This is a genomic window from Streptomyces sp. NPDC053432, from assembly GCF_055585365.1.
The window spans coordinates 23230-80900 of sequence record NZ_JBVJKF010000005.1 but is presented as its reverse complement, the minus strand read 5'-3'; the positions used below and the strand labels follow the sequence as shown (position 1 = coordinate 80900).

47 protein-coding genes (1 of these 47 running past the window's edge) are annotated in these 57671 nt (G+C 72.7%); 32 read left to right on the top strand and 15 right to left on the bottom strand.

All coding sequences use genetic code 11. From position 1 onward, the window contains the following. The 3 genes from ACZ6Y1_RS10730 to ACZ6Y1_RS10720 all read left to right on the top strand — a co-directional run. Positions 1-615 carry the 3' portion of a gamma-aminobutyraldehyde dehydrogenase gene (locus ACZ6Y1_RS10730; protein ID WP_469625888.1) on the top strand. Its footprint begins 825 nt before the window's first position, so only the last 615 of its 1440 coding nucleotides appear in the window; the start codon falls outside the window, past its left edge; it ends in the stop codon at positions 613-615. A gap of 100 nt (positions 616-715) precedes the next feature. Then, positions 716-1894 carry a polyamine ABC transporter substrate-binding protein gene (locus ACZ6Y1_RS10725; RefSeq protein ID WP_469625885.1) on the top strand — a complete coding sequence of 393 codons (1179 nt, stop codon included), beginning with the start codon at positions 716-718 and terminating at the stop codon, positions 1892-1894. An 88-nt stretch (positions 1895-1982) separates the two neighbouring features. After that, on the top strand, positions 1983-2447 hold the full coding sequence (locus ACZ6Y1_RS10720; RefSeq protein WP_469625884.1) for a hypothetical protein: 465 nt from the start codon (positions 1983-1985) through the stop codon (positions 2445-2447). Positions 2448-2454: 7 nt separating this feature from the next. Here ACZ6Y1_RS10720 and ACZ6Y1_RS10715 read toward each other — a convergent pair whose 3' ends face one another. From ACZ6Y1_RS10715 to ACZ6Y1_RS10695, 5 genes are all read right to left on the bottom strand, one after another. Then, complete coding sequence (locus tag ACZ6Y1_RS10715) at positions 2455-3651, bottom strand: serine hydrolase domain-containing protein (RefSeq protein WP_469625882.1); 1197 nt, start codon at positions 3649-3651, stop codon at positions 2455-2457. Positions 3652-3798: 147 nt separating this feature from the next. After that, entirely contained in the window at positions 3799-4485 is a 687-nt protein-coding gene (locus ACZ6Y1_RS10710; protein WP_469625880.1) for a response regulator, read from the bottom strand. Further along, the gene (locus tag ACZ6Y1_RS10705; RefSeq protein ID WP_469625878.1) at positions 4482-5654 is read right to left on the bottom strand and encodes a sensor histidine kinase; all 1173 of its coding nucleotides are present in this window, start codon (positions 5652-5654) and stop codon (positions 4482-4484) included. Before ACZ6Y1_RS10705 ends, ACZ6Y1_RS10710 begins: the two co-directional genes overlap by 4 nt. Further along, positions 5651-6340, bottom strand: a complete 690-nt coding sequence (locus ACZ6Y1_RS10700; RefSeq protein WP_469625874.1) for a glycerophosphodiester phosphodiesterase — start codon at positions 6338-6340, stop codon at positions 5651-5653. The genes ACZ6Y1_RS10705 and ACZ6Y1_RS10700 overlap by 4 nt, the downstream gene beginning before the upstream one ends. A 21-nt stretch (positions 6341-6361) precedes the next feature. Beyond that, complete coding sequence (locus ACZ6Y1_RS10695; protein WP_469625872.1) at positions 6362-7387, bottom strand: adenosine deaminase; 1026 nt, start codon at positions 7385-7387, stop codon at positions 6362-6364. Positions 7388-7498: 111 nt separating this feature from the next. On the opposite strand from ACZ6Y1_RS10695, the gene ACZ6Y1_RS10690 reads away from it, so the two are divergent. Further along, the gene (locus ACZ6Y1_RS10690; protein ID WP_469625870.1) at positions 7499-8197 is read left to right on the top strand and encodes a DUF4190 domain-containing protein; all 699 of its coding nucleotides are present in this window, start codon (positions 7499-7501) and stop codon (positions 8195-8197) included. Between the two features lie 30 nt (positions 8198-8227). Here the strand turns inward: ACZ6Y1_RS10690 and ACZ6Y1_RS10685 are convergent, their stop codons facing one another. The 3 genes from ACZ6Y1_RS10685 to ACZ6Y1_RS10675 form a co-directional block, all read right to left on the bottom strand. After that, positions 8228-9823, bottom strand: a complete 1596-nt coding sequence (locus tag ACZ6Y1_RS10685; RefSeq protein ID WP_469625867.1) for a TROVE domain-containing protein — start codon at positions 9821-9823, stop codon at positions 8228-8230. Between the two features lie 427 nt (positions 9824-10250). Continuing rightward, positions 10251-10682 carry an NUDIX hydrolase gene (locus tag ACZ6Y1_RS10680; protein ID WP_469625866.1) on the bottom strand — a complete coding sequence of 144 codons (432 nt, stop codon included), beginning with the start codon at positions 10680-10682 and terminating at the stop codon, positions 10251-10253. After that, positions 10679-11269, bottom strand: coding sequence for an NADAR family protein (locus ACZ6Y1_RS10675; protein ID WP_469625862.1), 591 nt, complete (start codon positions 11267-11269; stop codon positions 10679-10681). Before ACZ6Y1_RS10675 ends, ACZ6Y1_RS10680 begins: the two co-directional genes overlap by 4 nt. Positions 11270-11463: 194 nt before the next feature. On the opposite strand from ACZ6Y1_RS10675, the gene ACZ6Y1_RS10670 reads away from it, so the two are divergent. From ACZ6Y1_RS10670 to ACZ6Y1_RS10635, 8 genes are all read left to right on the top strand, one after another. Next, positions 11464-12981, top strand: a complete 1518-nt coding sequence (locus ACZ6Y1_RS10670; RefSeq protein WP_469626582.1) for a gamma-aminobutyraldehyde dehydrogenase — start codon at positions 11464-11466, stop codon at positions 12979-12981. 69 nt (positions 12982-13050) lie between these two features. Further along, positions 13051-14301 (top strand): polyamine ABC transporter substrate-binding protein, encoded by a 1251-nt coding sequence (locus ACZ6Y1_RS10665; RefSeq protein ID WP_469625861.1) that lies wholly within the window; start codon positions 13051-13053, stop codon positions 14299-14301. Between the two features lie 77 nt (positions 14302-14378). After that, a complete protein-coding gene (locus ACZ6Y1_RS10660; protein WP_469625859.1) occupies positions 14379-15527 on the top strand; it encodes an ABC transporter ATP-binding protein in 1149 nt (382 codons plus the stop codon). After that, entirely contained in the window at positions 15524-16453 is a 930-nt protein-coding gene (locus ACZ6Y1_RS10655) for an ABC transporter permease (RefSeq protein ID WP_469625857.1), read from the top strand. Before ACZ6Y1_RS10660 ends, ACZ6Y1_RS10655 begins: the two co-directional genes overlap by 4 nt. Further along, positions 16453-17259 carry an ABC transporter permease gene (locus ACZ6Y1_RS10650; protein ID WP_469625855.1) on the top strand — a complete coding sequence of 269 codons (807 nt, stop codon included), beginning with the start codon at positions 16453-16455 and terminating at the stop codon, positions 17257-17259. Before ACZ6Y1_RS10655 ends, ACZ6Y1_RS10650 begins: the two co-directional genes overlap by 1 nt. Positions 17260-17282: 23 nt before the next feature. Beyond that, a complete protein-coding gene (locus tag ACZ6Y1_RS10645; protein ID WP_469625852.1) occupies positions 17283-18701 on the top strand; it encodes an NAD(P)/FAD-dependent oxidoreductase in 1419 nt (472 codons plus the stop codon). 223 nt (positions 18702-18924) lie between these two features. Beyond that, a complete protein-coding gene (locus ACZ6Y1_RS10640; RefSeq protein ID WP_469625851.1) occupies positions 18925-19389 on the top strand; it encodes a bifunctional DNA primase/polymerase in 465 nt (154 codons plus the stop codon). 82 nt (positions 19390-19471) lie between these two features. After that, positions 19472-21274: a chitinase gene (locus tag ACZ6Y1_RS10635; RefSeq protein ID WP_469626580.1), complete on the top strand. Its 1803-nt coding sequence runs from the start codon at positions 19472-19474 to the stop codon at positions 21272-21274. Here ACZ6Y1_RS10635 and ACZ6Y1_RS10630 read toward each other — a convergent pair. Then, positions 21231-21761, bottom strand: coding sequence for a phosphatase PAP2 family protein (locus ACZ6Y1_RS10630; RefSeq protein ID WP_469625848.1), 531 nt, complete (start codon positions 21759-21761; stop codon positions 21231-21233). The two genes, ACZ6Y1_RS10635 and ACZ6Y1_RS10630, sit on opposite strands and share 44 nt — an antisense overlap. 400 nt (positions 21762-22161) lie before the next feature. After that, positions 22162-23508: a 4-aminobutyrate--2-oxoglutarate transaminase gene (gene gabT / locus ACZ6Y1_RS10625; RefSeq protein WP_469625846.1), complete on the bottom strand. Its 1347-nt coding sequence runs from the start codon at positions 23506-23508 to the stop codon at positions 22162-22164. A gap of 236 nt (positions 23509-23744) precedes the next feature. On the opposite strand from gabT, the gene ACZ6Y1_RS10620 reads away from it, so the two are divergent. From ACZ6Y1_RS10620 to ACZ6Y1_RS10570, 11 genes are all read left to right on the top strand, one after another. Next, positions 23745-25859 (top strand): ATP-binding protein, encoded by a 2115-nt coding sequence (locus ACZ6Y1_RS10620; protein ID WP_469625844.1) that lies wholly within the window; start codon positions 23745-23747, stop codon positions 25857-25859. A gap of 161 nt (positions 25860-26020) precedes the next feature. Further along, entirely contained in the window at positions 26021-27601 is a 1581-nt protein-coding gene (locus tag ACZ6Y1_RS10615; protein ID WP_469625842.1) for a PucR family transcriptional regulator, read from the top strand. A gap of 266 nt (positions 27602-27867) precedes the next feature. Continuing rightward, the gene (locus tag ACZ6Y1_RS10610; RefSeq protein ID WP_469625840.1) at positions 27868-29313 is read left to right on the top strand and encodes an aldehyde dehydrogenase family protein; all 1446 of its coding nucleotides are present in this window, start codon (positions 27868-27870) and stop codon (positions 29311-29313) included. 178 nt (positions 29314-29491) lie between these two features. Then, entirely contained in the window at positions 29492-31444 is a 1953-nt protein-coding gene (locus ACZ6Y1_RS10605; protein ID WP_469625839.1) for an acyl-CoA dehydrogenase family protein, read from the top strand. 75 nt (positions 31445-31519) lie between these two features. After that, a complete protein-coding gene (locus ACZ6Y1_RS10600) occupies positions 31520-32860 on the top strand; it encodes a hypothetical protein (protein WP_469625836.1) in 1341 nt (446 codons plus the stop codon). 20 nt (positions 32861-32880) lie between these two features. Further along, complete coding sequence (gene dxr, locus ACZ6Y1_RS10595) at positions 32881-34134, top strand: 1-deoxy-D-xylulose-5-phosphate reductoisomerase (RefSeq protein WP_469625834.1); 1254 nt, start codon at positions 32881-32883, stop codon at positions 34132-34134. Then, positions 34131-35432, top strand: a complete 1302-nt coding sequence (locus tag ACZ6Y1_RS10590; RefSeq protein ID WP_469625833.1) for a M50 family metallopeptidase — start codon at positions 34131-34133, stop codon at positions 35430-35432. Before dxr ends, ACZ6Y1_RS10590 begins: the two co-directional genes overlap by 4 nt. 175 nt (positions 35433-35607) lie before the next feature. Then, positions 35608-36765 carry a flavodoxin-dependent (E)-4-hydroxy-3-methylbut-2-enyl-diphosphate synthase gene (gene ispG, locus ACZ6Y1_RS10585; RefSeq protein ID WP_469625830.1) on the top strand — a complete coding sequence of 386 codons (1158 nt, stop codon included), beginning with the start codon at positions 35608-35610 and terminating at the stop codon, positions 36763-36765. A gap of 157 nt (positions 36766-36922) precedes the next feature. Further along, positions 36923-37768 carry a GNAT family N-acetyltransferase gene (locus ACZ6Y1_RS10580; protein WP_469625828.1) on the top strand — a complete coding sequence of 282 codons (846 nt, stop codon included), beginning with the start codon at positions 36923-36925 and terminating at the stop codon, positions 37766-37768. A gap of 65 nt (positions 37769-37833) precedes the next feature. Continuing rightward, a complete protein-coding gene (locus ACZ6Y1_RS10575; protein WP_469625826.1) occupies positions 37834-38376 on the top strand; it encodes a GNAT family N-acetyltransferase in 543 nt (180 codons plus the stop codon). Between the two features lie 52 nt (positions 38377-38428). Further along, positions 38429-40135, top strand: a complete 1707-nt coding sequence (locus ACZ6Y1_RS10570; RefSeq protein WP_469625823.1) for a proline--tRNA ligase — start codon at positions 38429-38431, stop codon at positions 40133-40135. Positions 40136-40340: 205 nt separating this feature from the next. Here ACZ6Y1_RS10570 and ACZ6Y1_RS10565 read toward each other — a convergent pair whose 3' ends face one another. The 4 genes from ACZ6Y1_RS10565 to ACZ6Y1_RS10550 all read right to left on the bottom strand — a co-directional run bounded on the left by ACZ6Y1_RS10565 (position 40341) and on the right by ACZ6Y1_RS10550 (position 43298). Beyond that, the gene (locus ACZ6Y1_RS10565) at positions 40341-41306 is read right to left on the bottom strand and encodes a slipin family protein (RefSeq protein ID WP_469625821.1); all 966 of its coding nucleotides are present in this window, start codon (positions 41304-41306) and stop codon (positions 40341-40343) included. Positions 41307-41378: 72 nt separating this feature from the next. Next, positions 41379-42281, bottom strand: coding sequence for an aminoglycoside phosphotransferase family protein (locus ACZ6Y1_RS10560; RefSeq protein WP_469625819.1), 903 nt, complete (start codon positions 42279-42281; stop codon positions 41379-41381). Positions 42282-42297: 16 nt separating this feature from the next. Then, a complete protein-coding gene (locus ACZ6Y1_RS10555; protein WP_469625817.1) occupies positions 42298-42756 on the bottom strand; it encodes a ferritin-like domain-containing protein in 459 nt (152 codons plus the stop codon). Next, entirely contained in the window at positions 42753-43298 is a 546-nt protein-coding gene (locus ACZ6Y1_RS10550; RefSeq protein WP_469625814.1) for a twin-arginine translocation signal domain-containing protein, read from the bottom strand. The genes ACZ6Y1_RS10555 and ACZ6Y1_RS10550 overlap by 4 nt, the downstream gene beginning before the upstream one ends. A gap of 157 nt (positions 43299-43455) precedes the next feature. Here ACZ6Y1_RS10550 and rimP point away from each other — a divergent pair, with 157 nt between their 5' ends. The 9 genes from rimP (at position 43456) to ACZ6Y1_RS10505 (ending at position 55376) form a co-directional block, all read left to right on the top strand. Then, positions 43456-43953, top strand: a complete 498-nt coding sequence (gene rimP / locus ACZ6Y1_RS10545; RefSeq protein ID WP_030161476.1) for a ribosome maturation factor RimP — start codon at positions 43456-43458, stop codon at positions 43951-43953. A 2-nt stretch (positions 43954-43955) separates the two neighbouring features. After that, positions 43956-44981, top strand: a complete 1026-nt coding sequence (gene nusA / locus ACZ6Y1_RS10540; RefSeq protein WP_469625812.1) for a transcription termination factor NusA — start codon at positions 43956-43958, stop codon at positions 44979-44981. A gap of 110 nt (positions 44982-45091) precedes the next feature. Then, a complete protein-coding gene (locus tag ACZ6Y1_RS10535) occupies positions 45092-45379 on the top strand; it encodes a YlxR family protein (RefSeq protein ID WP_469625810.1) in 288 nt (95 codons plus the stop codon). 147 nt (positions 45380-45526) lie between these two features. After that, positions 45527-48625: a translation initiation factor IF-2 gene (gene infB / locus ACZ6Y1_RS10530; RefSeq protein ID WP_469625807.1), complete on the top strand. Its 3099-nt coding sequence runs from the start codon at positions 45527-45529 to the stop codon at positions 48623-48625. A gap of 141 nt (positions 48626-48766) precedes the next feature. Beyond that, positions 48767-49060, top strand: a complete 294-nt coding sequence (locus ACZ6Y1_RS10525; RefSeq protein WP_469625805.1) for a DUF503 domain-containing protein — start codon at positions 48767-48769, stop codon at positions 49058-49060. Between the two features lie 28 nt (positions 49061-49088). Next, positions 49089-49535, top strand: a complete 447-nt coding sequence (gene rbfA, locus ACZ6Y1_RS10520; protein ID WP_469625803.1) for a 30S ribosome-binding factor RbfA — start codon at positions 49089-49091, stop codon at positions 49533-49535. Then, positions 49532-50464, top strand: a complete 933-nt coding sequence (truB, locus tag ACZ6Y1_RS10515) for a tRNA pseudouridine(55) synthase TruB (protein WP_469625801.1) — start codon at positions 49532-49534, stop codon at positions 50462-50464. Before rbfA ends, truB begins: the two co-directional genes overlap by 4 nt. Positions 50465-50682: 218 nt before the next feature. Further along, positions 50683-54291 (top strand): serine protease, encoded by a 3609-nt coding sequence (locus ACZ6Y1_RS10510; protein ID WP_469625799.1) that lies wholly within the window; start codon positions 50683-50685, stop codon positions 54289-54291. Positions 54292-54419: 128 nt separating this feature from the next. Then, positions 54420-55376, top strand: coding sequence for a bifunctional riboflavin kinase/FAD synthetase (locus tag ACZ6Y1_RS10505; RefSeq protein WP_469625796.1), 957 nt, complete (start codon positions 54420-54422; stop codon positions 55374-55376). Positions 55377-55430: 54 nt separating this feature from the next. Here ACZ6Y1_RS10505 and ACZ6Y1_RS10500 read toward each other — a convergent pair. Then, positions 55431-57671 (bottom strand): MinD/ParA family ATP-binding protein (locus tag ACZ6Y1_RS10500; protein WP_469625793.1); only part of this gene is annotated, 2241 nt, incomplete at its 5' end.

Sequence of the window (57671 nt, the reverse complement as noted above, 5' to 3'; positions counted from 1 at the left end):
GCCGGTTACTTCAACGCCGGTCAGGACTGCACCGCGGCCACCCGTGTGCTCGTGCACGAGTCGATCCACGACGAGTTCGTGACCGCGCTCGCCAAGGCCGCCGCCGACACCAAGACCGGCCGGCCGGACGACGAGGACGTGCTGTACGGCCCGCTGAACAACCCGAACCAGCTCAAGCAGGTCGCGGGCTTCATCGAGCGCCTCCCCGCCCACGCCAAGGTCGAGGCGGGCGGCCACCAGGTCGGCGAAAAGGGCTACTTCTACGCCCCGACCGTGGTCTCCGGCCTCAAGCAGGACGACGAGATCATCCAGAACGAGGTCTTCGGCCCCGTCATCACCGTCCAGTCCTTCACCGACGAGGCCCAGGCCGTGGAGTACGCGAACGGCGTCGAGTTCGCCCTCGCCTCCTCCGTGTGGACCAAGGACCACGGCCGCGCGATGCGGATGTCCAAGAACCTCGACTTCGGCTGCGTGTGGATCAACACCCACATCCCGCTCGTCGCCGAGATGCCGCACGGCGGCTTCAAGAAGTCCGGCTACGGCAAGGACCTCTCCGCCTACGGCTTCGAGGACTACACGCGCATCAAGCACGTCATGACCTCGCTCGACGGCTGATCAGCGGCCTCGCCGCACTGATCACAGCACAGCGGTGACGGGGCGGGCAGTAGACACGTTGTCTATTGCCCGCCCTTCGGCGTTCACCGAGGCTTTGGCCATGCCTCGACTGGACTTCTCCCGCCGCGACGCGCTGCGCGGCCTCGGTGCCGCGGGCCTGCTCGCCGCCCTCACCGGCTGCGGCGTCCCGGCCGCCTACGTCCCGGAGGAGCGGCGCGCGGGCGCGGACCGCTCCGAGCGGGAGCGGAGCGTGGTCTTCTCCAACTGGCCGCTCTACATCGACACCGATGAGGAGGACGAGGAGAGCCGTCCGACGCTGGACGCCTTCTCGGAGCGGACCGGGATCGAGGTCCGGTACTCCGAGGAGATCAACGACAACGACGAGTTCTTCGGCAAGATCAGCCCCGCCCTGATGAACCACCAGGAGACCGGCCACGACCTGGTCGTGGTCAGCGACTGGATGGCCGCCCGCTTCGTCCACCTGGGCTGGGCCCAGAAGATGGACCGCTCGGCGCAGGCCAACGTCGCCCGCCACCTGGACCCGCAGCTGCGTTCCCCCGCCTTCGACGAGGGGCGGCTGCACACCGTCCCCTGGCAGTCGGGGATCACCGGCATCGCCTACAACCGCAGGGCCCTGGGCCGCGAGATCAAGTCGGTCAAGGACCTGTGGCACCCCGACCTCGCGGGCAGGGTAACCCTCTTCTCCGGCCTCGACGAGTCCTTCTCCCTGCTGATGCAGGGCAACGGAGTGGACGTCACCCGCTGGACCGAGTCCGACTACCACCGGGTGTGCGACCAGGTCGAGGAACTGGTGCGCAAGAAGCACATCCGCCGCTTCACCGGCAACGACTACACCTCCGATCTGAGCAAGGGCGACGTGCTGGCCTGCCAGGCCTACTCCGGCGACGCCATCCAACTCCGGGCCGACAACCCCGACATCGAGTTCGTGGTCCCCGAGGAGGGCGCCGAACTCTGGGCGGAGAGCCTGCTCATCCCCGGCCTGGCCCGGCACAAGGCCAATGCCGAGGCCCTGATCGACCACTACTACGACCCGCATACGGCCGCGGCGCTCGCCGCCTCCGTCAACTACGTCTGCCCCGTCCCGGCGGCCCGCGAGGTCCTGGCCGGCTCCGACGACAAGGAGACCGCCGAACTGGCCGAGAACCCGCTGATCTTCCCCGACGAGGAGATGCGCAAGCGGCTGGCCGTCGCCCGCGACATCTCCATGGCCGAGCGCCGCGCCTTCGCCAGGCGCTGGAACGCGATCGTCGGGCTCTGAGCACCGCCCGCCGCCCTCCCGCCCACCGGATTGAACGCGTTCAGAGATTTGGCTGAACGTGTTCAATTCCAGGTGTACGCTTCCTTCCATGAGCGAGAGAAGCGCCCTTGAGCGGCGCATACGCGCCTGGCTGGTCCTGTTCCTCGTCTGCCTCGTGCTGAGCGGACTCACCGCTTTCCCCCTGGTGAGCGAACTCCACTGGGCCAACGCCCTGGTGGACAACGAGTGGCTCAGGCGGGTGGGCGACGGACTGGACCGCGCCGATGCCGAGTACCCCTTCCTCCTCTACGGCACCGACTGGCTCGCCTTCGCCCACCTCGTGATCGCGGTGTTCTTCTACGGCGTCCACCGCGATCCGGTCCGCAACATCTGGATCGTCGAGGCCGGCATGATCGCCTGCGCCGGCATCATCCCGCTGGCCCTGATCTGCGGACCGATCCGGGGGATCCCGGTCTGGTGGAGCGTCATCGACATGTCCTTCGGGATCTTCGGCGTCATCCCGCTGCTGGTACTGCGCCGCATGATCAAGCGTCTCGAAGCGATGCCCGCCTGACCGGGGCCTACTTCGCGAAGGCGGCCATCACGATGCCGAACGCCACTGGGTTCATGTCCTCGCCCTTCGCGTCGGTGGAGTTGACCGAGTACACCAGCGTGCGGGAGAGGTCGCGGGTCGCGCCTATCGCGGTGTTGTAGCCGTACCGGCCGCCCGTCTTGCCCCACGCCACCGTGCCGTCCGGCAGGACGATCCTGGACAGACCCGCCGTCAGCGTGGCGTCCTTCCCGTTGGCGAAGTTCTTCACCGCGGGCACCGTGAACATCTCCTCCAGCTGGGCCTTCGGCACGATCTGCCCGCTGAACAGGGCCACGGTGAACCGCTCCAGATCGGCCGTGCTCGAGATGATGTCCCCCGCCGCCCACCGGTCGGAGGAGTTCCACTCCGTCACATCCCGAAGCTCCCGGGAACCGTCGGCCTTCTCGACCGCCTGGTAGCCCCTGTTGTGCGTACCGTGGATCTTCGTCTGCGTCCGCGCCGGGAACGAGGTCTGGCGCAACCCCAGCGGCTTCAGGATCCGCCGGGTGACCGCATCCTCGTACGAAGTGCCCGTCACCTTCTCTATGAGCACGCCCAGCACCGTGTAGTTGATGTTCAGGTAGTGCTGGGCCGAGCCGGGGGCGAACTCGGGCTTCTTCGCGAAGGCGTTGGCCAGCTGGTCGTGCGGGTCGGTCACGTCGAAGCGGTGCTCCCACTGCGCCTCGAAGGAGTCGCCCGGCCCGTCCGCCGACGGGATGCCGCTGGTGTAGTTGAGCAACTGCCGCACCGTGACCGTCCCGTAGGCGTCGGGGACCGTCCCGGGCAGGTACCACCGGACCGGCCGGTCCAGGTCGACCCGGCCCTCGGCCGCCAGCTGGAGCACCACGGCCGAAGTGAACGTCTTGGTCACCGACCCGGCCCGGAACCGGCCCTGCGCGACGGCCTCCCGGCCGGTGACGATGTCCGCGACGCCGGAACTGCCCCGCCAGCCGCCGCTCGTACCGCCCACCCGCACCAGCGCGGCCGTCGCGTCCTTGTTCTGCGCACCGAGGCCGGCGATCGCCCGCTCCAGCGCCGCGGCATTCGGCGGGGTCGACACCAGGGGCGCCGCAGCGGCCCCCGCCGACGCGGGCGCCGGGGCCGGAGCGGCGTGGGCGACGACCGGTCCGGACGCGATGCCCAGGACCAGAGCGGCGGCGATCAGCGTGCGCGTACGAGCCTTCATGATGGGATCCCCCTCTGACTTCACCGGGCCACTGCGGTCCCGATGACTCAATGCTGCAGGTCAGAGGGGTGGTTGAGGATCACCACCGAGAGGGGTCTTTCGCGGTACGACAACTCACCGGCCAGAGGGAGGCGACACGCCGTCCCCTCACTCCCCAGAGGGAGTACCCGCCGCGATCAGCCCCGTCTCGTACGCACAGATCACCGCCTGGATCCGGTCGCGCAGCCCCAGCTTCGCCAGCACGTTGCCCACGTGCGACTTCACCGTGTGCTCGCTCACCACCAGAGCCGCCGCGATCTCCGCGTTCGACAGCCCCCGCCCCAGGTGCAGCAGCGTCTCCCGCTCCCGCGCCGTCAGCACCTCCAGCCGGTCCGCGGCCTGCGCGGGGACGGCCGGCCGGGCCGCCGCCCCCGTCACCGCCGTGTACTCCTCGATCAGCCGCCGCGCCACCGAGGGCGCCAGCAGCGACTCGCCCGCCGCCACCACCCGTACGGCATGCACCAGGTCGTCCCGCCGTACGTCCTTCAGCAGGAACCCGCTGGCCCCCGCGTGCAGCGCCTCGTACACGTACTCGTCCGAGTCGAAGGTCGTCAGCATCACCGTGCGGCACGCGCTCTCGGCGGAGATCGTCCGGCACGCCTCGATCCCGTCCAGCACCGGCATCCGGATGTCCAGCAGTGCCACGTCGGGCGAGAGGCGGCGCACCGCCTCCACCGCCGCCGCGCCGTCCCCGGCCTCCGCCACGACCTCGATGTCCTCCTGGACGTCCAGGATCATCGCGAACCCGCTGCGCACCAGCTCCTGGTCGTCGGCGACCACCACACGGATCGTCAAGTCCCCACCTCCTGCGGCGAGGTTACAAGGACGACGCTCAGCGCGAACCCGACGCCGTCCGGCCCCGGACCGGACTGCACGGATCCGCCGTGCGCGGCCGCACGCTCGCGGATGCCGATCAGGCCGTGCCCGCCCGGCGAGGTGCCGCCGCCGGGCCCCCGGCCGTCGTCGGCGACCGTCACGGTGAGGTCCTCGGCGCCGTACCGCAGACGCACCTCCACCGCCGAGGCCCCGGCGTGCTTCACCACATTGGTCAGCGCCTCCTGCACCACCCGGTGCACCGTCGCCCCGAGCGCCGCCGGCAGCTCGCGCACCGCACCCGTCCGCTCGTACGACACCCGCAGCCCGCTGGCCCGTACCCGGTCCACCAGCTCCGCCAGCTCGGCGATCCCCGGCTGCGGGCTCCGCGGCGCGGCCTCGGAGGTGCGCAGCACGCCCAGCATCGCGCGCAGCTGCGCCATGGCGTCGCGTCCGGTCTCGGCGATCGCGTCGAAGGCCGCCTCGGCCCGCTCCGGGGCCCTTCGGACGGCCACCGGCCCCGCCTCCGCCTGCACGATCATGATGCTGACCGCGTGCGAGAGGATGTCGTGCATCTCCCGGGCGATCCGGGCCCGCTCGTTCGCGGCCGCCTGCTCCGCCTCGATCCGGTTGGCCCGCTCCAGCTCGGCGGCGCGGGCTTCGACGGCCTCGGTGTACGCCTGCCGGGTGTGCTGGAGCCGCCCCAGCGCGTACGCCGCGGCCGAGACGAAGAGCGTGAACAGCAGCTCCCGCGCCGTCCCCGTGTCCCAGCCCACCGACAGGGCGACCGCGGCCGCGGTGGCCAGGCCCACGGCGGCCCGCACCCGGGGCGTGCACTGCAGGGCGACCGTGTAGAAGGCGATGAGGCCCGCGTACGGCAGCGGCTGCCCCGGCCCGTCGAGCGTGACCTTGTAGATCCCCCCGATGAGGGTGATCGCCGCCAGCACGGTCACCGGCGCCCGGCGCCGCCAGATCAGCGGGAGCACGGCGAGCGTGGTCATCGCGTACGAGCCCCAGGTCACGGGCGGCAGGTCGGGCGCGCGGGGCACGACGAACGGCATCGTGACGGCCAGCTGCACGAGCACGGTCAGGCCCAGGTCCTGCCACCGCGGATCGGCGCCGCGGATCCCGTCCCGGAAGGCGCGTATCACCGTCCGAGCCCGGCCCGCACGGAGGCCAGCGCGTCCAGGCGGTTGGTGGTGACGGAGTCCACCCCGGCGCGGATCAGGGTGCGCATCGACCGCTTGGTGTCGGCCGTCCACGCCGACACCAGCAGCCCGTCCCGGTGCAGCGCCTCCGTCAGCTCCCGGCTCACCAGCCCGAAGCGGTAGTTGAGCCAGCGCGGGGACACGGCGTCGATCAGCACCCGGCGCGGCGGGGACAGCGTGGTCCAGGTCAGCGCGATCTCCGCGGCCGGATCGGCGGCGCGTACGGCCAGCATGGTGTTCGGGCCCGCGCAGTAGTACGTCCGCTCGCGCGCCCCGCACTCGTGGACCTGGCCCACGACGGTGCGCACCGCCTCCGCCGTGGCGCCCGGCAGGTCGATCATCAGCCGGCCCGCCCCGGCCTCCATCAGCGCTTCGCGCAGGGTCGGGACCCCGCCCCCGGTGAGCTCCCGCAACTGCGGGGCCGTGACGGCGCCCAGGCGCACGTCGTGGCCCCACAGCCGCTGGAGCGTTTCGTCATGGAGCAGGACCGGCACCCCGTCGCGGGTCAGCCGCACGTCGATCTCGATCGCGTCCGCTCCGCGCGCGAAGGCGGAGCGGATCGAGGCCAGGGTGTTCTCACGGACACGGTAGGGATCGCCGCGGTGACCGACGGCAGTAAGGGTGCGCATGCGCCCATTGTCGACGGGACGTCAGCGCGCCAGCCAGGCGGTGGTGTACGTGTCGATCTCGGCGCTCAGCGCCGCCTTGCCGGCCTCGTCCAGGAACGAGGCCTCGACGGCGTTCTTCGCCAGCTGGGCGAGCCCGCGCTCGTCCAGGCCGAGGAGCCGGGCGGCCACCGCGTACTCGTTGTTGAGGTCCGAGCCGAACATCGGCGGGTCGTCGCTGTTGATGGTGACGAGCACGCCCGCCGCGACCATCTCCTTGACGGGGTGCTGGTCGAGGTCCGCCACCGCGCGCGTGGCGATGTTGGAGGTCGGGCAGACCTCCAGCGCGATGCGGTGCTCGGCGAGGTACGCGAGCAGCTCCGGGTCCTGGGTGGCGCTGGTGCCGTGGCCGATGCGCTCGGCGCCCAGCTCGCGGATGGAGTCCCAGATGGTCTCGGGGCCGGTGGTCTCGCCGGCGTGCGGCACGCTGTGCAGGCCGGCGGCGCGGGCGGCGTCGAAGTACGGCTTGAACTGCGGGCGCGGGACACCGATCTCGGGGCCGCCGAGGCCGAAGGAGACCAGTCCCTCGGGGCGGAAGTCGACGGCGAGGCGGGCGGTCTCGGCGGCGGCCTCCAGGCCGGCCTCGCCGGGGATGTCGAAGCACCAGCGCAGGACGACGCCGAGTTCGGCCTCGGCCGCCTTGCGGGCGTCCTCGATGGCCTCCATGAAGGCCTGTGCGTCGATGCCGCGGCGGGTGGAGGAGTACGGGGTGATGGTCAGCTCGGCGTAACGGATGTTCTGCCGGGCCATGTCGCGGGCGACCTCGAAGGTCAGCAGGCGGACGTCCTCGGGCGTGCGGATCAGGTCCACGACCGACAGGTAGACGTCGATGAAGTGCGCGAAGTCGGTGAAGGTGAAGTAGTCGGCGAGCGCCTCGGGGTCGGTGGGGACCTTCGAGTCGGGGTGCCGGGAGGCGAGCTCGGCGACGATGCGCGGGGACGCGGAGCCGACGTGGTGGACGTGGAGTTCCGCCTTGGGCAGCCCCGCGATGAAGGGGTGCAGGTCGGTCATGGGGGTGCCTCCGGGGAAGACGCTGGTGCGGGCAGGTCGGGCTTCATCGTAGGCAGACCGGTGACCGTCGGTGGCAGCGCTTAGCATGGCCGTACGAGAGGGGGGCTCCGTATGACCGAGAACAGTCCCGAGCCGCGAGACCCGTGGGCTCCGCCGGAGCGGCCGGGGGTGGAACCGGGCAAGCCGGCCGGCACGCGCCCCGCACCCGGGGCGCCGGGAGCGTCCGGCGCGGCGGGTCCGCCTTCCGTGCACGACCAGGCCACGGTCATCGGGATGCCGGGTGCCGAGGTCCCCGGGGCGTTTCCCGCGGCCGGGCCCACGGCGGCCGCTTCCGCCGCGTACGGCTATCCGGCGCAGCCCGACCCGAACGCCCACGGCTACGCCTACCCCGGTCCGGCCCCCGCCCAGCCGACGTACGGGTACCCGGGCCAGCCCGGATACCCCGGTCCGGCGGGCTACCCGGGCTACGCCGCGTACCAGCCCTACGGGCCGCCGAAGAGCAACGGCTTCGGCGTCACCGCCCTCGTCCTCGGCATCCTCGCCACGGTGGGCTGCGCCGCCAGCTTCCTCGCCGTCGCCGTCGGCGTCGCGGCCGTGGTCTTCGGCGCCCTCGGCAGGGGCAAGGCCAACCGGGGCGAGGCCGACAACGGCGGGATGGCGCTGGCCGGCATCATCCTCGGTGCCGTCGGCATCGTGCTCGGCGGGCTGATACTCGTGCTGGGGATAGCCGCGCTCAGGGACCTGGGCCCGCTCCCCGACACCCGCTACGACAGCCCGTACTCGAACTCCCAGGACCGCGAGCGGATCTGACCGCAGCTCCGCCCCGGCCGGCCTCGCCGCTCAGGCCCAGGGCCAGTCGGCGTCCTGGCCGGCCTCGATCAGGGACACCATGCGGAACGCCGCGTCGGTGAGCCCGCCGAAGACGTGCCGGTTCGCGGAACCGGAGGGCGCGTGGCCCACCCGGTACCCGGCCAGGTTCCAGGTGTACACCGGGACCGTGTCCGGTACCTCCTGCGTCGGGTCGCCGCCGTAGGCGTACGCCGCGGCCTGCTCGTCGGTGACGATCAGGACCCGGTCATGGCCCCGGTAGTGCTCCTTCACGGCCCGGACGGTGTTGGTGCCGCCGAGGTCCCCGAAGCGCTCCAGCACCTTCAGCACGGACTCGCCCCGGGTGAAGGAAACGGCCTGGCTCGTGGTGCCGAACTGCACCAGGTTCGCCCTCTCTGCCCGCAGCGCCAGCGCCGCGCCGAAGACGGCCGCGGCGTCCGCCCGGTTGAGCTGGGAGCGGTCCGAGAGCGGGCTCCACATCGACCCGGACCGGTCGACGAGCACCAGCGTCCGTCCGGGCAGCGCCGGTACGTTGGCCAGCGAGTGCCCGAGCGCCCGCTCCAGCGGGTACGCCCAGCGCAGCGAGGGCGCGTGCTGGTAGGCGGCCAGGTAGCGGAAGGGGAACTGCCGGGACCGGGCGACGACCTCCGGGTCGGAGATCTTCGCCGCGACCTGTGCGGCCACCTCGTCCGAGACCCCGGCCTGGTCGAAGTTGCGCAGGTTGCGCAGCAGCGCCATCGCGCCCATGGAGGGGATGACCGCCTCCCAGGCGGCCGCGTCCATCGGCCCCTGCAGCCACCCCGCGAGGGACTCCCAGGTCATGCCCGCCTGCGCCAGGCGCTCGGCGCCGTCCGGGGCGAGGACCACACCGCGCCGCTCCGGGACGGGCAGTTCCATCAGCGCGCGGTGGGCGGCGAGGGTGCGGTTGCCGTCCGGGATCCGCGCGTCCTCGGGGCTGTGCCGGCGGTCGAGGGCGTGCCGGAACAGCTCTCCCTGCCAGGGCTTGGCCGGGTCGGGGGAGGCGTGCACGAGGTTGAGGACGTCACCGAAGCGGTACGCCTTGGAGGGCGTGTCGTACTTCAGGAGGGAGCCGGCCGAGTAGAGGCGGCGCACGGCGTCGGCGACGCCGCGCTTGACGGGCTTGGGCACGTTGCGCCCGTGCGTGGCCGTCCAGTAGGCGAGCAGCTCGCCGGGCTCGTCCGGGCGCTGCAGCACGGAGTCCACCACCTGGCGGTTCGAGGGCCCGTCGGTGGCGCCCGCGTCGAGGCGCGCCTTGACGTACTCGGCGGCGCCGACGAGCGAAGCCGTCCGCATCTGCGCGTCCCCGCGGAGCCAGCGCAGCAGGCCGGCGGTCCACGCGGGGTCCTCCACGGCGAACCGGCGCACGAGCGCGGCGAAGCGGTCGTCGCGGTCCGGACCGCTCTCGTAGAAGGTCCGCTGCGTCACGAAGTTGGCGACGGCGAGCAGGAACAGCTCGGAGCGCGGGTCGCGTTCGTACCCGGGGCCGCCCTGTGCGGTGCGGGCGCGGCCGGCCGAGCGTACGGGCGAAGCGGGGGCGGCGGGCGCGGCGGGCGCCGCCCTGAACGCGCGCAGGTTGAAACGAGCCATGGTGAATCCCCCCGAATTCAAAGGAAGCAAGGAAAGCGGGGGAGGCGTGACATGGGGGATGCCCGAGATCGAGGTCGGCGACGGACTGTTGTCGACTGCTCTACCGAACTGAGCTACCGGCCGTGGCCGGGCGGGATTCGAACCCGCGACCCGTTGATCCGGAAGTAGCCGTCGCCTGCGCACCGGGCATCCCCCACGCGGTGCCTCCCGAGATCAGGGTGGCGGCGGCTTGGGATCTCTGCGAAAGAAGGAGCCGCAGCCCGCGCACCGGGAGGTGCGTAGGTGTCCAGAGATCGAAGGCGGCGAAACCACAAGGTGCTCCACCAGCTGAGCTACACCGGCCGAAGCCGGTGACGGGACTCGAACCCGCGGCCGCCCGATCATGAGTCGAAGTAGGTCTCGCCTTCGCACCTGGACGAGCATCACGTTAGGCGGCGGGGCCGGGATCCACCACGCAATTACTGAGCAGCGTCGGCACCATGACCGACTCCCCGTCCGTGCCGCGCGACAGCGGGACCCAGATCAGCCCCACCATCCGCGGGCAGTCGCACTCCAGGTCCGCGTCGACCCCGAGCACCGGCTCGCCGGGCGCCACCTCCACGCGGAAGCAGGAGGTCCACCCCGACGGGTAGGGGGCCTCGTACGCGAACCGCACGGCGAGTGCGCGCAGCCCCACCTCCTCGGCCACCTCCCGCCGGACCGCCGCCTCCGGCTCCTCGCCGGGCTCCAGGCCGCCGCCCGGGAGGGTCCAGTACTCCGGCCCGTCGTGCCGCCCGGACGGGCCCTGGCCGCGCTCGCGCACCATCAGCACGCAGCCGTCCCGGATGATCACGGCGGCGACCCGGCGCCGGGCCGTCACACCGTGCCCCGGGCCCCGCCCGGCTCCTCGCCCGGTACCTCTCCCCGCCGGAGCCGCTCGCGGGCCTCCATCAGGGCGAACCCCAGCAGGTTCAGCCCCCGCCAGCGGGCGGGGTCCAGCGCGCGCTCGTCGTCGGCCGCGAGCCCGATGCCCCAGATCCGGTCCAGCGGGCTGGCCTCGACGAGCACCCGGTCGCCCGTGCCCAGCAGGTACGCGGTCAGCTCCGGCGCGGAGGAGAACTTGTGCAGGCTGCCCTCCACCACGATCCCGTACCGCTCGCGCTCCCATATCGCGTCGTCGAAGCCGCGCACGAGCCGCCCGGCCTTCTTCGCCTCGGCCGGGGTCGGCGCCTCCAGGGCCGCGCGCTCCGCTTCCGCGTCCCCGAACAGCCGGGCCTTCGCGGCCATCATCCAGTGCTCCGCCGTGTCGTAGCGGACGTCACCCACAGTGAATTCGGATGGCCACCACTGGCTCAGGCAGCTCGGTCCGAGGCTTCCGTCGGGCCTCGGCCGGTGTCCCCAGAACGGCAGGAACTTGACCCGCTCACCACGGCTGACCTGCTCCGTCAGCTTCTCGATCATCTCCATGCACGCGAGTCTGACAGTCGCCACTGACACTTCGTACGGGATTTCGGGCGTGCCTCGACACTTGGTCGACCGATTTCGTCGCGTAATCAAAAGGCAACAGCGGAATCACTTGGCCGAGTGGTTCTCCTCTGTCAGGATCGGCACTCAATTCGAGCTCTAGCTCGAACTGTAGCTACGGAGAGCGTGAGAGCGTGATGGGCAACCGCTTCCAGGTCAAGGACCGCTTCGCAGACGGCGCGCAGTACATCGACGGACAGCTGAGGGCCGGTACCTCCGGCGAGTCACACACGGTGATCGATCCCGCGACGGGCGACGAGGTCCTCACCTACGAGCTGGCGAGCACCGCGGACGTCGACGAGGCCGTCGCCGCCGCCAAGCGGGCCTTCCCGGCCTGGTCCGGCGCCACCCCCGGCGAGCGCTCGGACGCGCTGCACCGGCTGGCGGCCGTACTGGCCGAGCAGGCCGGGGACTTCGCCTACGCCGAGTCCCTCCAGTGCGGCAAGCCGATCAGGCTGTCCACGGAGTTCGACGTGCCGGGGACCATCGACAACACCGCCTTCTTCGCGGGCGCCGCCCGTCACCTCCAGGGGCAGGCGGCGGGCGAGTACTCGGGCGACCACACCTCCTACGTGCGCCGCGAGGCCATCGGGGTCGTCGGCTCCATCGCGCCCTGGAACTATCCGCTGCAGATGGCCGCCTGGAAGATCCTCCCGGCGATCGCCGCGGGCAACACCATCGTCCTCAAGCCGGCCGAGCTCACCCCGCTGACCTCCCTGATGTTCGCCCAGGCGGCCAAGGAGGCGGGCCTGCCCGACGGCGTGATCAACATCGTCACGGGCGCCGGCCGCACGGCCGGCGAGCACCTGGTCGGCCACCCGGACGTCGTCATGACCTCCTTCACCGGCTCCACCGCGGTCGGCAAGCGGGTCGCCGAGGTGGCCACCGCCACCGTCAAGCGGATCCACCTGGAGCTCGGCGGCAAGGCGCCCTTCGTGGTCTTCGACGACGCGGACGTGGAGGCCGCCGCCAACGGCGCCGTCGCCGCCTCCCTCATCAATACCGGCCAGGACTGCACGGCAGCCACCCGTGCCTACGTGCAGCGGCCGCTGCACGACGCCTTCGTCGCCCGCGTCGCCGAGCTGATGGAGACCGTCCGCCTCGGAGACCCCTTCGCCGCCACCACCGACCTCGGGCCGCTGGTCTCCCACGCCCAGCGCGACCGCGTCGCCGCTTTCGTCGAGCGCGCACGCGGTTACGCCACCGTCGTCACGGGAGGTGAGGTACCCGGCGGGGAGCTGGCCGAGGGCGCGTACTACCGGCCCACCCTGATCACCGGGGCCGCGCAGGACAGCGAGGTCGTCCAGTCCGAGATCTTCGGCCCGGTCCTCGTCGTACTGCCCTTCGACACCGACGACGAGGGCATCGCCCTGGCCAACGACACCCCGTACGGGCTCGCCGCCTCCGCCTGGAGCCGCGACCTCTACCGGGCGAACCGGGCCACCCGGGAGATCCAGGCCGGCTGCGTCTGGGTCAACGACCACATTCCGATCATCAGCGAGATGCCCCACGGCGGCTACAAGGCCAGTGGATTCGGAAAGGACATGTCCGTCTACTCCTTCGAGGAGTACACGCAGGTCAAGCACGTGATGTTCGACAACACCGCGGTGGCCGCGAAGGACTGGCACCGCACGATCTTCGGGGACCGTCCGTAACCATTTGCGGCTACCGCCGCGTGGGCCCACCGCCTGACCAGCGGTACACCTCCCGAAAGGGCACTGAGCATGGAGCAGTTCGAGCCCGACCGCCTCTCGGAGGCGCAACTCGCCGCGATGCGTCGCAGCCTCACCAGCGGGCGCGGCGCCCTCACCCGCCGCTCGCTGCTGCGCGCCTCCGGCGTCGGTGCGCTCACCCTCGGCGGTCTGTCCACCCTCGCCGGCTGCGGTATCCCGCCCGCCAAGCGCGAGGGGGACGCCGCAGCGGCGTCCGACGACCACTCGGCCCAGGAGAAGGAGATCAACTTCTCCAACTGGACCGAGTACATGGACACCAGCGACGACGAGAGGTCCCGTCCGACCCTCGAAGAGTTCACCAAACGGACCGGGATCAAGGTCAAGTACACCGAGGACATCAACGACAACGTCGAGTTCTTCGGCAAGATCAAACCGCAGCTCGCGGCCGGCCAGGACACCGGCCGCGACCTGATCGTCGTCACCGACTGGCTCGCCGCGCGCATCATCCGCCTGGGCTGGGCCCAGAAGCTCGACCCGTCCAACCTGCCCCACGCCTACGCCAACCTGATCCCGCAGTTCCGCAACCCCGACTGGGACCCGGGCCGCGCGCACAGCTACCCGTGGACCGGCATCGACACCGTCATCGCCTACAACACGAAGGCCACCGGCGGGAAGAAGGTCGACTCCGTCACCCAGCTGCTGGACGACCCCACGCTCAAGGGCCGCGTCGGCTTCCTCACGGAGATGCGCGACTCCGTCGGCATGACCCTGCTCGACCTGGGCAAGGACCCGGCGAACTTCACCGACGCGGACTTCGACGCCGCCGTCGGACGCCTCCAGAAGGGCGTCGACACCAAGCAGATACGCCGCTTCACGGGCAACGACTACACCGCGGACCTCGACAAGGGGGACCTCGCGGCCTGCCTCGCCTGGGCGGGCGACGTCATCCAGCTCCAGGCCGGCAACCCGGACATCCAGTACGCGATCCCGGCCCCCGGATACATCACCTCCAGCGACAACCTCCTGGTCCCCGCGAAGGCCAGGCACAAAGGCAACGCGGAGAAGCTCATCGACTACTACTACGAGCCCGAGGTCGCGGCCCAGCTGGCCGCCTTCATCAGCTACGTCTGCCCGGTCGAGGGCGTCAAGGACGAGCTGGCCAAGATCGATCCCGCGCTGGCGGACAACACCCTGATCGTCCCGGACAAGGCGATGGCCGCCAAGGCGCACGCCTTCCGCTCCCTCACCAGTGAGGAAGAGACCGCGTACGAAGAGAAGTTCGCCAAGCTCATCGGCGCCTAGGCGCCCGGCATCCCGAGCCCCTTCGACGGCCGGGCCCGCCTCCGCCCCCCTCGACCACACCACCCCGGGACCCCTCCATGACTGACAAGACCGAAGGCGGCGACGTCCGCCTCTCCGGGATCAGCAAGCACTACGGCTCCTTCACGGCCGTGCAGCCGCTGGACCTCACCATCCCCCAGGGCTCCTTCTTCGCCCTGCTCGGCGCCTCGGGCTGCGGCAAGACGACCACCCTGCGCATGATCGCCGGCCTGGAGGACCCCTCCACCGGCACCGTCCACCTCGGCGACCGCGAGGTCACGGACCTGCCGCCCTACAAGCGCCCGGTGAACACGGTCTTCCAGAGCTACGCGCTCTTCCCGCACATGGACATCTTCGAGAACATCGCGTTCGGCCTGCGCCGCCGCGGCATCAAGTCGGTCAAGAAGCAGGTCGACGAGATGATCGACCTGGTCCAGCTCGGCGAGCACGCCCGCAAGAAGCCGCACCAGCTCTCCGGCGGCCAGCAGCAGCGCGTCGCCGTCGCGCGCGCCCTGATCAACCACCCGCAGGTGCTCCTCCTGGACGAGCCGCTCGGCGCCCTCGACCTCAAGCTGCGCCGCCAGATGCAGCTGGAGCTCAAGCGGATCCAGACCGAGGTCGGCATCACCTTCGTGCACGTCACGCACGACCAGGAGGAGGCCATGACCATGGCCGACACCGTGGCGGTGATGAACGGCGGCCGTGTCGAGCAGATGGGTGCCCCCGCCGAGCTCTACGAGAACCCGGGCACCACCTTCGTCGCCAACTTCCTCGGCACCTCCAACCTCATCGAGGCCTCCGTGGAGTCCACCGGATCCGAGATAGCCGTCTCGGCCTCCGGTACGAAGCTGCGCATGCCCGCCGCCCGCTGCGCGACCACCCCGCGCGCTGGCGGAAAGCTGCTGGTCGGAGTCCGCCCGGAGAAGATCTCCCTGGTCCACGCCGACGAGGAACACTCCATAGCCGCCGGCCGCAACAAGATCGCCGGCCGGATCGCCGCCGGCTCCTTCATCGGCGTCTCCACGCAGTACGTGATCGACAGCCAGGTCTGTCCCGACCTGGAGGTCTACGTCCAGAACATCGAGCGGGACGCACGCCTGGTGCCCGGCGCCGAGGTCGTCCTGCACTGGAACCCGGAGCACACCTTCGGCCTGGACGCCGACCAGGACATCGACGCCGGCATCGAGACCGTCGAGGAGAGCGCGTGACCGCCACTGCCGCGCCGCCCAAGGCGCCCGCCCCGGCCGAGCCCCCGGTGCACAAGCCGTCGGTGCGCAAGCGGCTGGTCCCGTACTGGCTCCTGCTCCCGGGCATCCTGTGGCTGCTGGTCTTCTTCGTCCTGCCGATGGTCTACCAGGCCTCGACCTCGGTGCAGACGGGCTCCCTGGAAGAGGGCTTCAAGGTCACCTGGCACTTCCAGACCTACTGGGACGCCTTCACCGAGTACTACCCGCAGTTCCTGCGCTCCCTGGCCTACGCCGGCACGGCGACCGTGCTGTGCCTGCTGCTCGGGTACCCGCTGGCCTACCTGATCGCCTTCAGGGCGGGCCGCTGGCGCAACCTGCTGCTGGTCCTGGTCATCGCCCCGTTCTTCACCAGCTTCCTGATCCGCACGCTGGCCTGGAAGACGATCCTGGCCGACGGCGGCCCGGTGGTCGGCGTCCTCAACAAGATCGGCTTCCTCGACGTCACGAGCTGGCTCGGCATGACCGAGGGCGACCGGGTGCTGGCCACGCCGCTCGCGGTCGTCTGCGGTCTGACGTACAACTTCCTCCCCTTCATGATCCTGCCGCTGTACTCCTCACTGGAGCGCATCGACACCCGCCTCCACGAGGCGGCCGGGGACCTGTACGCGAAGCCGGCCACGGTGTTCCGCAAGGTGACCTTCCCGCTCTCCATGCCGGGCGTGGTCTCCGGGACGCTGCTCACCTTCATCCCGGCGAGCGGCGACTACGTGAACGCCGAACTGCTCGGCTCCACGGACACCCGCATGATCGGCAACGTCATCCAGTCGCAGTACCTGCGGATCCTCGACTACCCCACGGCGGCCGCGCTGTCCTTCATCCTCATGGCCATCGTGCTGGTCATGGTCACCATCTACATCCGCCGGGCGGGGACGGAGGACCTGGTCTGATGCGCAATCCACTCGTCTGGCTGCGGCGCAACCTCGTCGTCATCGCAGGTCTGGGCACGCTCGCCTACCTGATCCTGCCGAACGTCGTCGTCACCGTCTTCTCCTTCAACAACCCCACCGGGCGGTTCAACTACTCCTGGCAGGAGTTCTCGCTCGACGCCTGGAAGGACCCGTGCGGGGTCGCCGACATGTGCGGCTCGCTCTCGCTCTCGCTCCAGATCGCCCTGTGGTCCACGATCGCGGCGACCGCACTGGGCACCGCGATCGCCTTCGCGATGGTGCGCTACCGCTTCAAGGCGCGCGGCGCGGTCAACTCGCTGATCTTCCTGCCCATGGCCATGCCGGAGATCGTGATGGCGGCCTCGCTGCTCGCGCTCTTCCTGAACATGGGCATCGAGCTGGGCTTCTGGACGATCCTGATCGCCCACATCATGTTCTGCCTCAGCTTCGTCGTCGCCGCCGTCAAGGCGCGCGTGCTGTCCATGGACCCGCGCCTGGAGGAGGCCGCCCGCGACCTCTACGCGGGCCCGGTGCAGACCTTCGTACGGGTCACCCTGCCGATCGCGGCACCCGGCATCGCGGCGGGCGCGCTGCTCTCCTTCGCGCTCTCGTTCGACGACTTCATCATCACCAATTTCAACTCGGGCAACACCGTCACCTTCCCCATGTTCGTGTGGGGATCGGCCCAGCGCGGTACGCCTGTACAGATCAACGTCATCGGTACGGCGATGTTCGTCATCGCGGTGCTGGTGGTCCTCGCCGGCCAGATGGTCGGCAACCGCCGCAAGAAGGCACAGCCCAAGTAACACCCTGTAGGGAGTTGGAAGACATGGCCCCAGTCGCCATGCGTAGTGTTGCGAAATCCCTTTCCGAAGCGAAGCCGGTCTCGTACTGGCTGGACGATCCCGGCAGGCCCGCCCCGCAGCCGGCGCTCACCTCCGACGAGCGGTGCGACCTGCTCGTCGTCGGCGGCGGCTACAGCGGCCTGTGGACCGCGCTGCTCGCCAAGGAGCGGGACCCGGAGCGGGACGTCGTCCTGATCGAGAGCAAGGAGGCGGGCTGGGCCGCCTCCGGGCGCAACGGCGGTTTCTGCGCGGCCTCGCTCACCCACGGACTCGCCAACGGGCTGGCCCGCTGGCCCGGCGAGCTCGCCAGGCTGGAGGAGATGGGCGCCCGCAACCTCGACGCCATCGAGGAGGCGGTCGCCCGCTACGGCATCGACTGCGACTTCGAGCGCACCGGCGAGATCGACGTGGCCACCGAGCCGCACCAGGTCGAGGAGCTGAAGGAGCTCCACCGGGAGGCCGAGGCGGCCGGTCTGGCCGGCAGCTCGGAGTTCCTCGACCAGGACGCGGTGCGCGAGCAGGTGAACTCCCCGACGTTCCTCGCGGGCGTCTGGGACCGCGACGGCGTCGCGATGCTCAACCCGGCGAAGCTCGCCTGGGGCCTCAAGCAGGCCTGCCTGGACCTCGGCGTACGGATCTACGAGAACACCCGCGGCCTGAAGATGGCCTCGGCCGGCAAGGGGATGACCGTCCAGACCCCCTACGGCACGATCCTCGCGCGCCGGGTCGCCCTGGGCACCAACATCTTCCCGTCGCTGGTCAAGCGGATCCGCCCGTTCACCGTCCCGGTCTACGACTACGCGCTGATGACCGAGCCGCTGACCGAGGAGCAGCTGGCATCCGTCGGCTGGAAGAACCGGCAGGGCCTCGGCGACAGCGCCAACCAGTTCCACTACTTCCGGATCACCCGGGACAACCGGATCCTGTGGGGCGGCTACGACGCGATCTACCCCTACCGGGGGAAGCTCGACTCCGAGTACGACCACCGCCCCGAGACCTACCTCAAGCTCGCGGAGCACTTCTTCACGGCGTTCCCGCAGCTGGAGGGGGTGAAGTTCAGCCACGCCTGGGGCGGCGCGATCGACACCTGCTCGCGCTTCTCCGCCTTCTTCGGCACCGCGCACTCCGGAAAGGTGGCCTACGCCGCCGGCTACACCGGGCTCGGGGTGGGCGCCACCCGCTTCGGCGCGGACGTGATGCTGGACCTGCTGGACGGCGTGAGCACGGAGCGTACCCGGCTGCAGATGGTCCGCTCGAAGCCCATGCCGTTCCCGCCCGAGCCCTTCGCCTGGACCGGGATCACCCTCACCAAGTGGTCGCTGGCCCGCGCGGACGCCCGGGGCGGGCGGCGCAACCTCTGGCTGCGGACGCTGGACCGCTTCGGGCTCGGCTTCGACAGCTGAGACCGCGCGTACGCCCGGGCGCACCGCCCCCGGCACGCGAACCCGGCACGCGAACCCGGCGTACGAACCCGGCGTACGAACCCGGGCGTACGACCCCGGCACACGGCCCCTTCGCCCTGTGACCCGGTTCACCGCCATGGGGTGCCCGAACCCGCGTCATAGTCGCGCCCGGCCCCGCTCTCCCCAGGTGAGGACCTCACCAACAGGGAACGGAGGCCGGGCGATGACGATCCCGGAGACCAAGACGGCGGTGGAATGGCTGGCGTCGGCGGCGCCCGATCCGGAGGCCTGCCGGTTCGCGTGGGAGCGCAACCCGCTCGGGGTGGCGCTGCTGCCCGCCGGCCGGCGCTGGGACGTGCTGATCCTGCCCGGGGAGCTCGGGCGGGCCACCCTCGACGTACTGAGGACGCTCCCCGGCCGGCCCGGCCCGGTGCTCGCCGATTTCGGCGGCTCGCGGCTGGGCTTCTTCGTGCCCCCGGGCACGTCCTCCCACTGGCTCGGTACGGGCGTACGGGGCGCCGGGCGCGGGACCTGGATCGTGGTCCCGTACCCGGGCCGGGCCACGGGCGGGGTGCGCTGGCTGGTGCTCCCGGACGGTGGGGGGAGCCTCACCGACCCGGCGGTGCTGGAGCTCGCGATGCACGAGGCCGCCGCACGCGTGCTGGCGAAGGAGGATCGGACGTCTTGACAAGGGCATTGGTCTGGACCATGTTGGGCGCCGCTGACCCCCTCCATCCCCCCACGTCCCGGAGGCAGTTGTGCGCAGAGCCATGTCCTTCCTCGGTGCCGCCGCGCTCGCCGTGGCCGGATTCCTCGCCGCGGGTCCGCCCGCGGCGGCGGCCGACGCCGACCTGATCCGCAACGGCGGCTTCGAGGCCGGCCTCGACGGCTGGAGCTGCTCGGCCGGCAGCGGATCCGTCGTCACCACACCCGTCCACGCCGGGAGCTCGTCCCTCCGGGCCACCCCGGCCGGCCAGGACAACGCCCGCTGCTCCCAGACCGTCACCGTCAAGCCCGACTCGGCGTACACGCTGGCCGCCTGGGTGCAGGGCGCGTACGTCTACCTCGGTGCCACCGGCACCGGCACCACCGACGTCTCCACCTGGGCGCAGACGCCGGGCGCCTGGAAGCAGCTCACGACGAGTTTCCGCACCGGACCGTCGACCACCTCCGTGACGGTCTACACGCACGGCTGGTACGGCCAGCCCGCCCACGTCACCGACGACGTCACCCTCGTCGGACCCGACCCGGGCGGCACCGGCCAGCCCCGCCCCCCGGCCGCCCCCACCGGCCTGACCGCCTCCGCCACCTCCTCCAGCGCGATCTCCCTGTCCTGGACGGCGGTGTCCGGGGCCACCTCGTACACCGTCCACCGCGACGGCGCCGTGCCCCTCTCCGTCACCACCGCCTCGGCGTCGGTCACCGGCCTCGCGGCCTCCACCACGTACACCTTCCAGGTCACCGCGGTGAACGCGGCGGGCGAGTCCCCCAGGAGCGCCCCCGTCTCCGCGACCACCACGAGCGGCGGCGGTGGCGGCGGTGGCGGCCTTCCCGCGCACGCCCTCGTCGGCTACCTGCACGCGAGCTTCGCCAACGGCTCCGGCTACGTCCGGATGGCCGACGTGCCCGACTCCTGGGACGTCATCGACCTCGCCTTCGGTGAACCCACCTCGGTGACCTCCGGCGACATCCGCTTCCGCCTCTGCCCGGTCACCGAATGCCCGAACGTGGAGTCCGAGGCCGAGTTCAAGGCGGCGATCAAGGCCAAGCAGGCGGCGGGCAAGAAGGTGCTGATATCCATCGGCGGCCAGAACGGCCAGGTCCAGCTCGGGACCACCGCCGCCCGCGACACCTTCGTCTCCTCCGTCGGGAAGATCATCGACGAGTACGGCCTCGACGGCCTCGACATCGACTTCGAGGGCCACTCGCTCTCCCTGGCCGCCGGGGACACCGACTTCAGGGCCCCCACCACGCCCGGCATCGTCAACCTGATCTCGGCAGTGAAGACCCTGAAGGCCAGGTACGGCCCCGGCTTCGTCCTGACCATGGCCCCCGAGACCTTCTTCGTCCAACTGGGCTACCAGTACTACGGCTCCGGCCCCTGGGGCGGCCAGGACCCGCGGGCCGGCGCGTACCTGCCGGTCATCCACGCCCTGCGCGACGACCTCACCCTGCTGCACGTCCAGGACTACAACTCGGGCCCGATCACGGGCCTGGACAACCAGTACCACTCCATGGGCGGCGCGGACTTCCACATCGCCATGACCGACATGCTGCTCACCGGCTTCCCGGTGGCCGGCAACTCCGCCCGCGTGTTCCCGCCGCTGCGCCCGGACCAGGTCGCCATCGGCCTGCCCGCCACGCCGAACGCGGGCAACGGCCACACCCCGCCCGCCGAGGTGAACAAGGCCCTGGACTGCCTGACGAAGAAGACGAACTGCGGCGGCTACCAGACCCACGGCACCTGGCCCGCCCTGCGCGGCCTGATGACCTGGTCGGTCAACTGGGACCGCTTCGGGGGCGGGGAGTTCAGCCGGAACTTCGACGGATACTTCCCGGGCGCTGCCGGCTGACCCACCGCACGCCGAGCAGCAGGGGCGCGCACATCAGCAGACTGGCCGCCACGTCCAGCGGCCAGTGCCAGCCCCGTACGACGAGACCGACGGCCGTCGCCCCCGTGAGCACGAGGGCGACGGCCGTCGGCCATGCCCGGCGGGTGTGGGGGCGCAGCAGCAGGGCCGCCCCGAAGTAGGCGACGGCGGCGGTGGCGGTGTGTCCGGAGGGGTAGTAGCCGGCGGCCCAGGGCTCCAGCGGGCCCGGCCGGGCGGTCCACTCCTTCAGCGGGATGACCAGGGCCGGGACCAGGGCCATCGCCAGACCCGCGGCGCCCGCGGCGAGGCGCCGGCCGTGCCGGGCCGCGTGGACCATGGCCAGGGCGAGGACGGGCACGGCGACCGGGATGTTGCCGAGGTCCGCGAGGCGCTCGGTGAGGGAGTCCGGCAGGGTGCGCACCAGGGCGCGGCTGAGCGCGTGATCGGGGATCAGCAGCGGGCCCGACACGAGGACTTGCCAGGTGATCAGGGCGAAGAGGCCGAGGAGGCCGGCGCAGAGCGCGGGGAGGATGGCCGGCCGTCCCGGAACAGGGGGGGTGGTTCCGGGACGGCCGCCCGGATCGGGTTGCCGTACGCCCCGGGGGGTTTGGGGCGGACGGCTGTCCGATCGGCGAGGAGTGTGCGCGAACGCATGCCCAGTGCGGCGCTGGGGAAGCCCGGTACTGGTTTCGCCCCCGGTTTCCCGGGAGCGGGGTGTCTCACTCATCTGCAGAAACCGTACGGCAGCGGAAGGGGGACCGACAGCACGAACGCGCTCTTGCCATCGGCCCCCCACAGCTTCTTCACAGCGCCCGACCGTTACCGCGGGTACCGGCCGGGCGCTGCGATCGGACGTTCTATACGTTCGATCAGATCTCCGTGCCGATACCGGCGAACGCGGCCTCGATGAGGTCCAGGCCCTCGTTCAGCAGGTCCTCGCCGATCACGATCGGCGGCAGGAAGCGGAGCACGTTGCCGTAGGTGCCGCAGGTGAGGACGAGCAGGCCCTCGGCGTGGCAGGCCTTGGCGAGGGACGCGGCCGCCTCCGGGAACGGGGTCTTGGAGACCGGGTCCTTCACGAGCTCGATCGCGATCATCGCGCCGCGGCCGCGGATGTCGCCGATGATGTCGTACTTCTCCTGCATCTTGGAGAGGCGGGACTTCATGATGGACTCGATGTTCTTCGCCGCGGCGTTGAGGTCGAGCTCCTTCATGGTCTCGATGGAGCCGAGCGCACCGGCGCACGCCACCGGGTTGCCGCCGTAGGTGCCGCCCAGGCCGCCCGCGTGGGCGGAGTCCATGATCTCGGCGCGGCCGGTCACGGCGGCGAGCGGCAGACCGCCCGCGATGCCCTTGGCGGTGGTGATCAGGTCGGGGACGATGCCCTCGTCCTCGCACGCGAACCACTGGCCGGTGCGGCAGAAGCCGGACTGGATCTCGTCGGCGACGAAGACGATGCCGTTCTCGTTGGCGAACTTCACGATCGCCGGGAGGAAGCCCTTGGCCGGCTCGATGAAGCCGCCCTCGCCGAGGACCGGCTCGATGATGATCGCGGCGACGTTCTCGGCGCCGATCTGCTTGGTGATCTGGTCGATCGCCTGGGCGGCGGCCTCGGGGCCGCAGTTCTCGGCACCGGTGGGCCAGCGGTAGCCGTAGGCGACCGGGACGCGGTAGACCTCGGGGGCGAACGGGCCGAAGCCCTGCTTGTACGGCATGTTCTTCGAGGTCAGCGCCATCGTGAGGTTCGTACGGCCGTGGTAGCCGTGGTCGAAGACGACGACGGCCTGGCGCTTGGTGTACGCACGGGCGATCTTGACGGCGTTCTCGACGGCCTCGGCGCCGGAGTTGAACAGCGCCGACTTCTTGGCGTGCGTGCCCGGGGTCAGCTCGGCCAGCGCCTCGCAGACCTCGACGTAGCCCTCGTACGGGGTGACCATGAAACAGGTGTGGGTGAAGTCGGCGAGCTGCGCGGAGGCGCGGCGCACGACGGCCTCGGCGGAGGCGCCGACGGAGGTCACGGCGATGCCGGAGCCGAAGTCGATCAGGCGGTTGCCGTCGACGTCCTCGATGATGCCGCCGCCCGCGCGGGCCGTGAAGACGGGGAGCACGGAGCCCACGCCGCCGGCCACGGCCTCAAGGCGGCGGGCCTGCAGCTCCTGCGACTTGGGGCCGGGGATCGCGGTGACGAGCTTGCGCTCCTGCGGGACAGCGGTCATAGGGAGCTCCCTGGGGGTGATTTCGGACGCACTTGTGTCTTTGTCCGCAGGCTAGGCCCGGGGGCGGGTGTCCTGCATGCTCCGTTCGGGAGTGGTGCCCGCGTGTCCTTGTCCGCGACGGCCATAGGAGGGATGTGCGGCATGTCTTGTGGATCATGACCGGGTACGGGCCGAAGGTGCGGGCCGGGCACTAGATTGAGCGGCGCAGCACCGGAACTGGCAGGGGGCAGGGGTTCATGGACACCGAGGGCACGTACGGCACTGACAAGGGGCGGCCGTCCGCCCCTGCCGGGCACATCCCCCGTCCGTCCGCGCCCCCAGGCGTGCCGCCGAGGCCCGCGCAACCACCGACCGCCGGCCCCACCCTCGGCGCGTGGCTGCGGGGCGCCCGTGCGTCGGACGGGCCGGGGGTCTGGTCGTACGGGCACGTGCCGCGGGTCGCCGCCGAGCCCGAGGTCATCCCGGTCCGGCAGCTCGTCAGCGGCGCCCTGATCTCCCTCCTCGCAGGTCTGCTTCTGTGGTCCCTGCTGTGGAACGGCTACTTGGGCGGGTTCTGGCTCTGGCCGCTGTACATGTTCACGCCGGACTCGTGGGCCGGGACGATGCCCGCCGTCGTCGCGGCGTACATCTGGTACGGCATTGTCGGTCTCATCCTCGTCATCGGCTTCGGCCGCCTCGGCCGCTGGCCCGAGCTGGCCCGCCGATTGGTCCGCAGTCGAGCAGTCCGGGCCGTCCAGACGGCCGTCCCGGCCGTCGCGGGGCCCCAGGAGGGTGGCCCTGACGACCCCGCACACTGGCCGCAGCTGCGCGCCGCGGGGCTGGCCGAGGTGGCCGACCGGCTGGAGGGTGAGGTGCGGGGCGGGGGGATGAACGACGTGGACTTTGCGCGGATCCGCAGGGCCTGGGAGTCCGTGCAGGCCGATCCCGGCCGGCGGGTTGCCTTCGTCGATGCCGTGCGGGAGAAGGGCGGCGCCGCCTGCGGGCACCCCTCCGGGGCGCGGGACCTGCCCGTCAGGGCGGCCCGGCACGATCTGCTCGTCCGGCAGGTACGCCTCGGCACCGTCGAGGACGATCCCCGCAACCCCTACGCCCGCCGCGGCACCGGCCTCGCCCTCGATCCCGGAGTGCTCGGCACCTCCCTTCTCGCCGTCGGGCCCTCCGGGGCCGGGAAGACGGGGCGCCTCGTGCGGCCCGTCGTCGAGTCGCTCGCGCTGCAGGCCCTCGCCGGGCAGGCCGCCGTCGTCGCCGTCGGAGCGGCCGGGGCGCAGCTCGGGCCCGACGCGGCCTACGACGTCGTCGTCCGCGTCGGCGACCCCGCATCCGTCTACGACCTCGACCTCTACGGCGGCACCACCGACCCCGACGAGGCCGCCACCCTCCTCGCCGAGGGTTTCGTCGGGGACGTCCCCGGCATCGACGTACGCCGCGCCGCGACCGCCCTCGCGCAGCTGCTCGGGCCCTTCCGGACGGCGTACGGGCGCTTCCCCGCCGTGCCCGAGCTGCGGGGCCTGCTCGACCGGGTCCAGCCGGCCCTCGACGGACTGCGGAGCGCCCTGGAGGACGCCGGGGAGCACGCCATGCTCCGCGACCTCGACGCGCGCGAGCGGCAGTACGGGGCCCACGGCGACCCCGGGCCCGCCCTCGCCGACCGCGTGGCCCTGCTGGACCGGCCCGCCTTCGCCGGCTTCTTCGACACCACCGGGCAGGGGCGGCCCTTCTCGCTGCGCGCCCTGGAGCACCCGATCCGGGTCCGGGTGGACCTGCCCGAGCGCGCGCACGCCGACGCCTCCCGGATGCTGGCCCGGCTGCTCCTCGCCCAGTTCAACGCGGCCGCCGCGGCCCGCGCCGACCGCTCCCTCTTCGCGCTCCTCGCCCTCGACGACGCCTCCCACACCCTGACCCCCGAGACCGTCCGCGGCGTACAGCGGCTGCGCTCCGCCCACGCCGGGGTGCTGCTCACGCTGCGCACGCTGGACGACGTACCGGAGGCCCTGCGCACCCCGCTGCTCGGGGCGGTCGGCTGCCGGATGGCCTTCTCCGGGGTCACCACCTGGGACGGCAAGCGCTTCGCCGAGGCCTGGGGCACCGAGTGGGTCGAGACCCGCGACGTCACCCACCGCACCGTCTTCGCCGACCAGCCGCTGACCCGCGCCATCCACACCTTCCGCAAACTCGTCACCGGCAAGGCCGTCACCACGGACGCAGTGACCGTGCGCCAGGTCGAGCGCGAACGCTGGTCCGCCTCCGACCTCGCCCACGCGGTGCCCCCGGGCTCCGCCGTGCTGTCGCTGACCTCGGTGCGAGGGGAGCGGGCGGCGCCGCTGCTGGTACGGCTGGCCGGATCGGCCTGAACCACCCCCGGACCCGTACGAGGTGGCAGAATCGAGGGGAGCCGTTCATACGGCACGGCGAAAAGCCCCTGCGGTCGTTCTGGTGCTCTGTACGCCTCCGGCCGCCGTCCCCCGGCCCGCCCCTCCGTCGCCCCCTCCCCGCCGAAGGCCCCTGGTAACCGATGCCGCTCACCCTCGCCTCACTCGTCCAGCACTCGGCGCTCAAACTCGGTGTCCGGGCGGGGCAGAGCCGCCTCGACACCCCCGTGCGCTGGGCCCACGTCAGCGAGCTCGCCGACCCCGTCCCCTACATGGAGGGCGGGGAGCTGCTGCTGATCACCGCGATGAAGCTGGACGCGGAGGATCCCGAGGAGATGCTCCGCTACGTACGCCGCCTCGCCGCGGCCGGCGTCGTCGGCATCGGCTTCGCCATCGGGGTCAACTACGAGGCGATCCCAGAAGCCCTGGTCGAGGCCGCGCGGGCCGAGGAGATGCCGCTGCTGGAGGTACCGCGCAAGACCCCCTTCCTCGCGATCAGCAAGGCCGTCTCGGCGGCCCTCGCCGCGGACCAGTACCGGGCCGTGACCGCCGGCTTCGAGGCGCAGCGGGAGCTGACGCGGGCCGCGCTGTCCGCGGAGGGCCCCGCCGAGCTGCTCGGCAAGCTGGCGGCGCACGTGCAGGGCTGGGCCGCGCTCTACGACACCTCGGGCGCCGTCGTCGCCGCGGCCCCCGACTGGGCCGCCCGCCGGGCCGCCCGGCTCACCCCCGACGTGGAGCGGCTGCGGGACCGGCCCGCGCCCGCCAGCGCGGTGGTCGGCGGCGCGGAGGACCGGGTCGAGCTCCAGTCGCTCGGCACCGGGCGCCGGGCCCGCGGCGCACTGGCCGTCGGCACCGCGGCCCCGCTGGGCACGGCCGAGCGGTACGCCGTGCACTCCGCCGTCGCCCTGCTCACCCTCACCACCGAGCGCTCCCGCTCCCTGCACGACGCCGAGTCCCGGCTCGGCGCGGCGGTGCTGCGGATGCTGCTGGCGGGGGAGGCGGAGCACGCCCGCTCCGTGGCCGGGGACCTGTACGGGGCCCTCCTGGAGGCGCCCTTCCGGCTGATCGTGGCCGAACCGGCGCTCCCCGGCACGGCGCAGCCGGAGGGCCTGGCCCTGCTGGCCGACGCGGTGGAGTCGGCGGCCGCCCGTACCGGCGAGGCGCTGCTGGTGGTGCCCGAGCCGGGCCGGCTCGTGGTGCTGGCCTCCGACGCGGGGTCGGCCGTACAGGCGTGCGTGGAGCACGCCGAGGCCCTGGAGGCCAGGCGCGGCCGGGACACCAGCGGGCCGGAGCCCGACGAACTGGTGGTCGGCCTGTCCGCACCGGCCGGGCCGGGCACGGTGGCGGCCGCCCTGAAGCAGGCCGACCAGGCCCTCGCGGTGGCCCGCAGGCGCGGCCGGCCGATGGTGGAGCACGAGGACATGGCGGCGGGCTCGGTCCTGCCGCTGCTCGCCGACGACGCGGTACGGGCCTTCGCCGAGGGCACGCTGCGGGCGCTGCGCGAGCACGACGCGACCGGGCGGGGCGACCTGGTGGCCTCCCTGCAGGCCTGGCTCTCCCGGCACGGCCAGTGGGACGCGGCCGCCGCCGACCTCGGCGTCCACCGGCACACCCTGCGCTACCGGATGAAGCGCGTCGAGGAGATCCTCGGCCGCTCCCTGGAGGACCCGGACGTCCGCATGGAACTGTGGCTCGCCCTCAAGGCCAGTTCGACTCCGTCGTAGGTACCGGTGAGAGCGCCGGGCGCGGCGCCGTTGCCGGGGGCGCTGCCCCCGGACCCCCGCTCCTCGAACGCCGGAGGGGCTGGTTCTGCCTCCGGCGGCGCTCGCGCGTCGGCGGGCCCGGCACGGCGGGGTGGCTGCCGGACACTGACAAAGCGGCGCGCCCCCGACACGGGGTACTACACGCCGGACAAACGCCGAATCCCCGCCGGAGTCCTACGGTGGAGGGGACAAGGACCCACCGCACACTCCGAAGGGCCGGGATTCGCATGACTTCCACCCACGCCTTCTGGCTCGCCGGCCGCCAGGCCACCGGCGAGGACAGCTTCGATGTCCACTCCCCGTGGGACGGACGCCTCGTCGGCACCGTCAGCGTGCCCACCGACGCGCAGGTCGAAGAGGCCGTGGCCGCGGCGTACGCCGTGACGGCGGAGTTCTCCGCGACCCCCGCCCACGTACGGGCCGCCGCCCTGGACCACGTGTCCAAGCGGCTCGTCGAGCGCACGGAGGAGATCGCCCAGCTGATCTCCGCCGAGAACGGCAAGCCGATCAAGTGGGCCCGCGGTGAGGTCGGCCGTGCGGTGTCCGTGTTCCGTTTCGCCGCCGAAGAGGCCCGCCGCTTCAACGGCGGAGAGGCCCAGCGCCTCGACACCGACGCCGGTGGCGTCGGCCGTCTCGCCCTGACGCGCCGCTTCGTCAAGGGTCCGGTCCTCGGCATCGCGCCGTTCAACTTCCCGCTGAACCTGTGCGCCCACAAGGTGGCCCCCGCCATCGCCGTCGGCGCGCCGATCATCCTCAAGCCCGCCCCGGCCACGCCGCTCTCCGGCCTGATCCTGGGCGAGCTGCTCGCCGAGACCGACCTCCCGGCCGGTTCCTGGTCGGTCCTGCCGGTCGCGAACGACAAGATGCCGGCCCTGGTGAAGGACGAGCGTCTGCCCGTCATCTCCTTCACCGGTTCCGACACCGTCGGTTACGCCATCCAGCAGTCGGTGCCCCACAAGCACTGCACCCTGGAGCTCGGCGGCAACGCCGCGGCCGTCGTCCTGGACGACTGGACCTCCGAGGCGGACCTCGACTGGGCCGCGACCCGTATCGCGACCTTCTCGAACTACCAGGCCGGCCAGTCCTGCATCTCCGTGCAGCGCGTGATCGCCGACGCCTCCGTCTACGACCGCCTCGTGGAGAAGGTCGTCGCGAAGGTCCAGGCGCAGGTCACCGGTGACCCCTCCGACGACGCCACCGACGTCGGCCCCCTCGTCTCCGAGGACGCCGCCAAGCGTGTCGAGTCCTGGGTCGAGGAGGCCGTGTCCGCGGGCGCCAAGCTCCTCACCGGCGGCAAGCGCGAGGGTGCCTCGTACGAGCCCACCGTCCTGGCCCACGTCCCGGACGGCGTCAAGCTCGCCACCGAAGAGGTGTTCGGCCCGGTCCTGACGCTGACGAAGGTCGAGAACACCGACGAGGCCTTCGCCGCCGTCAACGACTCGAAGTTCGGCCTGCAGACCGGCGTCTTCACCCGCAACGTCCAGACCGCGTTCCGCGCCCACCGCGAGCTCGAGGTCGGCGGTGTCATCGTCGGCGACGCGCCGTCCTACCGCGCCGACCAGATGCCGTACGGCGGCGTCAAGCAGTCCGGTGTGGGCCGCGAGGGCGTCCGCTACGCGATGGACGACTACACGTACGAGCGAGTCCTGGTCCTGACCGGCCTCGACATCTGATCTCGTACGGCCATTGAGCCGACGGCCGGAGCCCACTGTGCGGGGGCTCCGGCCGTCTCCTTTTCGCCCACCCGGCCCAAGCCGGATTTTCCCCGCCGCCCGAAACGGGTACGTCTGACAGGTAGTACCGGCCGGTAGGCCGGTTCCACCCGACTCCCGCGGCGAGGTGAGCCCGCTCATGTCCGCAACACAGCCCGCACGTCCCGTAACCCCCAAGGTGACCGAGCGCGAGGCACGGCAGGTCGCGGAAGCGGCCCGGGAACAGGACTGGCGCAAGCCCAGCTTCGCCAAGGAGCTCTTCCTGGGGCGGTTCCGCCTCGACCTGATCCATCCCCACCCGCTCCCCGCCGACGAGGACGTCCGGCGCGGCGAGGCCTTCCTGGCCCGGCTGAGGGAATTCTGCGAGAACGAGATCGACGGGCAGCGCATCGAGCGCGAGGCGCGGATCCCCGACGAGACCGTGCGCGGGCTGAAGGAGCTCGGCGCGCTCGGCATGAAGATCGACCCCAAGTACGGCGGCCTCGGCCTGACCCAGGTCTACTACAACAAGGCGCTCGCCCTCGTCGGCTCCGTCAGCCCCGCCATCGGCGCCCTGCTCTCCGCGCACCAGTCGATCGGCGTGCCCCAGCCGCTGAAGATGTTCGGCACGCAGGCCCAGAAGGACGCCTACCTGCCGCGCTGCGCCACCACCGCCATCAGCGCCTTCCTGCTCACCGAACCGGACGTCGGCTCCGACCCGGCCCGGCTGGCCACCACGGCCGTCCCCGACGGGGACGACGCGTACGTCCTCGACGGCGTGAAGCTGTGGACCACCAACGGGGTCGTCGCCGACCTGCTCGTCGTGATGGCCCGGGTCCCGAAGAGCGAGAACCACCGGGGCGGGATCACCGCCTTCGTCGTCGAGGCCGACTCGCCCGGCATCACCGTCGAGCACCGCAACGCCTTCATGGGCCTGCGCGGCCTGGAGAACGGCGTCACCCGCTTCCACCGGGTGCGGGTCCCCGCCGACCAGCGCATCGGGGCCGAGGGCGCCGGCCTCAAGATCGCCCTGACCACCCTGAACACCGGCCGGCTCTCCCTGCCGGCCATGTGCGTCGGCGCCGGCAAGTGGTGCCTGAAGATCGCCCGCGAGTGGGCCGGCGTGCGCGAGCAGTGGGGCCGCCCCGTCGCGAACCACGAGGCCGTCGGCGCCAAGATCTCCTTCATCGCCGCCACCACCTTCGCCCTGGAAGCGGTCGTCGACCTCGCCTCCCAGATGGCCGACGAGGACCGCAACGACATCCGCATCGAGGCCGCCCTCGCCAAGCTCTACGGCTCCGAGATGGCCTGCCTGATGGCCGACGAGCTCGTCCAGATCCGCGGCGGCCGGGGCTTCGAGACCGCCGAATCGCTGGCCGCGCGCGGAGAGCGGGCCGTCCCGGCCGAACAGATGCTCCGCGACCTGCGCATCAACCGGATCTTCGAGGGCTCGACCGAGATCATGCACCTGCTGATCGCCCGCGAGGCCGTCGACGCCCACCTGTCCGTCGCCGGCGACCTCATCGACCCGGAGAAGGCGCTCGGCGACAAGGCGAAGGCGGGAGCCCGCGCCGCCGGCTTCTACGCCCGCTGGCTGCCCAAGCTCGCCACCGGCGCCGGCCAGGTCCCCGGCACCTACCGCGCCTTCCACCCGGCCGGCCACCCCGACCTCGCCAACCACCTGCGCTATGTCGAGCGCGGCGCCCGCAAACTCGCCCGTTCCACCTTCTACGCGATGTCCCGCTGGCAGGGCCGAATGGAGACCAAACAGGGCTTCCTCGGCCGCGTCGTCGACATCGGCGCCGAACTCTTCGCGATGAGCGCGGCCTGCGTCCGCGCCGAGCACCTGCGCTCCACCGGGGACCACGGCCGCGAGGCCTACCAGCTCGCCGACGCCTTCTGCGAGCAGTCCCGGCTCCGCGTCGAGGAACTCTTCGGACGCCTCTGGTCCAACACCGACGACCTCGACCGCAAGGTCGTCGCGGGCGTCCTCACCGGCACCTACGCCTGGCTCGAAGAAGGGATCATCGACCCCTCCGGCGACGGCCCCTGGATCGCGGACGCCACCCCCGGCCCCTCCACCCACCCGAACGTCCACCGTCCCATCCGCTGACGCCCGGCCCGTCGGCTGAGATCATCTCCGCACGCGGAAAGGCGTACCGGAGCGGCGACGGGGAATCGGATGCATGTGGACGTCGACAGACAGAGCAGGCGGCTGGCCTGGTGCGTGGCACTGCTCCTGCGCCACGCACCGGACGGCGTCGCGGCGGGCCTGCTCGGCCGCCTCGACCCGTCCACCCGCCGCTACCTGAGCCGCGACGAACACCTCCCGGCCCCCGTCGTCACGCTCCTGCTGCGCGACGGCACCGACGAGGACCGCCGCACCATCGCCCGCAACCCGCACGTGCGGGGCCGCCCGCTGCCCGGCCTGCCCGGCCCCGCACGGTACGCGCGCCGCCCCGCGCCCTCACCGGAACTGCTCGCCACCCTCGGCTCCGAGCTGGGCCGCGAGGTGGGCCCCGACGCCCCGCCCCTGACCGGTGACGAGGTCCTCGCACTGCTGCGCCGCCACGGCGCCCACCGGCCGCGCGTCCCGCTCGACGTGCTGGCCCTGCCCCACGCGCTCGACCCCGCGGCACTGGTGCGCGAGCACGCCCGCGCCCCGCTGCCGCCCGGTTCCGCCGAGGCGCTGCTGCTCACCGGTGGGCTCGGCAGGCGGGAGTGCCTCGCGCTGCTCGACACGCGCGCCCGGACCGCGTACGGACCCCACTGGCACCGGCCCGCCGTCCGCGCCGTGCGCACCGGCACCCTCACCTTCGACGAGCTCGCGCACTGCGTCGCCCCCGCCCACCGGACCCTCCTGCTGGGCCAGGCGCACGCCACCGGCCGCTTCGCCTGGAACCTCGACGAGTGGGCGGGCATGCGCGCGGCGCTGCGCCGGGTGCTGCGCCCCGCGCTGGGCGACGACCCGCGCCTGTGGGCGGAGCTGCACCGGCACGCCCACGCGTTCCCGGGCACCCTCCCGGAGCTGGCCGCCGCTGTGGCGGCCGGGACGGTGCCGGTGGCGTCGGGCCCGGCCGCGCCCGCCGTGCCCGGCCTCACCCGGGCCATCGACGCCCTGGCCCCCCGCTCCGTCGCGCCCGGCGACGATCCGCAGCGTGAACTGGCCCTGGCCAGCCTCGCCGTGCCCAACGCCATGGGCGACCTCGGAGAGGACATCCGCTGGGTCCGCGCCTGCCTGGACAGCGGGGTGCTGACCGGCACCGACGTCATCCGGCACAAGGCCCCCGCGGCCTGGGCGCTGGACGAGGACCACTGGCTCGGGGACGTGGACCACCCCGACCGGCACGACCGCCCGCAGGCCGTGCTGGACGCCCGGGCCGAGGCCGACCGCCTCTTCGAGACGGCCCTGCGCCGGGACACCGGGGCCTGGTGGCGCGCGGCCCGCTCGCTCCCCGAGTTCGCCGGAACGCTGCCCGAGCTCCTCGCCGCCGTCGTACAGGGGGACTCCGTGTCCAAGCCGTCGTGAGTTGCGGCAACAATGGGGGCATGAGCGACAGCCCAGCCCCCCTCGCCGACCCGCACCTCCTCTTCGACCCCGCGGCCGGCCGCCGGGACATCGTCATCCTCGGGTCCACCGGCTCCATCGGCACCCAGGCGATCGACCTGGCCCTGCGCAACCCCGACCGGTTCCGCGTGACCGCGCTGTCCGCCGCGGGCGGCCGGGTCGGACTGCTGGCCGAGCAGGCCCGCCGGCTGCGGGTCGAGAAGGTCGCCGTCGCCCGTGAGGACGTCGTACCCGCGCTCAAGGAGGCGCTGAACGGCCAGTACGGGGCCGGGGAGCCGCTGCCGGAGATCCTGGCCGGGCCCGACGCGGCGGCCGAGCTCGCCGCCTCCGAGTGCCACACCGTCCTCAACGGCATCACCGGTTCGATCGGCCTGGCGCCGACCCTCGCCGCGCTGCGGGCGGGCCGAACGCTGGCCCTGGCCAACAAGGAGTCGCTGATCGTCGGCGGTCCGCTGGTCAAGGCCCTCGCGAAGCCCGGCCAGATCATCCCGGTGGACTCCGAGCACGCGGCCCTCTTCCAGGCCCTCGCCGCCGGTACCCGGGCCGATGTGCGCAAGCTCGTCGTCACCGCCTCCGGCGGGCCCTTCCGCGGTCGCACCCGCGCCGAGCTGGCCGCCGTCACCGTCGAGGACGCGCTGGCCCACCCCACGTGGGCGATGGGCCCGGTCATCACCGTCAACTCGGCGACCCTGGTCAACAAGGGACTGGAGGTCATCGAGGCGCATCTGCTCTACGACATCCCCTTCGACCGCATCGAGGTCGTCGTCCACCCGCAGTCCTACGTCCACTCGATGGTGGAGTTCACGGACGGCTCCACCCTCGCCCAGGCCACCCCGCCGGACATGCGCGGTCCGATCGCGATCGGTCTCGGCTGGCCCCAGCGGGTCCCGGACGCGGCGCCCGCCTTCGACTGGACCAAGGCGTCCACCTGGGAGTTCTTCCCCCTGGACACCGAGGCCTTCCCGTCGGTGGGCCTGGCCCGGCACGTCGGGACCCTCGGCGGCACCGCCCCGGCCGTGTTCAACGCGGCCAACGAGGAGTGCGTCGAGGCGTTCCTGGCCGGCCGGCTGCCGTTCACAGCAATCATGGATACGGTCTCTGCCGTGGTCGGTGAGCACGGGACGCCGGCGTCGGGAACCTCCCTGACCGTCGAGGACGTCCTTGAAGCAGAGGCCTGGGCCAGGGCCCGGGCGCGGGAGATGGCGGCTCGGGCCGCCGTGGAGGCGCGCGCATGACAGTTCTGATGACGGTGCTCGGGGTCGTGATCTTCGCCTTCGGCCTGCTGGTCTCCATCGCCTGGCACGAGCTGGGGCACCTCTCCACGGCCAAGCTCTTCGGCATCCGCGTGCCGCAGTACATGGTCGGTTTCGGCCCGACCGTCTGGTCGCGGATGAAGGGCGAGACCGAGTACGGGATCAAGGCCATCCCGATGGGCGGCTACATCCGCATGATCGGGATGTTCCCGCCCGGCGAGGACGGCAAGGTGACCGCCCGGTCCACCTCGCCGTTCCGGTCGATGATCGAGGACGCGCGCTCGGCCGCGTACGAGGAACTCCAGCCCGGCGACGAGAGCAGGCTCTTCTACACGCGCAAGCCGTGGAAGCGCGTGATCGTGATGTTCGCCGGCCCGTTCATGAACCTGGTCCTGGCCGTGGCGATCTTCGTCACCACCCTGATGACCTTCGGGCTGAACACGCAGACCACCTCGGTCCAGACGGTCTCGGACTGCGTCATCCAGCAGAGCGAGAAGCGCGACAAGTGCGCCCCCGGCGACCCGGCCGCCCCCGCCAAGGCCGCGGGCCTGAAGGCGGGCGACAAGATCGTCGCCTTCAACGGCCGCCCCGTCGACGACTGGTCCGCCCTGCAGAAGGACATCCGGGCCACCGTCGGCCCCGCGAGCCTGACGGTCGAGCGGGACGGCCGGCGCGTGGACCTCCAGGCCACCCTGATCGAGAACAAGGTCGCCAAGACGGACGGCAGCGGCAAGTACGTCAAGGACCAGTACGTCACCGCGGGCTTCCTCGGCTTCACCCCCGCCCCCGGCTACGTCCCGCAGTCCTTCGGCCAGTCCGTCGACCGCATGGGCGAGATGATGCAGGCCGGCGTGCAGTCGCTGGTGCAGCTGCCGTCCAAGGTCCCTGACCTGTGGAACGCGGCCTTCAACGGGGCCGAGCGCAAGCAGGACAGCCCGATGGGCGTCGTCGGCGCGGCCCGGGTCAGCGGGGAGATCTTCACCCTCGACATCCCCGCCCAGCACCAGCTCGTCTTCTTCCTCAACCTGCTGGCCGGCTTCAACCTCTCGCTGTTCCTGTTCAACATGCTCCCGCTGCTCCCGCTGGACGGCGGGCACATCGCGGGAGCCCTGTGGGAGTCGTTCCGCCGCCACCTGGCGCGGATCTTCCGGCGCCCCGACCCGGGCCCCTTCGACGTGGCGAAGCTGATGCCCGTCGCGTACGTGGTGGCCGGTGTGTTCATCTGCTTCACGCTGCTGGTGATGGTCGCCGACGTGGTGAACCCGATCAAGATCACCTAGCGGCCGGGGCCGTTCCACCGAACCGCGGAGAGCCGGGCACGGATCGTGCCCGGCTCCCTACGTTCGGGTGGCGCACCCCCTCGGATGCGAGGGGGGCCCGGGGATTGCCGTAATCTCGGAGGCTGGAGCCCGCCGAATTCGGGACCTTGATCCACACCTTGGGGTTGCACAGCAGATGACTGCCATCTCTCTCGGAATGCCGGCCGTGCCGACGAAGCTTGCCGACCGCAGGGTCAGCCGCAAGATCCAGGTCGGTTCCGTGGCCGTCGGCGGAGACTCACAGATCTCGGTGCAGTCGATGACGACCACCCGGACCTCCGACATCGGCGCCACCCTCCAGCAGATCGCCGAGCTGACCGCCTCCGGCTGCGACATCGTCCGCGTGGCCTGCCCGACGCAGGACGACGCCGACGCGCTCGCCGTGATCGCGAAGAAGTCGCAGATCCCGGTCATCGCCGACATCCACTTCCAGCCCAAGTACGTGTTCGCCGCGATCGACGCCGGCTGCGCCGCCGTCCGCGTGAACCCGGGCAACATCAAGCAGTTCGACGACAAGGTCAAGGAGATCGCGAAGGCCGCGAACGACGCGGGCACCCCGATCCGGATCGGCGTCAACGCGGGCTCCCTCGACGCCCGGCTGCTGAAGAAGTACGGCAAGGCCACCCCCGAGGCGCTGGTCGAGTCCGCGCTGTGGGAGGCCTCCCTCTTCGAGGAGCACGGCTTCAGCGACATCAAGATCTCGGTCAAGCACAACGACCCGGTCGTGATGGTCAACGCCTACCGCCAGCTCGCCGCCCAGTGCACCTACCCGCTGCACCTCGGCGTCACCGAGGCCGGACCCGCCTTCCAGGGCACCATCAAGTCCGCCGTCGCCTTCGGCGCGCTGCTCTCCGAGGGCATCGGCGACACCATCCGCGTCTCCCTCTCGGCCCCGCCCGTCGAGGAGGTCAAGGTCGGCATCCAGATCCTGGAGTCGCTGAACCTCAAGCCGCGCCGCCTGGAGATCGTCTCCTGCCCGTCCTGCGGCCGCGCCCAGGTCGACGTCTACAAGCTGGCCGAGGAGGTCACGGCGGGCCTGACGGGCATGGAGGTCCCGCTGCGCGTCGCGGTCATGGGCTGCGTCGTCAACGGGCCCGGCGAGGCCCGCGAGGCCGACCTCGGCGTCGCCTCCGGCAACGGCAAGGGCCAGATCTTCGTGAAGGGCGAGGTCATCAAGACCGTCCCCGAGTCGAAGATCGTGGAGACCCTCATCGAAGAGGCGATGAAGATCGCCGAGCAGATGGAGAAGGACGGCGTGACGAGCGGCGAGCCCACCGTCGCCATCGGCGTCTGACCCGGACCCCGAACCCGGCCTTCCACGGCATGCCCCCGGCCCCGTTCCCGCAGCTCGCGGGCGGGGCCGGGGTCTTTTCGTGACCCGCTGGACCGGGCATCCTCCGGCCCCGGCGGGTACAGTGCGGAGATCAGCAGACTTGTACCGTGAGGCCCCCGTGTTGACGCAGACCACCACAAGGGTCCTTGAACCCAGTGATCTCGACGCCGCGCTCGAAGTCCTCGGACGCGAGCCGGTCGAGAACGCCTTCGTCGCCTCCCGGGTCCAGGTCGCCGGGCTCGACCCCTGGCGCCTGGGCGGTGAGATGTGGGGCTGGTACGCCGACGGAGAGCTCCGCTCCCTCTGCTACGCCGGAGCCAACCTGGTCCCCGTCTGCGCCGGACCCGACGCCGTACGCGCCTTCGCCGACCGGGCCCGCCGCACCGGCCGCCGCTGCTCCTCCATCGTCGGCCCCGCCGACGCCACCCGGCTGCTGTGGCGGCTCCTGGAGCCCGGCTGGGGTCCGGCCCGCGAGGTCCGCTCCCACCAGCCGCTCATGGTCATCGAGCACTCGTCGACGACGGTCGCCCCCGACCCCCTGGTCCGCCGGATCCGCAAGGACGAGATGGACCTGATCATGCCCGCCTGCGTGGCCATGTTCACCGAGGAGGTCGGCATCTCCCCGATGGCCGGCGACGGCGGACTGCTCTACCAGGCCCGCGTCGCCGAGCTCGTCGGCACGGGCCGCTCCTTCGCCCGCGTCGAGGACGGCAAGGTCGTCTTCAAGGCGGAGATCGGCGCCGCCACCGCCAAGGCCTGCCAGATCCAGGGCGTGTGGGTGGCCCCGGAATTCCGCGGCCGCGGCCACTCCGAGACCGGCATGGCCGCCGTCGTCGACTACGCCCTGCGCGACGTCGCCCCCGTGGTCAGCCTGTACGTCAACGACTTCAACACCGCGGCGCGGGCCGCGTACCGGCGCGTCGGCTTCCGAGAGGTCGGCGCGTTCATGAGCGTGCTCTTCTGAACGCCCCGGCCCCGAACGGGGGCTGGCATACCGGCGCGCCGGTACCGCGCAGTAAGGTCAGCCGCATGCTGCCTTCCGGACTGAGCATCGGCCCCCTCGACCTCGCCGCCCGCGTGGACGAGGCCCTGCGCGTGCAGGCCGTCGCCTTCGGCCTCAGCGAGGAGGAGGTCGGCATCCGGCGCTACATCGTCCAGCGCCACATGACCTGCCCGGGAGCCCGCGCACTCGGCGCGTTCACCGAGGACGGCGCCCTCACCGGATTCGTGTACGGGATGCCGAACGACCGCCGCCACTGGTGGTCGGGCATCGTCGAGCCCTACCTGCGGGCCGGCGGGCACGAAGCCTGGCTCGACGGCTCCTTCGTCATCACCGAACTGCACGTCCACCCGGGCTTCCAGGGCCACGGCGTCGGCCGCGAGCTGATCACCCGCATCACCGACAGCGCCGACGAGCCGCGCTCGATCCTCTCCGCCATCGACACCGAGAGCCCCGCCCGCGGCCTCTACCGGGCCCTCGGCTACCGGGACCTCGCCCGCCAGGTCCTCTTCCCGAGCGCGAGCCTCCCGTACGCCGTCATGGGCGCCGAACTGCCCCTGCGCAGGCCCTGAGAGGGGCGAAACCGGTTTCCGGGGCCCGCGCGCGCCCCGGTAGCCTCCCGACATGTCCACACACCACCGCACACCTCCCGTGCAGCGCATGTCCCGCCTCATGGCCAAGACCCTCCGCGAGGACCCGGCCGACGCCGAGACCCTCAGCCACCGGCTGCTGGTCCGGGCCGGCTACGTCCGGCGCAGCTCGGCCGGTGTGTGGACCTGGCTGCCGCTCGGCAAGCGGGTGCTGGACAACGTCTCGCGCGTGGTCCGCGAGGAGATGGACGCGATCGGCGCCCAGGAGGTGCTGCTCCCCGCGCTGCTGCCCAAGGAGCCCTACGAGGTCAGCGGCCGCTGGTCGGAGTACGGGGACCTGCTGTTCCGCCTCCGGGACCGCAAGGGCGCCGACTACCTGCTCGGCCCCACCCACGAGGAGATCTTCACCCTGGTCGTGAAGGACCAGTGCACCTCGTACAAGGACCTGCCGGTCATGCTCTACCAGATCCAGACCAAGTACCGGGACGAGGCGCGGCCCCGCTCAGGGGTGCTGCGCGGGCGCGAGTTCCAGATGAAGGACTCGTACTCCTTCGACGTCTCCGACGAGGGCCTGGCGGAGTCCTACCGGCTGCACCGCGAGGCGTACGTCCGCATCTTCACCCGGCTCGGCCTGGACCACCGGATCGTGTCGGCGGTGTCCGGGGCGATGGGCGGCTCGGCGTCCGAGGAGTTCCTGGCCCCCGCGGCCGCGGGCGAGGACACCTTCGTGGACTGCCCGTCCTGCGACTACGCGGCGAACACCGAGGCGGTCACCTTCGCCCTGACCCCGGTCGCCGGGGAGCACCCCGCTCCGGAGGACGTGGACACCCCCGACACCCCGACGATCGAGACGCTGGCGGCGCAGCTGGGCGTCCCCGCCTCGGCGACGCTGAAGAACCTGCTGGTGAAGGTCGACGGCGAGATCACGGCCGTGGGCGTGCCGGGGGACCGGGAGGTGGACCTCGGCAAGCTGGGCGAACACCTGGCCCCGGCCGTCGTCGAGCTCGTCACGGCGGAGGACTTCGCCGACCGACCCGACCTCGTACGCGGTTACGTGGGCCCGCAGGGCCTGGACAAGGTCCGCTACCTCGCCGACCCGCGGGTGGCGCCTGGCACGTCGTGGGTCACCGGGGCCAACCGGGTGGACACCCACACCCGGAACGTGGTCTGCGGCCGCGACTTCGAGGTCGACCGGTACCTCGACGTGGTGGTCGTGGAACCGGGCGACCCCTGCCCGCACTGCGGTGCCGGGCTGGTTCTCGACCGGGCCATCGAGATCGGTCACATCTTCCAGCTCGGCCGCAAGTACGCGGACGCGTTCGAGCTCGACGTCCTGGGGAGGGAGGGCAAGCCGGTACGGGTCACCATGGGCTCGTACGGCATCGGCGTCTCCCGGGCGGTGGCGGCGCTGGCCGAGCAGTCGGCCGACGAGCGCGGGCTGTGCTGGCCGGCGGAAGTGGCGCCGGCCGACGTCCACGTGGTGGCCGCGGGCAAGTCAGCCCAGCAGGAGCTTGCCGCCTCGGCCGCGGACGCCCTCGCGGAGGCCGGCCTCCGCGTCCTCCTGGACGACCGCGCGGGCCTGTCGCCGGGGGTGAAGCTCACCGACGCGGAGCTGATCGGGGTCCCCTGGATCCTGGTGGCGGGGCGCCGGGCCGCGGAGTCGGTGGTCGAACTCCAGAACCGCCGCACGGGCGCCCGCGAGGAACTCCCCCTGGCGGAAGCCCTGTCCCGCCTGACGTAACCCCGACGGGCGGGCGCCTGGCGTAGTGCCGGGTGCCGCTGCGCGGTGCCGTTCCCCTACCCGCCCCTTCCCGAAACCGGGGCTCCGCCCCGGACCCCGGTTCTCAAGCGCCGGACGGGCAGCCTCGCCGGCGTTTGAGGCGAGGGTCCGGGCGGAGCCCGGGGAACGGTGGAAGGGCGGGGAGGGGACAGGCCCCGCGCAGCGGCTAGCCGGGGGCCCCGCCCGCCCCCGGGCGCGGCAGGACCGGCCCGTCGCCCCCCGTTGGCGCAGAGCCGTTCACGACCTCCCGGCCCGCGGGAAACCCCTCGCCCGCCGACTCGGACCCCGCCGACTCGGCCCCCTCCGCAGCGGGAGATTCCACGCCGCTCGGGCGGGAGGCCGCGGCGTCCGGTTCGGGGGGCGTCGCCGCAGGCGGGGCCGCGCGTTCGAGGAAGCGAAGGAGTTCCACCGGGAACGGCAGCACCAGGGTGGAGTTCTTCTCCGCCGCCACCGCCACCACCGTCTGCAGCAACCGCAGCTGCAGCGCCGCCGGCTGGTCCGACATCACCCCCGCCGCCTCGGCGAGCTTGTGCGAGGCCTGGAGCTCCGCGTCCGCGTTGATCACGCGCGCCCTCCGCTCCCGGTCAGCCTCCGCCTGCCGTGCCATCGACCGCTTCATCGTCTCCGGCAGGGAGACGTCCTTGATCTCGACCCGGTCGATCTGCACGCCCCAGCCCACCGCCGGGCTGTCGATCATCAGCTCCAGGCCCTGGTTGAGCATCTCCCGGTTGGAGAGCAGGTCGTCCAGGTCGGACTTGCCGATGATCGACCGCAGCGAGGTCTGCGCCATCTGCGAGACGGCGAAGCGGTAGTCCTCCACGGCCACGATCGCGTTGGCCGGGTCGACGACCTTGAAGTACACGACCGCGTCCACCCGGACCGTGACGTTGTCCCGCGTGATGCCCTCCTGCGCCGGCACCGGGAGGGTCACGATCTGCATGTTGACCTTCCGCATCCGGTCGATCACGGGAACGATCGCCGCGAAGCCGGGCGTCCGTATCTCGTCGCGCAGCCGGCCGAAGCGGAAGACCACGCCCCGCTCGTACTGCTTCACCACCCGGGCCGCCGCGCCCATGTAGACCGCGATGCCCACACCGGCGGCGATCGCCGCCGTCAGCAGCTGTTCGACCATGACGGCCCCCTGCTGTGCCTGCCGCAGACCCCATGTCACATACCGGACATGCCTACCTATTCACGGTATGCCCTACAGCCAGGCCGCGAACTCCAGCAGCTGCTCCGCGTCCCGCCGCCGTCCGGCGGCCAGCGCGCGGTTGCCCGATTCCACCGCCCGGAACAGCGTCCAGCCCCGCAGCCGCTCCCGGTCCACCTCCAGGGCGTCCGCCAGCCGCTGCACCCGACGCCGGGCGCCCGCCGCACCCGTGGACGAGGCCACCTGGTCCTCCAGCCGGTCCCGGGCCAGCCGTGCCAGGTCGTACGCCCGCTCACCGACCAGCGGCTCGGGACCCACCGTCAGCCACGGCGCCCGGTCGCCCGCCAGGACCTTGCCCTGCCGGAAGTTCCCGTGCAGCAGCAACTCCTCCGGGGGAGCGGCGGCGAGCTCCTCGCGCACCGCCAGCGCGGTGTCCGCGAGCGCCCGGACCTCCGGCGGAGCCGTACGCAGCGCCTCGGACTGCCGCTGCGTGCGCGCCGCCACCGACTCGAAGCCGTGCCCGGCCGGCGGGGCCACCCACAGCCGGCGCAGCGTGCCGCTGGCCTCCAGCAGCGCCTTCGCCTCGGGCAGCGACCGCAGCGAGACCTCCGCGTGCAGCCGCTCCAGCAGCAGCGCCCCGTCCTCGTCGTGGTAGCGCGTGTCGAGCACGCGTACGGCCCCGAAGCCGCCCCAGTGCGCCAGCGCGGCCAGCTCCAGGTCGGGGCGGGCGTACGGGGGCGCCATCTTCAGGGCGGCCGGGGTCCCGTCGGCGTACCGCACGAGGACGACCAGACTGCTCCGGCCGCCCGGGGCCTGCACCCGCTGGGCCTGCAGCCCGCGCCGGGACAGGGCGACGGCGGTGTGACCGGGCAGCTGTCCCAGCCACTGCGCGTCCTGCTCCGTCTGCGGCATCTCGCCGAGCGCCTTCACAAGCCGCTGCGGCGGTTCGAAAGCCATGCGTTGGTGGTCCCTTTCAGCTGTGCTTGGCTCGATCCGATCGTTCCGGGAGCCCAGGGAAGGCTACGCCGACACCGCGCCACCGTGCCGCGCGGACGGCCGCTGCGCTCAGCGCGTCGGCCGCCTCGCGGCGCAGAGCGCCCTGCGCGGCCCGCACCAGGTCGGCGTAGGCGCCGGCCACCCGGTCCTCGATATCGGCGGCCAGCCGCTCGGCGTCGGCCGGGGTGCGCACCTCGAAGGGCAGCGTGTACGCGGCCTCCGCCGCCCGGGGCGTACCGCCCAGCCCCCGCACGGTACGGGTCAGCGCGTCGCGGCGGGCGAGGTGGACGCCGTAGGCCTCCCGGGCCTGGGTCGCGCGGGCACCGGTGGTGCGCGCGCCGATGACGCCGTAGCCGTACGCCGCCGCGTGCTCGGCGGCGAGGGCGGCCTGGGCGGCCGGCAGGGGGTTCCCCTCGGGGGAGGGTCCGGCACTCACGACGCGGCTCCGGGGTTCGAGGTCAGCAGGTGGGCGTGGACGGCACCGCAGGCGGCCAGCGAGGCGAGCAGCCGCGCCAGCTCCCCGGGTGCTCCGGCGAGCTCGCCGGTGCGGGCCTCGGACAGCTTGCGCTCCGCGTCCGCGAGGGCGGTCAGGGCCTCGGCGGGCTGCGGCGGCACCGGCTCCGCGCTGCCCGTGGGCGCGGCGGCACCCACGGGGCCGGGCGGGGAGGCGGGGGCGGCGGAGCGGGAGGCCGCGGCGGCCGGGGCCAGGGCCGCCACGTGCGCGGCGACCGCCGCGCGCAGCGGAGCGAGCTGCCCGTCCAGCGCGGGGTGGGCAGCGCGCGTGGTGTCGTAACGTTCCAGCAGCCGCTCACTGTCACGAACGGCCGCCTCCCGCATCCGCCGTTCGAGTGGAATCCGCGTCTCCTCCTGGGGGGAGGGGCCGCCGGAGCACCCGGTCAGCAGCGCGGCGCCCGCCGCACCGGCGGCGCCGGCGAGCAGGCTCCTTCGCGAGGGCCTGAAAGGCAAGGTCCAGGGCACGGGGACGTCCTCGGGGGTGATGGGCGGGGCAGGGTGTGATCACGGTACCCGGGGCCCTGTCCACAGGGCGGACGGCAACACCCTCCGCGACCGGATACCCTTTGACCTGACGCACGACGGAAACCACAACAGCACACGCGGCCGAGGAGTCACCCGGATGAGCACCACCCAGAGCGACAGGCTGCGCGGACTGCTGGAGCCGCTCGTCGCCGCCAAGGGCCTGGACCTCGAGGACATCGAGATGTCGAAGGCCGGCAAGCGCCGGATGCTGCGGATCATCGTGGACTCCGACGAGGGCGTGGAGCTGGACGCGTGCGCCGAGCTGAGCCGTGAGGTCTCCGACAAGCTCGACGAATCCGACGTGATGGGCGAGGACGAGTACGTCCTCGAAGTGAGCTCCCCGGGCGCGGACCGCCCGCTGACCGAGCACCGTCACTACGTCCGGGCGATCGACCGCCTCGTGAAGTTCCAGCTCGCCGAGGGCGGGGAACTGATCGCCCGCATCCTCGACGTGGACGACGAGGGAATGGACCTCGAGGTCCCGGGCGTGAAGGGCCGCAAGGCGACCGCCCGCCGCATTGCTTTCACCGACATCGCCAAGGCGCGTGTCGAGATCGAGTTCAACCGCAAGGACAAGAAGGAAGAGGAGGCGTAGCCGTGGACATCGACATGAGTGCCCTGCGGGGTCTGGTCCGGGAGAAGGAGATCTCCTTCGACCTGCTCGTCGAGGCGATCGAGTCGGCCCTCCTCATCGCGTACCACCGGACCGAGGGGAGCTTCCGCCGCGCCCGCGTCGTGCTGGACCGCACCAACGGTCACGTGGTGGTGTGGGCGACGGAGGACCCGAGGGACCTCGAAGAGGGACAGGAGCCGAAGGAGTTCGACGACACCCCGTCGGACTTCGGCCGGATCGCCGCGACGACCGCCAAGCAGGTGATCCTCCAGCGTCTGCGCGACGCCGAGGACGACCTGACCTTCGGCGAGTTCGCCGGCCGCGAGGGCGACGTCATCACCGGCGTCGTGCAGCAGGGCAAGGACCCCAAGAACGTCCTGGTCGACATCGGCAAGCTGGAGGCCATCCTGCCGGTGCAGGAGCAGGTCCCCGGCGAGGAGTACACGCACGGTCTGCGCCTGAAGGCGTACGTCGTGCGGGTGGCGAAGGGCGTCCGCGGTCCGTCCGTGACCCTCTCGCGCACCCACCCCAACCTGGTGAAGAAGCTCTTCTCGCTGGAGGTCCCGGAGATCGCCGACGGCAGCGTCGAGATCTCCGCGATCGCCCGCGAGGCCGGTCACCGCACCAAGATCGCCGTGCGGTCCACCCGCTCGGGCCTGAACCCGAAGGGCGCCTGTATCGGCCCGATGGGCAGCCGCGTGCGCAACGTGATGGCCGAGCTGCACGGCGAGAAGATCGACATCGTCGACTGGTCGGACGACCCGGCGGAGATGGTCGCGAACGCCCTGTCACCCGCCCGGGTGAGCAAGGTCGAGGTCGTCGACTGGGACTCCCGCTCCGCCCGGGTGACCGTGCCCGACTACCAGCTGTCGCTGGCCATCGGCAAGGAGGGCCAGAACGCCCGCCTCGCCGCGCGCCTCACCGGCTGGCGCATCGACATCCGTCCGGACACGGAGCCGGACCGGGACGCCGACGGCGACCGGGACGGCCGGGACGCCGACGGGGAATAAAACCGGTACCGGCCGGGGCTTCCCGGACGGTAGACAGGGAATAACACGACAACGTCCGTTCGATTTTTCGCCTGAAGGGGTGAGGTCGGTACGGGGAGGTAGACTTAGGCGTGTCTGGCCGGACGCAAGCCCGCGCATGCCCCGAACGCACCTGTGTGGGGTGTCGGGAGCGAGCGGCCAAGAGCGATCTGCTGCGCATCGTGGCGATCGGAGACCAATGCGTCCCCGATCATCGCGGTACGCTGCCCGGCCGGGGTGCCTACGTGCACCCGGTCATGGTCTGCCTCGACCAGGCGGTCCGCCGCCGCGCGTTCCCGCGGGCCCTCCGGTCCGCCGGGACGCTCGACACGGCGGAGCTGCGCAAAGCCATGGCCGGTGAGGCCGTGGTCACACCGTAAGAAGTAGTACGGCACGGAGCCCCGTGCGGTCAGGTACCTCGCGAGTTGGAAGTAGGTCGAGATTGCGATGAGCACTCGATGAGTACGCGATGAGTACGCCCATGAAGTAGCGACGGTCCGGCGTAACCCGGACCTAAAAGGAGCGAAGTGGCTAAGGTCCGGGTATACGAACTCGCCAAGGAGTTCGGAGTTGAGAGCAAGGTCGTCATGGCCAAGCTCCAGGAACTCGGTGAGTTCGTCCGTTCGGCGTCCTCGACGATCGAGGCGCCGGTTGTGCGCAAGTTGACCGACGCACTGCAGGGGCCCGGCGGCAACGCCGGCAAGTCCGCTGCGAAGCCGGGTGCGCCCCGCAAGGCTGCCCCCGCCAAGCCCGGGGCTCCGACCCCGGGTCCCGCCCGTCCCGCTGCGCCGAAGCCCGGCGCACCGGCCCCCAAGCCGGTCGCAGCGGAGGCTCCGGCCGCCGCCGCGCCCGCACCGGTGACCCCGGCCGCTCCCGGCCCGCGTCCCGGCCCGAAGGCTCCGGCCGCCCCGAAGCCCGCTCCGGCGGCTCCCGTGGCGACCGAGTTCTCCGCGCCTCCGGCGGCCCCGGCCGCTCCGGCGCGTCCCGCCGCGGCTCCCGGTCCCCGTCCGACGCAGCAGCGTCCGGCCGCCCCGGGCCAGTCCGGTGCCCGTCCCGGCGCCCCGCGCCCGACCGGTGCCACCCCCGGTGCCCAGGCTCCCCGCCCCGCGGGCGGCGCCCAGGCCCCGCGCCCCGGCGGCGCCCGTCCGGCCGGTCCCCGTCCGGGCAACAACCCCTTCACCTCCGGCGGCTCCACCGGTATGGCGCGCCCGCAGGCGCCCCGTCCGGCCGGCGCCCCGCGTCCCGGTGCCCCCGGCGCCGGTGGCGGCCAGGGTGCTCCGCGTCCGCAGGCCGGTCCCGGTGGCGCTCCGCGTCCGCAGGGCCCCGGCGGCGCCCGTCCGACCCCGGGCGGCATGCCCCGTCCGCAGGGCGGCGCTCCGCGTCCGGCTCCGGGCGGTAACCGTCCGAACCCGGGCATGATGCCGCAGCGTCCCGCTGCCGGTGGTCCCGGTCCCCGTCCCGGCGGCGGCCCCGGCGGCCGTGGTCCCGGTGCCGGTGGCCCGCGTCCCGGTGGCGCCGGTCGTCCCGGCGGCGGCGGCTTCGCCGGCCGTCCGGCCGGTCCGGGCTCGCGTCCGGCGGGCGGCGGCTTCGGTGGCCCCCGTCCGGGTGGCGGCGGCTTCGGCGGCGGTCCGGCCGGTGCCGGTGGCGGCGGTCGTCCCGGCTTCGGTGGGCGTCCCGGTGGTCCCGGTGCCCGTGGTGGCACGCAGGGCGCCTTCGGTCGTCCCGGTGGTCCGGCCCGTCGTGGCCGCAAGTCCAAGCGGCAGCGTCGCCAGGAGTACGAGGCCATGCAGGCCCCGTCGGTCGGCGGCGTGATGCTGCCGCGCGGCCAGGGCGAGACCGTTCGCCTGTCGCGCGGTGCCTCCCTCACCGACTTCGCGGAGAAGATCAACGCCAACCCGGCGTCGCTCGTCGCCGTGATGATGAACCTCGGCGAGATGGTCACGGCCACGCAGTCCGTCTCCGACGAGACCCTCCAGCTCCTCGCCGACGAGATGAACTACACCGTTCAGATCGTCAGCCCGGAGGAGGAGGACCGCGAGCTCCTCGAGGGCTTCGACATCGAGTTCGGCGAGGACGAGGGCGGCGAGGAGTTCCTGCTCCCGCGTCCGCCGGTCGTCACCGTCATGGGTCACGTCGACCACGGCAAGACCCGACTGCTCGACGCCATCCGCAAGACGAACGTCGTCGCGGGCGAGGCCGGTGGCATCACCCAGGGCATCGGTGCCTACCAGGTGGGCACCGAGGTCAACGGTGAAGACCGCAAGATCACCTTCATCGACACCCCGGGTCACGAGGCGTTCACCGCCATGCGTGCCCGTGGTGCGAAGTCGACCGACATTGCGATCCTCGTGGTCGCGGCCAACGACGGCGTCATGCCGCAGACGATCGAGGCGCTCAACCACGCCAAGGCCGCCGGCGTCCCGATCGTGGTCGCGGTCAACAAGATCGACGTCGAGGGTGCCGACCCGGTCAAGGTGCGCGGTCAGCTCACCGAGTTCGGTCTGGTCGCCGAGGAGTACGGCGGCGACACGATGTTCGTCGACATCTCCGCGAAGCAGGGTCTGCACATCGACTCCCTGCTCGAGGCCGTCGTCCTCACCGCCGACGCCTCGCTCGACCTGCGCGCCAACCCGGAGCAGGACGCTCAGGGTATTGCGATCGAGTCCCACCTCGACCGTGGCCGCGGTGCCGTCGCCACCGTCCTCGTCCAGCGCGGTACCCTCCGCGTCGGCGACACGATGGTCGTGGGCGACGCCTACGGCCGCGTGCGCGCCATGCTCGACGACAAGGGCAACAACATCGAGGAAGCGGGTCCCGCGACCCCCGTCCTGGTCCTGGGTCTCACCAACGTCCCCGGCGCCGGCGACAACTTCCTCGTCGTCGACGAGGACCGCACCGCCCGTCAGATCGCCGAGAAGCGTGCTGCGCGTGAGCGCAACGCCAACTTCGCCAAGCGCGTCCGCCGGGTGTCGCTGGAAGACCTCGACTCGGTCCTCAAGGCCGGTCTGGTCCAGGAACTCAACCTCATCATCAAGGGCGACTCGTCCGGTGCGGTCGAGGCCCTCGAGTCCTCGCTGCTCCAGCTCGACGTCGGCGAAGAGGTCGACATCCGCGTCCTGCACCGCGGTGTGGGTGCGGTCACCGAATCGGACATCTCGCTGGCGATGGGCTCCGACGCCATCGTCATCGGTTACAACGTCCGTGCCGTCGGCCGTGCCGCCCAGATGGCGGACCGCGAGGGCGTCGACGTCCGCTACTACTCGGTGATCTACCAGGCCATCGAGGAGATCGAGGCGGCCCTGAAGGGTCTCCTCAAGCCCGAGTACGAAGAGGTCGAGCTCGGTACGGCGGAGGTCCGCGAGGTCTTCCGTTCGTCCAAGCTGGGCAACATCGCCGGTGTCCTCATCCGGTCGGGCGAGGTCAGGCGCAACACCAAGGCGCGGCTCCTGCGCGATGGCAAGGTCATCGCCGAGAACCTCACCATCTCCGGTCTGCGCCGCTTCAAGGACGACGTCACCGAGATCCGTGAAGGCTTCGAGGGTGGTATCAACCTCGGCAGCTACAACGACATCAAGATCGACGACGTCATCGCGACGTACGAGATGCGCGAGAAGCCCCGCGCGTAAGCGCCAGGCGGTTTGACACCGGGGCCGGTCGACGGAATATCCGTCGATCGGCCCCGGCCGTTGCGTGTACGGTTCTGGTGACCCTGCCGAGCGACGGCCGGCAGGCCACCGAACCCGCACCGGCGGGATATCCGGAACTGCATGTACGTGGGGACTCTGTCCTTCGATCTGCTCCTCGGCGACGTCCACTCGCTGAAGGAGAAGCGCTCCGTGGTCCGGCCCATCGTGGCCGAGCTCCAGCGAAAGTTCTCCGTGAGCGCGGCTGAAGTGGGCGACCAGGACCTGCACCGCAGGTCCCGTATAGGGGTCGCTCTGGTGAGTGGGGACGCGGGGTTCCTCTCGGACGTACTGGACCGCTGCGAGCGGCTGGTCGCGGCGCGTCCGGAAGTGGAGCTGCTGTCCGTACGACGGCGCCTCCACGGTGATGAAGACTGATAGCAAGACATAAGAAGGAGACGGACCAGTGGCCGACAATGCGCGGGCGAAGAAGCTGGCGGACCTCATCCGGGAGGTGGTGGCCGAGAAGCTGCAGCGCGGCGTCAAGGACCCCCGCCTCGGTACGCACGTGACCATCACGGACACCCGGGTCACCGGCGATCTGCGGGAGGCCACGGTCTTCTACACGGTCTACGGCGACGACGAGGACCGGGCCAGCGCGGCAGCGGGCCTGGAGAGCGCCAAGGGCGTACTGCGTTCCGCGGTCGGCCGGGCGGCGGGCACCAAGTTCACGCCCACCCTGACCTTCGTCGCGGACGCCCTCCCGGAGAACGCCCGGACCATCGAGGACCTCCTCGACAAGGCGCGCGCCTCCGACGCCCAGGTGCGCGAGGTCTCCTCCGGCGCCCAGTACGCCGGCGACGCCGACCCGTACAAGAAGCCGGGCGACGACGAGGACGCAGCCGCCGAATGAGCAACGCAGGTCAGACTCCCCCGGCTGCCGCTGGGAGGGGCCCCCGGGACGGCCTTGTCATCGTCGACAAGCCGTCCGGCTTCACTTCGCACGACGTGGTCGCCAAGATGCGCGGGATGGCCAGGACCCGCCGCGTGGGCCACGCGGGCACGCTGGACCCGATGGCGACGGGCGTCCTCGTCCTCGGCGTCGAGAAGGCCACCAAGCTCCTCGGCCACCTCGCGCTCACCGAGAAGGAGTACCTCGGCACGATCCGCCTGGGCCAGAACACCCTGACGGACGACGCCGAGGGCGAGATCACCTCCTCCGCGGACGCCTCCGGGGTGACCCGGGACGCCGTGGACGCGGGGATCGCCAAGCTCACCGGCGAGATCATGCAGGTCCCGTCCAAGGTCAGCGCCATCAAGATCAAGGGCGTGCGGTCCTACAAGCGCGCCCGCGACGGCGAGGACTTCGAGATCCCGGCCCGGCCGGTCACGATCTCCTCCTTCCAGGTGTACGACATGCGCGAGGCCGAGGCCGAGGACGGCACCAAGGTCGTCGACCTCGTCGTCTCCGTCGTCTGCTCCAGCGGTACGTACATCCGCGCGCTGGCCCGGGACCTCGGCGCCGACCTCGGCGTCGGCGGCCACCTGACCGCGCTGCGGCGCACCCGCGTCGGCCCGTACAAGCTCGACCGGGCGCGGACGCTGGACCAGCTCCAGGAGGAGCTGACCGTCATGCCGATCGGCGAGGCGGCCGCCGCGGCCTTCCCGCGCTGGGACCTGGACGCCCGGCGGGCCTCGCTGCTCTCCAACGGCGTGCGGATCGAGATGCCGGACGCCTACGCGCCCGGACAGACCGTGGCGGTCTTCGGACCGGAGGGAACGCTGCTCGGTCTCGTGGAGAGCAAGGGCGGCAAGGCCAAGTCCCTCGCGGTCTTCGTCTGACGTGGAGCGGTGAGCGCCGGTCCTGCGACGCTCACCGCTCCACGACCCCCCTCGGGTAGGTCTCTATCCACCCGGACCCCTGTATTCACCCGTCCGAGCAGGCGCTCGGAGTGAATGGAGGGAGCGTAAGGGGGCGCTTTCGCCTCGCGTGCTTTTCGCGCTGATCTTCAGCTGCCTACCGTTCGTGACAACGGCAGTTGCGGGGGAGTGGTGCGGCCATGGCGGAGCTCGTCACAATCTGCGATCCGGCCGGGCAGCCGCGCGGCAGCGGGTTCGTCGCCGACGACCGCGGCACGGTCGTCACCAGCCATGAGGCCGTCGACGGGCTGACCAGGGCGCTCCTGCGGGACCCGGCCGGGCGCAGCTGCCTGGCCGACGTCACGGCGCTGCCACGGGCCGCGGTGGCGCTCGTACGGGCGGACGGGCTCGGGGTACCGCCGCTGCCGGTGGCGATGCGCGAGGTGATCCCGCAGGGCACGTACGTGCGGGTGCCCGCGCGCGGCTGGCGCCAGGCGCGGGTGCTGGGGTCGGACGCCCTGACGGTGGACCTGGCGATCGGCACCGACGGACGGGACGCCCTGCGCATGGGAGGGGAAGCCCGCGGGGGCCCGGTCGTCGACGCGGAGACCGGAGCGGTGCTGGCGGTCCTGTCGGGCGGCGGCGCGGTACCCCTGCGTGCGGCGGCCGCCGTCGACCCCGCCCTCGCCGAGCTCCTGGCCCGCAACGCGGCGACGGTTCCGGCCTACGGGGCGGACCTGAACCTGGCCGGAGCCCTCGAACTGACGGGCACCACCCTGGGCTGCGCCCTCCCGCTCGAAGAGTCCGTCGACCGGCCGGCCGTCGCAGCCGACCTGGACGCCTTCACCGCGGCCGACGCACCGGTCCTGGCCCTGATCGGACACCCGGGCACGGGCCGCACCACGGCCCTGGCCGCGCTGGCCGCCCGCCGGTCCCAGGGACCCCACCCGTCCCCTACCCTCTGGCTCCGAGGCGCGGACCTCCAGGCCGAGGACCCCGACCTGTCCACCGCGGTGACGCGTGCGCTGGCGACGGCGTCCCGAATCCTCGCGGCGCCCGGTTCCGGCGGGGTCGGGTGTGTGCCGGGGCGCCCCCGCAGGGCGTCGGACCGGGGCACCGCGCACGTGCCCCGGGGCGCGCCCGGCCCCGACGGAACCTCTTCGGCGGCCCGAGCGGGGCAGGCTCCCGGCGCCGGCGGGCCCTCTGACGCGGCCCGGGCGGCGCACCCACTCGGCTGCGCCGGAGCCCCGGAACCGGTCCGGGCGGCGCAGTCACCCGGCATCGCCGAGGACGTGGCGCGGGCGGCCGCGGCCGCCGGGCGCGGGCTGCTCGTCGTGCTCGACGGGCCCGAGGAGATGCCGCCCGGGCTCGCGCACCGCCTGGCCGCCTGGACGGAAACCACCGCCGCCTGGCTCCGGGCCACCGGCACCCGGCTGGTGATCGCGGCGCGGCCCGAGTACTGGGAGCGGGCCGGCGCGCTCTACCCGCCCGGGGCGCTGCACACCCCCGCCCGCGCGGCCCGCCGCCTGCCGCCCGCACTCCCGCTCGGCGACCTCGCCCCCGCCGAGGCCGAGGCCGCCCGGGCCCGGCTCGGCATCCCGGCCGACGCGGTCCGGGAGGCCGACGCCGGGCACCCGCTCACGCTGCGTCTCCTCGCGGACGTCCGCGCCGCCGAGGTGACCGCAGGGCGGCCCGGACGCGACGAGGTCTTCGCCGCCCACCTGGACCTGGTGGCCCTGCGGGCGGCCGTCCGGATCGCCGCCGAGGCCGGCGGACCGCCCGGCAGCGGCGGCGTCCACGGCCCCGGCGTCCGGCGGCTCGCCGCCCGCGTCGCCGGCCGGGTGCACGAGGCCGCACGCCGCTGCCTGGGGCCCGGGCAGGGGCAGCTGGACCGGGCCTCGTTCGAGGAGCTGTTCCCCTGGCGCACCGGCTGGGCCTCGGCCGTGCTCACCGAGGGGCTGCTGGTGCCCGCCGGGCCCGGCTACCGCTTCGCGCACGAGGAGCTGTCGGACTGGCTCCAGGCCGGCCACCTGGACGTCCCGGCGGCGCTGCGCTCCCTCGTCCACCACCCGGCCGGGCCCGGCCTGCCCGTACCCCGGCACCGCATCGGACCCGTCCTGGAGGCCCTGCGCAGGCTCCCGCCGGACCGGCTGCACGCCGAGCTGATGCGCCTGGTCGAAGCCCTGAACAGCTTCGCGGAACCGGGAGGGGGCGGGGTGGTCCCGCCGGGGCCGGGCGCGCTCCGGAGCACCTTCCCGGGCGCCGGGCCGGCAGAGGCAGCCGGCATCCGCACGGTGGCCGCGTCCGACGCCCCGCAGGGGCGCCCCGGCACACACCGGGCCCCGCCGGAACCGGCGCCGGCTCCCGGGGCCGACCCGGCCTGGTGGGCCGCCCGGCTGCTCCGGGAGGCCCTGCTGCGGCTCCCCGACGCACGGCCCTGCCTGCCCGTCCTGCACGCCCTCGCGGAGCACGTGGCGCGGACCGGGCCCGGCGAGTTCGGCGGATGGTTCTGGAACCGGCTGCGGCTGCCCGAGCCCGACCGGCTCGACCTGCTGCGCCGGCTGCTGCCCGCCGACCCCGCCGAGGCACCCCCCGGCGACCGCTACCTCGACGCCGCCGCCCGCCGCCTCGCCCGCGACCCGAAGACCGTGCAGCCGCTGCTCTGCGCCTGGTTCGGCGACGGCCGGCGGCTGCGCGGCCGGCCCGGCGCCACCGTCGCCGGTGCGGCGCAGGCCCTGCTGCACACCCACCGCCGCCTCGCCCTCGACGACCTCACCGAACAGCTCGTCGCCGCCGCGCACCCCCGCGCCGACGAGCTGCTCGCGGTGCTCGCGGAAGAGGAGCCGTCCGCCATGTGCCGGGCCGTGGACCGCTGGGCCCACGACGAACGGCCCGGGCGCCGGGTCGCGGCCGCCGCGTACGGGCTCGCCACCGCCCCCCACGTCCGCACCCCCGCCGACCGCGAGCTGCTGCGCTACGCCGCCCAGGCGCTGCTCGCCCGCCCCGCCGACGCCGCACTGCACGGCAGCGCCCTCGCCACCCTGCTCCGCGACCCGCAGACCCGCGGCCGCTACCTGCCCGACGCCCTCGCCTGCTTCAGCGACCCCGAGCACGGCACCCGGCTGCCCGCCTCCGCGCTGGTCGCGGCCCTGCCCGTGCTGCCCGACCCCGACGCGGTGTTCGCCGCGCTGCGGGCCCGGGCCGACGGGGAGGTGGTGCGGGCCCTGGCCGCGCTCACCACCCCGGGCCTCGCCCGCCGCGCCGCCGAGCTCGTACGGGAGCACCTGGCGCGCCGCCCCGAGGACGCACCGCACGCCGCCGCCTTCGTGGGCCTGCGCCTGGAGCAGGGCCCCGCCGCCGGACCCGTCGTACGCCCGCTCGTCCTGGACCTCCTGCGCGGCGCCCCGGCGGGGGTGCGGGCCGAGCTCGCCGCCGTACTGGCCGCGCCGGGCGCGGAGGAGCCCTCGTACCCGCTGCGGCGCGAGCTGGCCGACGTACTGCTGCGCGAGGAGACCGACCCGCTGGTGTTCGACGCCTTCCTCGGCTCCCTCGCGGCAGGGGCCGCCGACCGCCCGGAGGACCGTACGAGGGAGCTGCTGCGCCGCACCGGACGGCAGCTGCTGCGGGTCCCGGGCGGGGCGGCGGTGTTCGAGCGGCGGACCGTGGAGCTGGCCCGCACCGCCCCGGCGTTCGGGGCGTTGGTCGCCCGCTGGCTGGCGGAGGCGCGAGCCGAGGCGGCGGCCCTGCTGGGGCCGAGCGCGCGGCGGACGGTGGAGACCCTCAGCAGGGCCGCGCTGGATGTGACGTGACGTTCTGACGCGGCAGTTGTCGCACCCGGACGCCGATGCGGGGCAGCGGGCGGCGGCATGGCAGTCTTAGACCTGTAATCGGCATTCAAAAACAAGGCCTAAACGGGTTCGGGCGAGGAGCGGTCACAGTGCAGCGCTGGCGTGGCTTGGAGGACATCCCCCAGGACTGGGGACGCAGCGTCGTCACCATCGGCTCCTACGACGGCGTGCACCGCGGTCATCAGCTGATCATCGGCCGGGCCGTGGCGACGGCGCGCGAGCTCGGCGTCCCGTCGGTCGTGGTCACCTTCGACCCGCACCCGAGCGAGGTCGTCCGCCCCGGCAGCCACCCGCCGATCCTGGCCCCCTACGACCGGCGCGCCGAACTGATGGCCGGGCTGGGCGTCGACGCACTGCTGATCCTGCCGTTCACGGCGGAGTTCTCGCAGCTGTCCCCGGCCGACTTCATCGTGAAGGTGCTCGTCGACAAGCTGCACGCGCGGGCCGTCATCGAGGGACCGAACTTCCGCTTCGGCCACCGGGCCGCCGGGAACGTCGACTTCCTGCGCGAGCTGGGCTCCACCTACGACTACACGGTCGATGTCGTGGACCTGGTCGAGCGGGGCGAGGCGGGCGGCGGCGTGCCGTTCTCCTCGACGCTCGCGCGCAAGCTCGTCGCCGAGGGCGACATGGAGGGCGCGGCCGAGATCCTGGGCCGCCCGCACCGGGTCGAGGGCGTGGTGGTGCGCGGTGCGCAGCGCGGACGCGAGCTCGGCTACCCGACGGCGAACGTGGAGACGGCCCCGCACACCGCGATCCCGGCGGACGGGGTGTACGCGGGCTGGCTGACGGCGGGCGGCGAGCGGATGCCCGCTGCGATCTCGGTGGGGACGAACGTGCAGTTCGACGCGACCGAGCGGACCGTGGAGGCGTACGCGATCGACCGGATCGGGCTGGACCTGTACGGGATGCACGTGGCCGTGGACTTCCTCGCCTACGTGCGGGGGATGGCGAAGTTCGAGTCCCTCGACGGGCTGCTGGAGGCGATCGCGGACGACGTGAAGCGGGCGCGGATGCTGACGGACGCGTACGACCTGTCGCGCTGACGCGACAGCGACCCGGGGGCCCGTACCAGTGGTGGTACGGGCCCCCGGTCGTTCTCAGCCGAGGCGCGGGTCGCGCGGGGGCTGTTGCTGCTGGGGGTTCTGCGGCTGCTGCTGCGGGTGCGGCTGCTGGGGTGCCGGGGGCTGGTGCCAGGGCTGGCCGGGCTGCGGGTACGGCTGGCCGTAGGGGGGCTGCGGCTGCTGCGGTCCCGGGGCCTGGGGCGGCTGCTGCTGGTACTGGGGCTGGCCGTACGGGGGCTGCTGGTGGGGCTGGTGGGGCTGGGGCTGGGCACCCCAGTGGCCGGGGGCGCCCTGCTGCTGGGCCCGTACGAAGTCCTCCGCCACGAGCGCTGAGAGGTTGAAGTACGCCTCGCGCGTCTTGGGCCGCATCATGTCGAGGTCGACCTCGGCGCCGGCCGCGAGGTGCTCGTCGAACGGCACCACGACGACTCCGCGGCAGCGGGTCTCGAAGTGCTGGACGATGTCCTCGATCTTGATCATCTTGGCCGTCTCGCGGACCCCCGAGATGACGGTGATGGAGCGCGAGACAAGGTCGGCGTAACCGTGGGCGGAGAGCCAGTCGAGGGTGGTGCTGGCGCTGCTCGCGCCGTCCACCGACGGGGTCGAGATGATGATCAGCTGATCGGCCAGGTCCAGCACCCCGCGCATGGCGGAGTAGAGGAGTCCGGTGCCCGAGTCGGTGAGGATGATCGGGTACTGGCGGCCCAGCGTCTCGATGACGCGGCGGTAGTCCTCGTCGTTGAAGGTCGTCGAGACGGCCGGGTCGACGTCGTTGGCGATGATCTCCAGACCGGAGGGCGCCTGCGAGGTGAACCGGCGGATGTCCATGTACGAGTTCAGGTACGGGATCGCCTGGACCAGGTCCCGGATCGTGGCGCCGGTCTCGCGGCGCACGCGGCGGCCGAGGGTGCCGGCGTCGGGGTTCGCGTCGATGGCCAGGATCTTGTCCTGGCGCTCGGTGGCGAGGGTGGCGCCGAGGGCGGTGGTGGTCGTGGTCTTGCCGACGCCGCCCTTCAGGCTGATGACGGCGATGCGGTAGCAGGACATCACCGGGGTGCGGATGAGGTCCAGCTTGCGCCGGCGCTCCGCCTCGGCCGCCTTGCCGCCGAAGCGGAAACGGCCCCCGGCGGCGGCGTTGTTGTTGCTCTTCGGCTTCTGCTTGCTGCGCAGCAGGCGGTCGGAGGACAGCTCCACGGCGGCGGTGTAGCCGAGCGGCGCCCCGCCGGTGGTCTGGCCGGAGGAGTAGCGGGGGTCGTGGGGCTGCGGCGGCAACTGGTGCTGGGGCGCGGGCCACTGGCCGCCGGAACGGGGGTCGTACTGCGGGGCGGGGGCCTGCGGCTGCGGCTGGGGCTGCGGGTGCGGCTGCTGGGGCTGGGGCGGGGCGACGTTGTAGCCGCCGTCCTCGGCCCCGAAGGCGGGCGGCGGCGACGGCGGTTCACCCCCGGGCCGGTCCGCGGGGGCGGCCGACAGTACGGGCACCCCGTCGGCCGGGGTGTCGTGCGGTCCGGCGCCCGGCCCGGAGGCGTCCTCGGCCGTGGCCGTGGCCGGGAGCGCCGGGTGCGCCTCGGCGGGAGCGGTCGGCGCGTCGTGCGCGGAGGGCGAGGCGGGCGCCGGGACGGGGAACGGCGGGAGCGGTCCGGCAGCGGCGTCGCCCGCCGGCGGCAGCGCCGGGGCGGCGCCGGGCACGGGCGTACCGCCGACGGGAGTCGACGACGGCACCGGCGCCGGGAAGGGCGGGGCCGCGTCCGGTCCGGGTGCACCGGCGGCCGGGTACGAGGGGGCCGCGTCGGGCGCGGGCGTGCCGCCGACGGGAGCCGGCCCCGGCGCAGGGAAGGCCGGCGCCGCGTCGGGCGCGCCGGCGACGGGGTTCGACGGGAACGCCGGCACCGCGTACGGCGGCGCCGCATCGGGCGCACCGCCCGTCGGGTTCGCCGGGTAGGCGGGAGCGGTGTCAGGCGTGCCGCCCGTGGGGTTCGCCGGGTAGGCGGGAGCGGCGTCGGGCGCACCGCCCGTCGGGTTCGGCGGGTAGGCGGGGGCGGAGGCGGGCGCGCCGCCCGTCGGGTTCGACGGGAAGGCGGGGGCCGGGCCGGGCGTGCCCGTGGGGTTCGGCGGGTAGGCGGGGGTGGCGTCGGGCGTGCCGCCCGTGGGGGCCCCCGGGTAGGCGGGGGCGGAGGCGGGCGCACCGCCCGTCGGGTTCGACGGGAAGGCGGGGGCCGGGCCGGGCGTGCCCGTGGGGTTCGGCGGGTAGGCGGGGGTGGCGTCGGGCGTGCCGCCCGT

Bases quoted from the DNA above. Each gene is read 5' to 3' on its own strand.
- ACZ6Y1_RS10725 (WP_469625885.1), top strand. From the start codon at position 716: ATGCCTCGACTGGACTTCTCCCGCCGCGACGCGCTGCGCGGCCTCGGT.
- ACZ6Y1_RS10720 (WP_469625884.1), top strand. From the start codon at position 1,983: ATGAGCGAGAGAAGCGCCCTTGAGCGGCGCATACGCGCCTGGCTGGTC.
- ACZ6Y1_RS10715 (WP_469625882.1), bottom strand. From the start codon at position 3,651: ATGAAGGCTCGTACGCGCACGCTGATCGCCGCCGCTCTGGTCCTGGGC.
- ACZ6Y1_RS10700 (WP_469625874.1), bottom strand. From the start codon at position 6,340: ATGCGCACCCTTACTGCCGTCGGTCACCGCGGCGATCCCTACCGTGTC.
- ACZ6Y1_RS10695 (WP_469625872.1), bottom strand. From the start codon at position 7,387: ATGACCGACCTGCACCCCTTCATCGCGGGGCTGCCCAAGGCGGAACTC.
- ACZ6Y1_RS10690 (WP_469625870.1), top strand. From the start codon at position 7,499: ATGACCGAGAACAGTCCCGAGCCGCGAGACCCGTGGGCTCCGCCGGAG.
- ACZ6Y1_RS10685 (WP_469625867.1), bottom strand. From the start codon at position 9,823: ATGGCTCGTTTCAACCTGCGCGCGTTCAGGGCGGCGCCCGCCGCGCCC.
- ACZ6Y1_RS10675 (WP_469625862.1), bottom strand. From the start codon at position 11,269: ATGGAGATGATCGAGAAGCTGACGGAGCAGGTCAGCCGTGGTGAGCGG.
- ACZ6Y1_RS10670 (WP_469626582.1), top strand. From the start codon at position 11,464: ATGGGCAACCGCTTCCAGGTCAAGGACCGCTTCGCAGACGGCGCGCAG.
- ACZ6Y1_RS10665 (WP_469625861.1), top strand. From the start codon at position 13,051: ATGGAGCAGTTCGAGCCCGACCGCCTCTCGGAGGCGCAACTCGCCGCG.
- ACZ6Y1_RS10660 (WP_469625859.1), top strand. From the start codon at position 14,379: ATGACTGACAAGACCGAAGGCGGCGACGTCCGCCTCTCCGGGATCAGC.
- ACZ6Y1_RS10650 (WP_469625855.1), top strand. From the start codon at position 16,453: ATGCGCAATCCACTCGTCTGGCTGCGGCGCAACCTCGTCGTCATCGCA.
- ACZ6Y1_RS10645 (WP_469625852.1), top strand. From the start codon at position 17,283: ATGGCCCCAGTCGCCATGCGTAGTGTTGCGAAATCCCTTTCCGAAGCG.
- ACZ6Y1_RS10640 (WP_469625851.1), top strand. From the start codon at position 18,925: ATGACGATCCCGGAGACCAAGACGGCGGTGGAATGGCTGGCGTCGGCG.
- ACZ6Y1_RS10635 (WP_469626580.1), top strand. From the start codon at position 19,472: ATGTCCTTCCTCGGTGCCGCCGCGCTCGCCGTGGCCGGATTCCTCGCC.
- gabT (WP_469625846.1), bottom strand. From the start codon at position 23,508: ATGACCGCTGTCCCGCAGGAGCGCAAGCTCGTCACCGCGATCCCCGGC.
- ACZ6Y1_RS10620 (WP_469625844.1), top strand. From the start codon at position 23,745: ATGGACACCGAGGGCACGTACGGCACTGACAAGGGGCGGCCGTCCGCC.
- ACZ6Y1_RS10615 (WP_469625842.1), top strand. From the start codon at position 26,021: ATGCCGCTCACCCTCGCCTCACTCGTCCAGCACTCGGCGCTCAAACTC.
- ACZ6Y1_RS10610 (WP_469625840.1), top strand. From the start codon at position 27,868: ATGACTTCCACCCACGCCTTCTGGCTCGCCGGCCGCCAGGCCACCGGC.
- ACZ6Y1_RS10605 (WP_469625839.1), top strand. From the start codon at position 29,492: ATGTCCGCAACACAGCCCGCACGTCCCGTAACCCCCAAGGTGACCGAG.
- dxr (WP_469625834.1), top strand. From the start codon at position 32,881: ATGAGCGACAGCCCAGCCCCCCTCGCCGACCCGCACCTCCTCTTCGAC.
- ACZ6Y1_RS10590 (WP_469625833.1), top strand. From the start codon at position 34,131: ATGACAGTTCTGATGACGGTGCTCGGGGTCGTGATCTTCGCCTTCGGC.
- ispG (WP_469625830.1), top strand. From the start codon at position 35,608: ATGACTGCCATCTCTCTCGGAATGCCGGCCGTGCCGACGAAGCTTGCC.
- ACZ6Y1_RS10575 (WP_469625826.1), top strand. From the start codon at position 37,834: ATGCTGCCTTCCGGACTGAGCATCGGCCCCCTCGACCTCGCCGCCCGC.
- ACZ6Y1_RS10570 (WP_469625823.1), top strand. From the start codon at position 38,429: ATGTCCACACACCACCGCACACCTCCCGTGCAGCGCATGTCCCGCCTC.
- ACZ6Y1_RS10565 (WP_469625821.1), bottom strand. From the start codon at position 41,306: ATGGTCGAACAGCTGCTGACGGCGGCGATCGCCGCCGGTGTGGGCATC.
- ACZ6Y1_RS10560 (WP_469625819.1), bottom strand. From the start codon at position 42,281: ATGGCTTTCGAACCGCCGCAGCGGCTTGTGAAGGCGCTCGGCGAGATG.
- rimP (WP_030161476.1), top strand. From the start codon at position 43,456: ATGAGCACCACCCAGAGCGACAGGCTGCGCGGACTGCTGGAGCCGCTC.
- ACZ6Y1_RS10525 (WP_469625805.1), top strand. From the start codon at position 48,767: ATGTACGTGGGGACTCTGTCCTTCGATCTGCTCCTCGGCGACGTCCAC.
- truB (WP_469625801.1), top strand. From the start codon at position 49,532: ATGAGCAACGCAGGTCAGACTCCCCCGGCTGCCGCTGGGAGGGGCCCC.
- ACZ6Y1_RS10510 (WP_469625799.1), top strand. From the start codon at position 50,683: ATGGCGGAGCTCGTCACAATCTGCGATCCGGCCGGGCAGCCGCGCGGC.